The sequence below is a fragment of the Pseudoalteromonas sp. A757 genome (assembly GCF_004103285.1).
Classification (GTDB): Bacteria; Pseudomonadota; Gammaproteobacteria; order Enterobacterales; family Alteromonadaceae; genus Pseudoalteromonas; species Pseudoalteromonas galatheae.
This window is the reverse complement of the sequence record NZ_QNQN01000064.1, coordinates 115,344-173,014: the sequence shown is the minus strand read 5'-3', so window position 1 is coordinate 173,014 and position 57,671 is coordinate 115,344. Positions and strand designations below refer to the sequence as shown.

At 42.2% G+C, this 57,671-nt stretch carries 56 protein-coding genes and 1 pseudogene (2 of these 57 cut by a window edge); 15 read left to right on the top strand and 42 right to left on the bottom strand.

The window, feature by feature from the left end; genetic code table 11:
* Nucleotides 1–833 carry the 3' portion of a pyridoxal-dependent decarboxylase gene (locus tag DRB05_RS08450; protein ID WP_128726544.1) on the top strand. It extends 550 nt beyond the left edge of the window, so the window shows 833 of its 1,383 coding nt (coding positions 551–1,383); its start codon lies beyond the left edge, outside the window; it ends in the stop codon at nt 831–833.
* A 17-nt stretch (nt 834–850) separates the two neighbouring features.
* Here the strand turns inward: DRB05_RS08450 and DRB05_RS08445 are convergent, their stop codons facing one another.
* The 9 genes from DRB05_RS08445 to DRB05_RS08405 form a co-directional block, all read right to left on the bottom strand.
* Complete coding sequence (locus DRB05_RS08445; protein WP_128726543.1) at nt 851–1,693, bottom strand: hypothetical protein; 843 nt, start codon at nt 1,691–1,693, stop codon at nt 851–853.
* A 15-nt stretch (nt 1,694–1,708) separates the two neighbouring features.
* Complete coding sequence (locus DRB05_RS08440; RefSeq protein WP_128726542.1) at nt 1,709–2,530, bottom strand: hypothetical protein; 822 nt, start codon at nt 2,528–2,530, stop codon at nt 1,709–1,711.
* Between the two features lie 126 nt (nt 2,531–2,656).
* Nucleotides 2,657–3,037 (bottom strand): DUF4440 domain-containing protein, encoded by a 381-nt coding sequence (locus tag DRB05_RS08435; protein ID WP_128726541.1) that lies wholly within the window; start codon nt 3,035–3,037, stop codon nt 2,657–2,659.
* A gap of 9 nt (nt 3,038–3,046) precedes the next feature.
* The gene (locus DRB05_RS08430; protein ID WP_128726540.1) at nt 3,047–3,454 is read right to left on the bottom strand and encodes a GFA family protein; all 408 of its coding nucleotides are present in this window, start codon (nt 3,452–3,454) and stop codon (nt 3,047–3,049) included.
* Between the two features lie 13 nt (nt 3,455–3,467).
* Nucleotides 3,468–3,920, bottom strand: a complete 453-nt coding sequence (locus DRB05_RS08425; RefSeq protein WP_128726539.1) for a GNAT family N-acetyltransferase — start codon at nt 3,918–3,920, stop codon at nt 3,468–3,470.
* A gap of 15 nt (nt 3,921–3,935) precedes the next feature.
* Nucleotides 3,936–4,223, bottom strand: a complete 288-nt coding sequence (locus DRB05_RS08420) for a hypothetical protein (RefSeq protein WP_128726538.1) — start codon at nt 4,221–4,223, stop codon at nt 3,936–3,938.
* Nucleotides 4,224–4,613, bottom strand: a complete 390-nt coding sequence (locus DRB05_RS08415; RefSeq protein WP_128726537.1) for an HIT family protein — start codon at nt 4,611–4,613, stop codon at nt 4,224–4,226. It lies immediately after the preceding gene.
* A gap of 205 nt (nt 4,614–4,818) precedes the next feature.
* On the bottom strand, nt 4,819–5,274 hold the full coding sequence (locus tag DRB05_RS08410; protein WP_128726536.1) for a GNAT family N-acetyltransferase: 456 nt from the start codon (nt 5,272–5,274) through the stop codon (nt 4,819–4,821).
* 179 nt (nt 5,275–5,453) lie between these two features.
* Entirely contained in the window at nt 5,454–5,975 is a 522-nt protein-coding gene (locus DRB05_RS08405; RefSeq protein WP_128726535.1) for a hypothetical protein, read from the bottom strand.
* Nucleotides 5,976–6,441: 466 nt separating this feature from the next.
* Between DRB05_RS08405 and DRB05_RS08400 the strand changes: the two genes are divergently transcribed.
* Nucleotides 6,442–7,143: a hypothetical protein gene (locus DRB05_RS08400; RefSeq protein WP_128726534.1), complete on the top strand. Its 702-nt coding sequence runs from the start codon at nt 6,442–6,444 to the stop codon at nt 7,141–7,143.
* A 12-nt stretch (nt 7,144–7,155) separates the two neighbouring features.
* Here the strand turns inward: DRB05_RS08400 and DRB05_RS08395 are convergent, their stop codons facing one another.
* The 17 genes from DRB05_RS08395 to DRB05_RS08305 all read right to left on the bottom strand — a co-directional run bounded on the left by DRB05_RS08395 (nt 7,156) and on the right by DRB05_RS08305 (nt 24,063).
* Nucleotides 7,156–8,502, bottom strand: coding sequence for a DUF2254 domain-containing protein (locus tag DRB05_RS08395; protein ID WP_128726533.1), 1,347 nt, complete (start codon nt 8,500–8,502; stop codon nt 7,156–7,158).
* A 134-nt stretch (nt 8,503–8,636) separates the two neighbouring features.
* Nucleotides 8,637–10,019: a Na+/H+ antiporter NhaC family protein gene (locus DRB05_RS08390; protein ID WP_128726532.1), complete on the bottom strand. Its 1,383-nt coding sequence runs from the start codon at nt 10,017–10,019 to the stop codon at nt 8,637–8,639.
* A 230-nt stretch (nt 10,020–10,249) separates the two neighbouring features.
* Complete coding sequence (locus DRB05_RS08385) at nt 10,250–10,669, bottom strand: hypothetical protein (RefSeq protein ID WP_128726531.1); 420 nt, start codon at nt 10,667–10,669, stop codon at nt 10,250–10,252.
* A 400-nt stretch (nt 10,670–11,069) separates the two neighbouring features.
* A complete protein-coding gene (locus tag DRB05_RS08375) occupies nt 11,070–11,216 on the bottom strand; it encodes a GNAT family N-acetyltransferase (protein WP_240036225.1) in 147 nt (48 codons plus the stop codon).
* A 175-nt stretch (nt 11,217–11,391) separates the two neighbouring features.
* On the bottom strand, nt 11,392–11,625 hold the full coding sequence (locus DRB05_RS08370; protein ID WP_240036224.1) for a hypothetical protein: 234 nt from the start codon (nt 11,623–11,625) through the stop codon (nt 11,392–11,394).
* A gap of 7 nt (nt 11,626–11,632) precedes the next feature.
* Nucleotides 11,633–12,031 (bottom strand): GFA family protein, encoded by a 399-nt coding sequence (locus tag DRB05_RS08365; RefSeq protein ID WP_128726530.1) that lies wholly within the window; start codon nt 12,029–12,031, stop codon nt 11,633–11,635.
* Nucleotides 12,032–12,156: 125 nt separating this feature from the next.
* Nucleotides 12,157–12,624: a DUF4265 domain-containing protein gene (locus DRB05_RS08360; RefSeq protein ID WP_128726529.1), complete on the bottom strand. Its 468-nt coding sequence runs from the start codon at nt 12,622–12,624 to the stop codon at nt 12,157–12,159.
* A gap of 345 nt (nt 12,625–12,969) precedes the next feature.
* Entirely contained in the window at nt 12,970–13,290 is a 321-nt protein-coding gene (locus DRB05_RS08355; protein ID WP_128726528.1) for a multidrug efflux SMR transporter, read from the bottom strand.
* Nucleotides 13,291–13,409: 119 nt separating this feature from the next.
* A complete protein-coding gene (locus DRB05_RS08350; protein WP_128726527.1) occupies nt 13,410–14,618 on the bottom strand; it encodes a VWA domain-containing protein in 1,209 nt (402 codons plus the stop codon).
* Nucleotides 14,606–16,891 (bottom strand): DUF5682 family protein, encoded by a 2,286-nt coding sequence (locus tag DRB05_RS08345; RefSeq protein ID WP_193554561.1) that lies wholly within the window; start codon nt 16,889–16,891, stop codon nt 14,606–14,608. The genes DRB05_RS08350 and DRB05_RS08345 overlap by 13 nt, the downstream gene beginning before the upstream one ends.
* A 9-nt stretch (nt 16,892–16,900) precedes the next feature.
* The gene (locus tag DRB05_RS08340) at nt 16,901–17,980 is read right to left on the bottom strand and encodes an AAA family ATPase (RefSeq protein ID WP_128726526.1); all 1,080 of its coding nucleotides are present in this window, start codon (nt 17,978–17,980) and stop codon (nt 16,901–16,903) included.
* A gap of 106 nt (nt 17,981–18,086) precedes the next feature.
* A complete protein-coding gene (locus DRB05_RS08335; protein WP_128726525.1) occupies nt 18,087–19,598 on the bottom strand; it encodes a DUF5691 domain-containing protein in 1,512 nt (503 codons plus the stop codon).
* A complete protein-coding gene (locus tag DRB05_RS08330; RefSeq protein ID WP_128726524.1) occupies nt 19,592–20,983 on the bottom strand; it encodes an SWIM zinc finger family protein in 1,392 nt (463 codons plus the stop codon). Before DRB05_RS08330 ends, DRB05_RS08335 begins: the two co-directional genes overlap by 7 nt.
* Nucleotides 20,984–21,104: 121 nt before the next feature.
* Entirely contained in the window at nt 21,105–21,626 is a 522-nt protein-coding gene (locus DRB05_RS08325; RefSeq protein WP_128726523.1) for an adenylate kinase, read from the bottom strand.
* 380 nt (nt 21,627–22,006) lie between these two features.
* Nucleotides 22,007–22,840, bottom strand: coding sequence for a rhombotarget lipoprotein (gene rhlP / locus DRB05_RS08315; protein ID WP_128726522.1), 834 nt, complete (start codon nt 22,838–22,840; stop codon nt 22,007–22,009).
* A 162-nt stretch (nt 22,841–23,002) separates the two neighbouring features.
* Entirely contained in the window at nt 23,003–23,398 is a 396-nt protein-coding gene (locus DRB05_RS08310) for a hypothetical protein (RefSeq protein ID WP_128726521.1), read from the bottom strand.
* A 107-nt stretch (nt 23,399–23,505) separates the two neighbouring features.
* Nucleotides 23,506–24,063, bottom strand: a complete 558-nt coding sequence (locus DRB05_RS08305) for a hypothetical protein (RefSeq protein ID WP_128726520.1) — start codon at nt 24,061–24,063, stop codon at nt 23,506–23,508.
* Nucleotides 24,064–25,131: 1,068 nt separating this feature from the next.
* Here DRB05_RS08305 and DRB05_RS08300 point away from each other — a divergent pair.
* Genes DRB05_RS08300 through DRB05_RS08275 form a run of 6 tightly spaced genes read left to right on the top strand, consistent with a single transcriptional unit; the run spans nt 25,132 to nt 30,891 of the window.
* The gene (locus DRB05_RS08300) at nt 25,132–25,917 is read left to right on the top strand and encodes an iron-containing redox enzyme family protein (RefSeq protein WP_128726519.1); all 786 of its coding nucleotides are present in this window, start codon (nt 25,132–25,134) and stop codon (nt 25,915–25,917) included.
* Complete coding sequence (locus DRB05_RS08295) at nt 25,910–27,181, top strand: pyridoxal phosphate-dependent aminotransferase (RefSeq protein WP_128726518.1); 1,272 nt, start codon at nt 25,910–25,912, stop codon at nt 27,179–27,181. The genes DRB05_RS08300 and DRB05_RS08295 overlap by 8 nt, the downstream gene beginning before the upstream one ends.
* Before the next feature lie 45 nt (nt 27,182–27,226).
* Nucleotides 27,227–28,966 carry an FAD/NAD(P)-binding protein gene (locus DRB05_RS08290; RefSeq protein WP_128726517.1) on the top strand — a complete coding sequence of 580 codons (1,740 nt, stop codon included), beginning with the start codon at nt 27,227–27,229 and terminating at the stop codon, nt 28,964–28,966.
* Nucleotides 28,967–28,990: 24 nt separating this feature from the next.
* Nucleotides 28,991–29,521: a cupin domain-containing protein gene (locus tag DRB05_RS08285; RefSeq protein ID WP_128726516.1), complete on the top strand. Its 531-nt coding sequence runs from the start codon at nt 28,991–28,993 to the stop codon at nt 29,519–29,521.
* Nucleotides 29,521–30,276, top strand: a complete 756-nt coding sequence (locus tag DRB05_RS08280) for a sulfite exporter TauE/SafE family protein (protein WP_128726515.1) — start codon at nt 29,521–29,523, stop codon at nt 30,274–30,276. Before DRB05_RS08285 ends, DRB05_RS08280 begins: the two co-directional genes overlap by 1 nt.
* Nucleotides 30,277–30,294: 18 nt before the next feature.
* Nucleotides 30,295–30,891 carry an O-methyltransferase gene (locus DRB05_RS08275; protein ID WP_128726514.1) on the top strand — a complete coding sequence of 199 codons (597 nt, stop codon included), beginning with the start codon at nt 30,295–30,297 and terminating at the stop codon, nt 30,889–30,891.
* 129 nt (nt 30,892–31,020) lie between these two features.
* On the opposite strand, the gene DRB05_RS08270 is transcribed toward DRB05_RS08275, so the two are convergent.
* The 3 genes from DRB05_RS08270 to DRB05_RS08260 form a co-directional block, all read right to left on the bottom strand.
* Nucleotides 31,021–31,848, bottom strand: a complete 828-nt coding sequence (locus DRB05_RS08270) for a hypothetical protein (RefSeq protein ID WP_128726513.1) — start codon at nt 31,846–31,848, stop codon at nt 31,021–31,023.
* A 94-nt stretch (nt 31,849–31,942) separates the two neighbouring features.
* On the bottom strand, nt 31,943–32,182 hold the full coding sequence (locus DRB05_RS08265) for a hypothetical protein (RefSeq protein WP_128726512.1): 240 nt from the start codon (nt 32,180–32,182) through the stop codon (nt 31,943–31,945).
* 391 nt (nt 32,183–32,573) lie between these two features.
* Nucleotides 32,574–33,524, bottom strand: a complete 951-nt coding sequence (locus DRB05_RS08260) for a DUF5050 domain-containing protein (protein WP_128726511.1) — start codon at nt 33,522–33,524, stop codon at nt 32,574–32,576.
* Nucleotides 33,525–33,891: 367 nt separating this feature from the next.
* On the opposite strand from DRB05_RS08260, the gene DRB05_RS08255 reads away from it, so the two are divergent.
* On the top strand, nt 33,892–35,100 hold the full coding sequence (locus DRB05_RS08255) for a porin (RefSeq protein ID WP_128726510.1): 1,209 nt from the start codon (nt 33,892–33,894) through the stop codon (nt 35,098–35,100).
* A gap of 158 nt (nt 35,101–35,258) precedes the next feature.
* On the opposite strand, the gene DRB05_RS08250 is transcribed toward DRB05_RS08255, so the two are convergent.
* From DRB05_RS08250 to DRB05_RS08240, 3 genes are all read right to left on the bottom strand, one after another.
* On the bottom strand, nt 35,259–35,804 hold the full coding sequence (locus DRB05_RS08250) for a DUF4303 domain-containing protein (protein WP_128726509.1): 546 nt from the start codon (nt 35,802–35,804) through the stop codon (nt 35,259–35,261).
* Between the two features lie 163 nt (nt 35,805–35,967).
* Nucleotides 35,968–36,942 carry a diguanylate cyclase gene (locus DRB05_RS08245; protein ID WP_128726508.1) on the bottom strand — a complete coding sequence of 325 codons (975 nt, stop codon included), beginning with the start codon at nt 36,940–36,942 and terminating at the stop codon, nt 35,968–35,970.
* A gap of 2 nt (nt 36,943–36,944) precedes the next feature.
* Nucleotides 36,945–37,949 carry a response regulator gene (locus DRB05_RS08240; protein ID WP_128726507.1) on the bottom strand — a complete coding sequence of 335 codons (1,005 nt, stop codon included), beginning with the start codon at nt 37,947–37,949 and terminating at the stop codon, nt 36,945–36,947.
* A 201-nt stretch (nt 37,950–38,150) separates the two neighbouring features.
* Between DRB05_RS08240 and tpx the strand changes: the two genes are divergently transcribed.
* Nucleotides 38,151–38,732 (top strand): thiol peroxidase, encoded by a 582-nt coding sequence (gene tpx, locus DRB05_RS08235; RefSeq protein ID WP_128726506.1) that lies wholly within the window; start codon nt 38,151–38,153, stop codon nt 38,730–38,732.
* Nucleotides 38,733–38,827: 95 nt separating this feature from the next.
* Here the strand turns inward: tpx and htpG are convergent, their stop codons facing one another.
* On the bottom strand, nt 38,828–40,741 hold the full coding sequence (gene htpG / locus DRB05_RS08230) for a molecular chaperone HtpG (RefSeq protein ID WP_010606422.1): 1,914 nt from the start codon (nt 40,739–40,741) through the stop codon (nt 38,828–38,830).
* Nucleotides 40,742–40,904: 163 nt separating this feature from the next.
* The gene (gene recR, locus DRB05_RS08225) at nt 40,905–41,504 is read right to left on the bottom strand and encodes a recombination mediator RecR (RefSeq protein WP_128726505.1); all 600 of its coding nucleotides are present in this window, start codon (nt 41,502–41,504) and stop codon (nt 40,905–40,907) included.
* Nucleotides 41,505–41,774: 270 nt separating this feature from the next.
* On the opposite strand from recR, the gene DRB05_RS08220 reads away from it, so the two are divergent.
* A complete protein-coding gene (locus DRB05_RS08220) occupies nt 41,775–43,850 on the top strand; it encodes a M13 family metallopeptidase (RefSeq protein WP_128726504.1) in 2,076 nt (691 codons plus the stop codon).
* 51 nt (nt 43,851–43,901) lie between these two features.
* Here the strand turns inward: DRB05_RS08220 and DRB05_RS08215 are convergent, their stop codons facing one another.
* The 3 genes from DRB05_RS08215 to DRB05_RS08205 form a co-directional block, all read right to left on the bottom strand.
* A complete protein-coding gene (locus DRB05_RS08215; RefSeq protein WP_128726503.1) occupies nt 43,902–44,477 on the bottom strand; it encodes a rhomboid family intramembrane serine protease in 576 nt (191 codons plus the stop codon).
* A gap of 128 nt (nt 44,478–44,605) precedes the next feature.
* Nucleotides 44,606–45,292, bottom strand: a complete 687-nt coding sequence (locus tag DRB05_RS08210; protein WP_128726502.1) for a DUF3592 domain-containing protein — start codon at nt 45,290–45,292, stop codon at nt 44,606–44,608.
* 362 nt (nt 45,293–45,654) lie between these two features.
* Complete coding sequence (locus DRB05_RS08205; RefSeq protein WP_128726501.1) at nt 45,655–46,542, bottom strand: LysR family transcriptional regulator; 888 nt, start codon at nt 46,540–46,542, stop codon at nt 45,655–45,657.
* A gap of 105 nt (nt 46,543–46,647) precedes the next feature.
* Here DRB05_RS08205 and DRB05_RS08200 point away from each other — a divergent pair, with 105 nt between their 5' ends.
* Together DRB05_RS08200 and DRB05_RS08195 are read left to right on the top strand one after the other, a co-directional pair.
* Nucleotides 46,648–47,514: an MBL fold metallo-hydrolase gene (locus DRB05_RS08200; protein WP_128726500.1), complete on the top strand. Its 867-nt coding sequence runs from the start codon at nt 46,648–46,650 to the stop codon at nt 47,512–47,514.
* Entirely contained in the window at nt 47,508–48,131 is a 624-nt protein-coding gene (locus DRB05_RS08195) for a DsbA family protein (RefSeq protein ID WP_128726499.1), read from the top strand. Before DRB05_RS08200 ends, DRB05_RS08195 begins: the two co-directional genes overlap by 7 nt.
* Nucleotides 48,132–48,274: 143 nt before the next feature.
* Here DRB05_RS08195 and DRB05_RS08190 read toward each other — a convergent pair whose 3' ends face one another.
* Nucleotides 48,275–49,750: a serine hydrolase gene (locus tag DRB05_RS08190; protein WP_161568679.1), complete on the bottom strand. Its 1,476-nt coding sequence runs from the start codon at nt 49,748–49,750 to the stop codon at nt 48,275–48,277.
* An 82-nt stretch (nt 49,751–49,832) separates the two neighbouring features.
* Here DRB05_RS08190 and DRB05_RS08185 point away from each other — a divergent pair, with 82 nt between their 5' ends.
* Nucleotides 49,833–50,366, top strand: coding sequence for an XRE family transcriptional regulator (locus tag DRB05_RS08185; protein WP_128726497.1), 534 nt, complete (start codon nt 49,833–49,835; stop codon nt 50,364–50,366).
* 66 nt (nt 50,367–50,432) lie between these two features.
* On the opposite strand, the gene DRB05_RS08180 is transcribed toward DRB05_RS08185, so the two are convergent.
* From DRB05_RS08180 to DRB05_RS08170, 3 genes are all read right to left on the bottom strand, one after another.
* Nucleotides 50,433–51,641 carry an IS256 family transposase gene (locus DRB05_RS08180; RefSeq protein WP_128726550.1) on the bottom strand — a complete coding sequence of 403 codons (1,209 nt, stop codon included), beginning with the start codon at nt 51,639–51,641 and terminating at the stop codon, nt 50,433–50,435.
* Nucleotides 51,642–51,856: 215 nt separating this feature from the next.
* Nucleotides 51,857–52,384, bottom strand: a complete 528-nt coding sequence (locus tag DRB05_RS08175) for a hypothetical protein (protein ID WP_128726496.1) — start codon at nt 52,382–52,384, stop codon at nt 51,857–51,859.
* A gap of 7 nt (nt 52,385–52,391) precedes the next feature.
* Nucleotides 52,392–53,456 (bottom strand): hypothetical protein, encoded by a 1,065-nt coding sequence (locus DRB05_RS08170; protein WP_128726495.1) that lies wholly within the window; start codon nt 53,454–53,456, stop codon nt 52,392–52,394.
* Nucleotides 53,457–53,944: 488 nt separating this feature from the next.
* On the opposite strand from DRB05_RS08170, the pseudogene DRB05_RS22940 reads away from it, so the two are divergent.
* Nucleotides 53,945–54,130: pseudogene (locus DRB05_RS22940) on the top strand (transposase); the annotation flags it as partial.
* Between the two features lie 796 nt (nt 54,131–54,926).
* Here the strand turns inward: DRB05_RS22940 and DRB05_RS08150 are convergent.
* Nucleotides 54,927–57,671, bottom strand: the 3' portion of a protein-coding gene (locus DRB05_RS08150) for a DEAD/DEAH box helicase (RefSeq protein WP_128726493.1). The gene runs 867 nt beyond the window's last position; the window shows 2,745 of its 3,612 coding nt (coding positions 868–3,612); its start codon lies beyond the right edge, outside the window; it ends in the stop codon at nt 54,927–54,929.

The following is a 57,671-nucleotide window of genomic DNA, read 5'->3' as shown; positions in this document are numbered from 1 at the left end:
TTAAGGCGCTTGGTCTTGCAGGCCTAGGCCGCAACCAAATCACTAGAGTAGCAACGCAAACAGGCAATGAGGCTACGGATACCGCAGCGCTTGAGTCAGCACTTGAAAAAAGTAACGCCAAAGGAAAAATTGTCATCGCCAGTGCCGCCACCGTTACTGGCACTAATTTTGATGATTTAATTCAGATCCGCCGATTATGCGATAAACACCAAGCTTGGCTGCATGTTGATGCTGCATTTGGCATTTTCGAGCGTCTGGTTTCCGGTTCCCAAGGTCGCACTAAGGGGCTTGAGTTAGCCGATAGCATCACCTTAGATGCACACAAGTGGCTTAATGTTCCATACGACTGCGGGATCTTTCTCACTCGTCATTTGCACTACTTGGTTGAAAGCTGCGACGTTCCAGCGCCTTACTTAGTCACATCAAAAGCCGACCCCGACTTTTTTTCGATGGGTGTAGAAAACTCTCGTCGATTTAGGGCACTGCCCGTTTGGATGTCGTTACTTGCCTATGGTAAAGACGGTATCCGTCAATGGGTAAGCAAAAATATTGCGCAAACTAAACAACTTGCAGACTGGTTTGCTGATTCTCCAGACTATGATTTAGTTTATTATGGAGAGTTGAATGTAGTGCTTTTCAAGCCAAGTGGTAAAGACGACGACGCGACAACCGCCCTTCTTCATGCCATTAATGCAGACGGCCGTATATTTGTCAGCCCTGGGAGTTGGCAAGGACATAAGGTGATCCGTGCTGCGCTCAGTAATTGGCAAACGGAGCAAGTTGATTTAGACATAGCAAAAAGCGCATTAACCGAATTAGCTAAGGCGCTTTAAGATTATAATATTTGAAGTTAGCTAACGCTGTGATTAGGAGTGATACTTTGCGCCAATTTGCGACTGTATTCCTCAAAATCGATATTGCTTTGCTCACCAAGTCCAGCCACCGCATGAGAAATAAACTGCGGTGGTACAAATAGATAAGTACGTTTTTTAAATTTCCAATGACGCACGATGTGCTTGGGCTGATGCTTGTCTTCATCTAACCCAGCCAACGAAAATAAGTCTTGCCAGTCACTCTCGGTATCGCCGGTCGACTGGGCAATACTTTGTGGTTCGATACTAAGCAAAATTGCCGACGTTTGTGGCACGCCCATCAACAGCTCACCAATAAAAAAGATGCTTCCACTGCGGCACAGCTGCTGTTGTGCTTCCGTCATCTCAGATTGCTCTGCCATCTTCGCCCTTTGATATTGCATCCCATTAAACATGGACTTGGCAAAAGGCAGCTGCTTTTCAGAAAACTCTCGATTTAGTACATGCTGAAACAGCGCTTTGCCGAGCGTATTACCTACGCCATCATGACTAAAAGTGCCTTCTTCCACATTGGTTTCAATGAAAAGCCCTGACTCTACCAAAATATTTTTCACGGCTTGATAGTTAAATATTGAAAACGGCTTACCCGTCACCGGATTTGTTGTCGACGTCACCGCTTTTGTCATCGCAGCAAAAAACACACTAATATCAACGAATGCACTTTTTAAGTCAGTGTCAAAGCTCTGAATGCTATCCGCCGTGGCACACAACATGATATTACCCGTTTCATTAAACACATAATGTTTAGTAATTGGAGTATATATTGGCTGAGACTGCGGTTTTGACGGTTTATCTTGTTTGCTAAACCAAGTTGAGAACATTATGTACTCCCAACATTAACTGTCCTTTTTAGTCGTTTTACTGGCTGCCGTGGCTTGCGAGGGTGCGGCTATGACACTGCGCATTGATTCAATCAGATTATTAAACTCTGGATCTGACATCGCCTCATTGAGCGATGCCGCTTGCTTGACAAATGCAGGTGGCACAAATAAGTATACTGATTTGCACAGACTTAACTGCACGTCTGTATGCCCGCCTTGTAAACAAGGGCCAGCTTGCCACACCGATTTGACATCATTGGCATCCGCTGAGATAACAATTGGCGCAATAGAAATAGCACCAAGTAAATATTCGCAAACAAAAATAATCGTCCCGACCTTTTTGTCTTGACTGTCGGAACTCGCACTGATACTTACCGAGGCTTGCCCCATACCAGCGATCATATCCATCAATGATTTACCTATGGAGGCTAAATTACCACTGAGCCCCAGTAACGTCTGGATCAATTGGCTTGATAAAGTAACGCCACTTTGCTTACTTTCAAATTGAATATTGCTATCTGTCACTTTGACAAAAAGACCTGAGCTAGAGACTAATTTATTGAGTGCATCGTAGTCGTACAGACTTGTCCCAGCCTCTGCCATCGCTTTTGTAAGCGCGGCAAAAAATACGCTGACTTCACCAAACGCATTTTCAGCTTCTTGCGGCAATACACTTCCACCTGCGGTACTATTTAGCGTACTTGCGATAAATAAGTTGCCGGTAGCATTCACTACAAATTGTTTAGTCGCTGGCACTTCATTGCTGTTTGTTGTCGTTAAATTAGCGGCTCTGGTTTGTGCATTGCTCACTACAGTACCTGGTTGAGGTGTTGGCATACTCGCTCCTTAAATCTTGATGTGGCTTGTCTGTTTCTTATGTCGTTTTAGTGTAGCCGCATTTCTAATTACTTAAAATTTACTTTTGTGATTTTTCACAATCAAATCTATTTCTTAAAAACAACACTAAAATAAATTTGTGGGCGTCCCCTGATGGTGTAACAGCTGCCACTTACCATTTTGCTCAACCCATAAAGATGACCGATAAGCATGCTCTGAAAGCGTGCCATCAGAACTCCGCCATGCAGAACGATAGGTAAGAAGTAAAGCGTCACATTTCATATAAACACAGTGAAATTGCTCTACTACCACCTCCCCATCCGGCCACTCTTCTTCATTCATTAAGCACAGGATCTGGCCCAAATCATACAGGCTCCCAGAGCGTCCAACCTCAATAAATTGAGGATGAAGGAGTTCGTGACACAGCGCCATATTATGCCTATTTTCTTTACGATGAAGCACACACTCCTTCGCGATGACTTGCTCAATAATTGACGTTGAACACATCAGCGCAAGCTAAGGCTGTTTATCAAATACGGTGACGCCCTCTGGGATGGTATACCAGTCTTGCTTTTCACTAACCCATACATGCGCCGTCGGTTGAATAAAGCGAGTATCGTCCAAATTACTTGGTTTGAGTTTAATTGAATTTGGCTCTGCTGGGTTAAAATGGTAAATGCGGTTGCCGCATGTTGGGCAAAACTTAGCTCCGCTAACGTTACCACTATCAGCCGGACGCTGCCATTCTTTCATCAGGCCCGAAAATTCAATATCGTCTTTATCAACAATGGCTGTAATGCTAAATGCACTTGTTGACAGTTTTTGGCAAGCCTTACAGTGACAGGCGACCACCATTTTAGGTGCTGCTTTTAACGTGTAGCTTACTTCACCACATTGGCACGAGCCACTAATTGGAAATGTCATAAAATATCCTTACTTAAGTTCGATCTAACCTCATTGGAATGTATCTAATACCGTTTTTCTGTGCTTCTTGTCCCGTCGCCTGAAAACCTAAAGCAAGATAAAACGATGCAGCATTAAGCGATGAGCACAACGAGATTTGAGCTGCGGATGTACTCGCCAGCACAGTATCTAATAACTGCCGACCAACCCCTTTACCTTGAGCTGACTTGGCAACAAATAAATGTGTGAGATAATTACCATCTCTTAATAAAGCAAATCCAATCAACTCATCGTTTAATAATGCCTTGGCACCAACAAAGCTGGCGTTGCACATTACCTGAGTCACTTCAGGTATCATTTCGTTTAAATAAGTATCTTTTCCAAGCTGCGAAAAATGCGGTAAAACGTCAACCTCGGAGACTTCACGCATTAACCTTTCGATGGCATCTGCATCTTCACCCTGAATCGAATTGATGATAACCTTCACTTATGACCTTTTGATTTATTGCGTGCTTACATTTCTGGCAAACGTTACCCCAAAAAAGAAATGCATTGCAGCTAGGCTAAATATTAACTTACTTAAACTGGCATCGAAAAACCAAATACCAATAGCAAATACGGGATGCATAGCAACCATTATCCACCAGCACACTCGGCCAATTTTGTAGAGTGGGTAGCCATGTTTGTTTTGGAAATTTAATAATCCAAACGCCCAAGGCAACAAAGTCCAGACGAGTGACATACAAAGCAATAGCGTTACAACAACCTTGATTAATACTTCTCCGAGCATCTATAACCCCTCAAGTGAAGTACGCAGAACCTCTTGAGGTTTAATATTGAGCCCATCGCGTCCAAACGCAAAACTATCTCGCTTATAGCGGGGGAAAATATGCAAGTGATAGTGGCTTAATTCGTTAAAGTGTCCGTTGTTTTGCACAAGCGTAATTCCATCTGGGGAGAATTTACGCTCAATTCGTTCATAAAGGTCACGAGCAACGCGGTGGATTTCTGCCAATATGGATTCAGGGACTTGAAGTAGCGTTTCAAAGGGAGATTTGGGGCAAATTAAGATATGACCAAAGTTTATGGGGTCATGATCGGCAAATGCAATCACCTGCCCTGATTCATATACAATAACCGCTTCGATTTCTCTTGCAACTATCTGTTCTACAATCGTCATCAGCTATCTCTCCTTAACCTGATTCTATTGCGTAATGTACATCAGCAACCAGTATCCTGCCAGTGATATATTCTATTTACTCCTTTGTTAAGTGAATAATTTTCAGGCTTAAATTTACTCACAACACAATTAAACTACATTAGTGTCAGATTTGCTCATTTAAATTGAGCAAGTGTTAAGCTAATGGGTATTGGGATAGAAAGTGCTACTTAAAGATATTGATCGCCAATGCCAATTTCTCAATGCCGTGTGCCGGCAACCATCGTTTGTATTCAACAAAGCCGTACTTTTGGTAGAGTGCAATAGCAGGCGTGTTTGCCGTCGCTGTTTCTACAATAACCTTTTCAACGTTAAACTCTGACAACGCAAAACGCAGCAGTTTACCTGCTATACCCTTGCGAAAATAATTGGGATCAACGGTCAGGCTATCTATTTCTAGCGTCTTCTTAACAATGACAAGTTCAATGACTGCGGCAAGATTTTGATTTTCAAAGTATCCGTAAAAATGGCTTGTTGCACTGCTTATCCCTTCTACAGTGCGAGATAAGGGTGGAAAATAGCTAGCGCCAATTAACATGGCTTCTATTTTGTACGAATTTTGAAAAGTCTGAAAAATCTTCTCAGCAACTAAAACATCGCTATTGTCTAATTGTCGAATCATATTTATGTCTCACATTTTAATGCAACTAGGTTCGTTGACAGTCGAAGTGAGCTCAACGAACTTAATCTCTATCAATTGGCTACCTAGAAAATAGACGTACCAAGAAGAAGGCACATATTCTAAAGTATGCACCAAGTGTACTATTCTTGATGAGAACGATTAATTCTAACTTTGCGAGATCAATGCAAGAAAATATACAAATGCTGGTTTTTTACTTTAGCCTCACTTAACCAACTTTCGAGCTGCGCGATTTGGGTTTGATCAAGCTCACCATAGTCCGCTTCGTCTGTATTGATGCTGTCAGGTGCAATGCTGAAAATTGCAGGAAAGTCATCTGGGATTGGAAATTTATAAGGCATATTCATCATTGAGGTGAACGGGATATCATAAAGATTATCCATATCGCATGGGTACCACGCACTGTTGTTTAAAAATCGTCCCTTTATCTCGCAAATGGCCTTGAATAAATAACCATAGGCAAAACCTAGTCCAGCTCGGTTTCCCTCACCACTCAGCAGTTCTTTGAGTAAATCTGATGCGCTAACTTGCTCGTTACCACCATCTAAGTGATCTTCTAGCATAGAGTTAATCTCACGCAATTCTCTCGCACATTTTAAATTAACTTCTTCAAAAAGTACTCTTGCTGGTGTGTTTAACAGTGCTTGCGTATCGACTAGATACGCCATAACGCCATAGGACATATTATCTCCTTAATTTAGTCCGTTGCTTACTTAAACGTTTTGCTGATGGTAATCACTAAGCATTCAAATGAACTTGTCGTTATTTGCCGGCCCCGAGGGTACGATAGCATAACGAAACTTAGCCTGGGATTCATCTCGCTTTATACTCAATTAACCGCTATCAAACATGCCGAATAACCAGTTTACCTACCTTCATAGTTTAGCGACGAACACGCTAATATCTTGCCAACACCGAAATAGTTGCCACCTGTGAATTGGGCTAACTTATTCTTATGGTGCTGAACTCACAGCTAAACAGGACTGAGCGCAAGGTAAATACTTAGAATTCTACACAAAATGATGAAAATCAATGGTGCTTCGAGTACACGGAGCCTGTGTTATTTGTAGTGAATTTCAAATTTTTATGATTTTAGGGTATAAATAACTTTCACTAAAAATAATTTACATAAGATCAAGGAAGCGCTTCATGTCGTTAGCTAAACACACACTTGATTTATCATTAACGGATAAAGTGTGGTTCAAATATGTGAGTCTGAAAAACAAAAATGAATTGAACGATAACTCTCAAGTATCACTCAAATCTATAGCCGCACTGGGTATGCTCAGCGGTAGCGCTGAGTTTTTATTTGCATTGTTAGTCTTTGCCTTGGCGATTACAGCGTCGTTTATTGATGGTGAGTACCCACGCTATATCGCTTTTCCTGCTTGTTTAATCGCATTTTTAATTATTTTCTTTACTAAAAGAATCATGCTATACAAAAAATTTGGCTTTGGCTCTCAATGGGTGATGGACGTGTCGAAAAACCAATTAACCATTTCGCCCAAAGCGATAAAAACAAAGGTAACTGGTACGCAAAAAATTGCTAGAGAAGACATTACTGAAATCACCTTTCATTACTTACTGTTGAATGATCGAAAAAGTGTGAGAATAAAAACCACAGCCAATTTAAATTTTGCTGAAATCTTATTAAAAGATGGTACAAAAGTAGAGCTCAATGGCACTCGGATCGGTTTTTTTGACTTACTCTACTTACTTATATTCTTTGACTACCCCTTAGTTTATCGAAATACTTCTGCGGGCGGCAGCTCTGATATTGCTATCATTTTACTCAGGTTACTCTCCCTTTCTGCCATTGCCGCCGGTCTCGCTAAGCTTGCGCTGAATTAAAAAAGTTCGCGCTTATTCTCGTTTAAATTGAGTAATAAGCGCTTCTCCTTTGTCGCCATTAATTTTCTCAATAGCCTCGAGCATTTCAATGATCCGTTGACGATCAAATGGGTTAGTGATGGTATTACGCACATCGTCGATGATGGCTTCTAAGTAATTAAATAAACTCTCCGTCGCTTGTTGATCCGCACTTGAGCGAAACAATATATTTTTAAACGCTTCCAACACATTGACCATGACATAACCATCGGTCTTTGCATAGTTTCTTATCGGAGTAAAATTATCATGTAGTAATTCATCAAAAGACGCTTCGTGAATATATAAAAGCGGCTCATTTTTAGCGTGTTTAAAGGAGTAGTTCACATCGCAAATATCCAACCGCTGGATAAGTAAAATACTCAGCATATCAATCGCCTTTACCGCAGTACCGGGGTCATTAATTCCTGGGCTCATGGCCTTCACTGCAATCTCTGAGATTTGTGTTAAGCCATAGCGATAATGGTCGCTGATGTACTCTTCAACATAAAAAATAAAACAGCTAAGTAACGCATCATGTAACGCCTCATCTTCACTGAGATCCTCATTACACTTAAGAAACGGGTAGCCTTTAACGGTAAAAAACCCTTGTTTAACTGCAATATATATTTTTAAATCATGTTGCTCACATAACGCACACAATTTGTCACTGTGTACTCCCTTAAAATACCCCTCTTCTGTGCTGGGTAAATTATACCAACTAGAGAAGTCAGGAAAGTTATCAAAAGGCTGCTCTTGCTGTTTGGTGATAATATTCTTCATCTCATTTTTGGTGTTGTTAAACAGATCATTTAGCACGTTATCGACCTGTATGGCGCGGGAGATTGAATGAATAAAAAACACAAAAAAGCCTAAAGAGATCAATCCAAACACCAGCGAAAATAAAACTCCTAACGCTGGGATCCCAGTTTCACCATTGCCCACACCACGAATATTAATCAGCATAATGATGGCATAAATGATACTCCCGAGATAAAACCCCAATACCAGCTGGTGCGACTTTCTGGTGATAAGGCCCGGCAGTACTCTAGGTGATAACCCTGCACTGGCATTATTCAGCACAATCATCACCATTGAAAAGCTAAATACCGTCAATGAGATGATACTCCCCACGAGCGTGCTTAAAATAGTTCGTGCGTTCTCTTCTCTGTCGACCAGTACAATCGCTATAAGCTCTTTAAAGCTATTGATAGGAGCTGCATATTCAAGTGCCGTGGTTATGAGCGCGAAAACAAAAAATGCAACTGCAAGTAAAGAGGGGTAGAAACCGATACTACTTATCAGTTCGCGATAATTTTCGGCCAACTTGCGAGGTGTGAACATTACTATCCTTACACTTTGAGAGTCTGGTTATATAGCCTAGCAAGGCTAATGCAATAGAGTAAGTAAAACAGCAAGTATTTTGGGAAGTTAACTTTGAAGGGTTAGCAGAACTAACCCTAAAAACCTACTTTCGATTATGCAATGATCAAGAAGCCAACAAAGGCAATTGCAGCCGCAATCAACGCATAAGGTAGCTGAGTGATGGCGTGACTGACTAAGTTACAATCTGAGCCTTGGGCTGCCAATACCGTAGAATCCGAGTAGAAACATGCCTGACTTCCAAATGATGATGCCGATAACAATGCGCCTATCACCAGAGGAATATTAGCATCTACAGCAACGGCCAATGGCATCACGATAGGAATAGTCACGGCGAAGATCCCCCAACTAGAGCCTGTTGCAAAGGCCAAAATAGCCATAGATAAAAACACCATCGCAGGCAGCAAACCGGCCGTCATATAAGGACTCAGTGCGTTTATTACATATTGTGGCAATAGCAGTTGATCGCACACATCCTTAAAGATAAATGCGGCGATAACCGTTCCTATCGCGGGTAGCATGCATTTAAAACCATTGATCATTTGCTCAAGCATGTCTGCAAGCGGCATCAACCTTTGCACCATATAAAATGGCATGGTCACTGCCAAAGTCGCTAACAAGCCTTTCCATACATCAATGTCAAAGTACACCGTAAACGCCACCAGCAAACCAATAGGCACCAAAAAGTTAACTAGTTTACCTTGAGTGTCGGCTTGTTCAAATTCCTGCTCAATGGCTTTTGCAGCATAGTTATCCGGTGTATGTACTTCTTCCAAATCAACCTGTTCAAGCGCAGGTTGTCCTTGTTTAGCTGCAAGCTCTGCTTTTTTCATTGGGCCGAATAGTGGCACAATGCCAAGTATCACCAGTGGCACCATAATTACGGCCACCCAAGCATACAGCATATATGGAATTGCCTGAATATACGTACTGATCCCCTGTCCTTCTCCCGCGACACCGTTATCAACCAACAAACCACCAAAGAACACCGCCCAAGTCGAAAGTGGTACTAAAACACAGATAGGCGCAGCGGTTGAATCCACTACATAGGCAAGCATTTCCCTAGAAATCTTAAACTTATCGGTAACACGACGCATCGTCTCACCAACCGTCAGCGCATTAAGATAGTCATCAATAAAAATGATCACACCTAAAAAATAGGTCATAAGCAAAGACGACCTTGGCCCTTTTGCCATTTTCAGTGCATTACGTCCAAATGCTAAGGCACCGCCTGTATGCACCAACAGCGCTATCAAAGCACCAAACGTACCACATACCAGAATAAGCCAGCCGATAGTTTCATCGCCCATCACTTTTAGCGAAGCATCAGCAAAATTTGCCAATATGGTAGCAGGGTCTAACAATGCGAGTCCTACAAGCGCCCCTAAAACAAGGGACAAGATAGGACGACGTAAGATAATTGCAAGCGTCAATACGACGACTGGGGGAATGATGCTAATTGCACTTGGCTCAGCCATGCGAACTTCCCAAATCAAAGGAATTTGAGCAGCGGAAAAAAGGGACGCAACGTCAGCTATAAACAGCGATTGATGCAGTCTTATCCGTTTCCCAAATTCAGAACAAAAGGTTAAAATCACAGGCACTTAATGCATGTGAGGATCTGCCTAATATTGGGTTGACGAGTTGACTGTATGGCCCTCATTGAAACATCGCGGAGAAAATATACAGAATTTGACTTTGCGTCAATTTATTTTTTGTCTAATGCTAGTTTTGCCATGTGCTTATTTACTTGCTCTATCTCTTCAGCGGTCAATTCGGCGTAGCGTCTAGGATAAGACCACCCGTAGCCCCAACGAAATGGCGTAGGAAAATAAGGCAACCCACCAAGTCGCACACCCGCTAACATCAAGGTTGCCACTTCTTCTTGACCTACCGCAGCAACACACTTTTGCAAGGCAATGTCGGCATTTTCGCGCTCTATAGCGGTACCACCTTTCCAGTAGGCAAGGTCGTGTGCCGTGCAACAGCTCAACCACAGTTCATTTTGCGCCAAAGTACCATCAGGAAATGCACTACAGCCATCGCTTGTGAATGGCTTTAATTCATCGGCACTGCCGTGACTAGATGCAAACAGCAGCGAGAATATAATTACTATTTTTTTAATCATCTTAAATTACCGTATGGCTACTTTCATGACTCCCAACCTTAGCTGGCGCACCTTACACTTTCATTTCCATCAGCTGCGCATCTTCACCATAACTTTTGCATATCTTAACTGGCTTTGGAACAAAGCCTAGGGCCTGTTGATCTTTCAAGTTTGTTTTTGCAGCAGTTTGACTGGCATTTATACAAGGCAGAGCCTGCGTAGCATAGTCACTCTATGTAAGTCTGGCGATAACACAGTAGAAATGCCAATCAAGCGCTGCCCTTTGGGTTCACCTGAGTGCGCTTTGTTCATTGTTGCTCAACTTTTGCCTAGATTACTAGGCGGCAAGTCGAGCGCCGCGACCGAAACACACTCAGAAGAACAAAATCAAACAGCAAAGGTCTACAGGCCCTAGTTTCAATCAAAACCCTACGCTATTTTGTACAGCCACGAGCCGAATGCGACAGTACCCCATTTGGGTCGCCAACTCAACTAAGCGTTTAATCATCAAGGCTCCAATTCCCTGCCCAGATACGGCTTGTGAAACAACTAGGTCATGTAGAAACAACGACGAACTAGGCGGCTGTTCAGGAAGTAATACCAATTTGCTGAATTAAGTGCTCTATTTTGAGGCAAGAAAATCTTGTCGATAACAAGGCAAAAATTTTGCTATTTAGTTGTTCTAAATAAGAAATTTTTAACACAGTTAGCGTCAGATTTGCTCCTTCAAATTGAGCAAGTATTTAGGTAGATTGGTATAATGTAAACAAACTCGGCGGCCTTTCATCGTACCAAGGGTGCGCCAGTAAATAGGCATCCACGGCTCGATGTTGTTTAAAAACAAAACAACTCTTTGGCGAGCGCATCCATTTACTTTTTAGGATATCCACAGTTTCTGGCGCAACCTCATGATACGCCAGATTTTGTAGCGTTAAGATCTTAGGCCACGACGCATCTTCGATAGCGTAATAAGTCATAGTTTACTCACATACAGCACAGAGACTGATTGCATCCTATACGCCACCACTTTGGCCTTCTTGAAATATAAGAGTGGGATTTGGGTTCTAGGGTTTTACGGCTATTGGCATCAAAAACGCCGAGCATTAGTGCAATGATAGGCGCGTCATCTATTGCACCTAATGTGCTACCACACTCAGGGCAAAAAGCGCGCGATGAATAATCCGATGAACGCCACACCTTAGGCGCACCGCCAGGCCCATCCCAGCTTACCTCTTCACTTGCGAACTCTACCCAAGCGACAGTTAACGCACCACTGTGTCTTTGGCACATTTTACATGAGCAGGTATGGGGGTTACGAGGGACGCCAATCGCGGTAAAACGGATCTGCCCACATAAACATCCTCCAACAAAATTGACAGCCATCCTTGTGTTTCCTTAGTATTTCGCCATTATCCTAAATTAAGTACGATAGTAAATTACCGTGCCTATTAAAGTTCCAAGTGAAACACAAAACTGAACACTAAGCCACTGAATTTGTGAAGCATTAGTTACGCACTGTTACCATCGAAGTTATCGTGGGGCTCGCCGGCAAGTTCATACTTCAATACTCCAAGCTCCTGATAATAATGCAGGATATCGATAAAAGATTCGTATTCTCTTTGCGGTGAAACCGTCAACGCAAAGCACCTATCATCAAATTGCTCGCTCTCCACGCCAGATAGAGTAAGCTCTTGAAGCAGCTCAATGTTTTTGGCATTTTCTAACTCGTTTGTAAAGCGGATCCGCAAAGAGTGATACTCACTTCGAGCCACTATATCGATAACTTCTAAAGAACCTTTGGTATTTGGTGCAACCAAAACGTGGTCGTCATAGTTAACACCAAAAGCAAAAAGCGGTGCACCTTTTATCTGATAAATGTTATCGCCTACTGCTATAGCAACAATAAATTCTTCAGCACATCCTTGGGGATGGTTTTTAAAAGTAAACCGTACTTTGTCAGTAACTACATCATTCATATGGATACAAACCGCCTTTACATGGACTGATCTCGTTTTATCTAACCGACCGTAAGCCCAACAAATAAAAGTTACCCACAATTACAATGTGTTACTTGTATATGGGCTTAGATTGCCAACATGATGCAGCAGCTAAACTGAAGAGAAAATTAAGCTGTAGCCTATAGAAAATAAATTAACCTGAATTAAATCGTTAATTGAAAGCTTGCGAAACGACAGAGACTGGAGCAAATGTAATGGCGAGCTCAGATTAAATTTGCAAATTTACCGTTTTCGATGGGCAGGGCTAACTAGATTTCTTCACAATATAGCAAGTACCCCGCCCGATCCTGGGTGTGAATAGCGCTAACTCTGCGAGAATAGTTTTAGGCCAATAATCCCCATCACTATCAACAGTAAACTGAGTAGCTTAAATAATGACAAAGGCTCTTTGAAATAGACAATGCCCACAATAATCGACCCTACCATGCCAATACCAACCCAGACGGAATAAGCAACGCTAAGCGGTAAAGTTCGAAGAGCAACACTGAGGAAGTAGAAACTTGCGGCCATCGCCACTAATGTAATAATCGAGGGAACAGGCTTAGTAAAACCGCCGGTAAATTTCAAACCAATAGCCCAAACGACTTCCAATAAACCTGCAAAAACAAGTAGCAACCAGCTCATGACAACTCCAAAATGGGGTCGTCCCCGCCAGTAAAAGAAAGCTCTGCTCTGGAGGTCGTCCACCAGAGCGAGAGAAAATTAGCACGCCCGAGAAGTTAATTCAAGCTTCTACACACAGCTTATATTTCAGGTGCGCGTACCGTTTTAATATCTTGGTTTGCAGCCCAAGCCAATACATCTTCACGTTTCAGTGCTGTAGCCATCAATTCAGGAAACTGATCCGGGGTACAGGCAAAAACAGGTGAACCAATTGCAGCGAAGTCAGCTGCCATTGTACTGTCATAAGCAGGTTTGCCATCGTCACTAAGCGCCAGCAAAGTGATAACGTTCACATCTTGCCTGATCAAATTTGCGACACGAGCCTTGAGCGCTTTTTCATCACCGCCTTCGAACAGATCAGTAATTAAGATCAAGTGCGTTTTTGATGGTCTTTCTATCTTTTCTTCGCAGTATGCAACTGCTTGATTGATATCCGTTCCACCACCTAACTGTACACCAAACAGCACGCTAACAGGGTCTTGCAGCTCCTCGGTCATATCGATGACTGCCGTATCGAAGCACACTAGTTGTGTTTTTACAGCAGGGATGGAGGCCATCACTGCTGCAAAAATCGAACTATACACAACTGAGGTAGCCATAGAGCCTGATTGGTCAACGCATAAAATCACTTCATCTAAATCTGTGATACGGCGCTGCTGGCGCATAAAACCCACCAGTTTTTCGGGCACTATGGTGTTATAGTCTCGCTGGTAATGACGTAAATTGGCATGAATGGTACGGTGCCAATCGATATCATTAAAACGAGGTCTAAACGTCTTCTTAGACTTGTTAATTGCGCCTCGTATGGATTCCGATGTCTTTTGCTCTAATCGCTGCATCAGTTCATCAACCACTTTTTGGATCACTTGCCGTGCAGTATCCACCGTTTTTTCTGGCATTACTGAGCGAAGGCTCACAAGGTCAGCAACTAAATGCACATCCGCTTCTATGGCTGAAAGAAACTCGGGCTCCATTAGCATTTGCTTCAATCCCAGTCGCTCAAATGCATCTTTTTGTACTACCTGTACAACACTCGTTGGAAAAAAACTGCGAATATCGCCAAGCCATTGGGAAACTTTGGGTGCTGAGCGCGATAAACTCCCCCGGCCTTTCGCACTTTCACCGCTACCATAAACTGCACTTAATGCTGCATTTAAACGTTTATCTGACTCCGACAGTCCATCATTTTCTTCAGGATCTGCACCAAGCACCAACCGCCAGCGACGATCTTTTTCAGCCTCAGATTCGGTGCTAGATTGCGATACCGACGCTTGCTTTACATCTGCCACTGCTTACCCCCATTCAATAATGTTGAAATGCTAGCCAAGTGTTGAGGCCAGCTCTGTAGCGCACGCTCATTGATGGTAAACTCAACGCTCACCTTTTCTCTACCTAGCAACACTCTATCTATCAAACGTTTGCGCTCCATCGCATCGAGCGAAGCAAATATCCGCCTGAATAAGGGTAAACATTCAACAAAAGCGGTTTCATCTAATCCCACTAGCCAATGCTCTATTGCGCTAAGCAGTATGTCGTCATACAAAAGCCGGTCAACCGCATCAGAGAAAAAGCCATCAAAATATCTGGCAGCATCTGCGGGTATCACTGCAGCTGAGAGCATTTTTCCAAGCAGCAGCTCAAGTTCAGAAGTCGCCATTTTGTCCGCTTGATACATGAGCCTTGCAGCAAGCCCAGCGAGCTGCAAACTAGTTTGACCACTCTCAACCAAGGTATTTAGTGCTTTCCACCACTGGCTTTCAACCGCTCCATTCCAGTCCGTCACAAGTAAGGCATGGTGGCTTGCACTCAATGCTCTGTGGTAGTGCGACGCCTCATCATCATCCAAATTGCGACAAGCGTAAGGAATTGAAATTGCGGCTTGAACGGTCAATCTTTCAATCAGTTCTTCTATATGACCAAGCGATATCTTACGGGCAGTACCGTAACGGCTCACATCAATTAAAGGCGGAATACTCTCCAACAATTCAATACAATCACTAGATTGTGCAGCCCGTTTTTCGAGCAGTGTTATTCCGATACTAGCCGCCTGATCGAGCTGAGCCTCTAGGCACCCACTAACGTAGCTTGCAAGCTTACTCAAACTCCTCTGCGTACGCATTTGCTCAGTCATTTTAGTGTTTGCAGCTTGCGCAATGGTGCTACCGTACACAAGGTGCTCAACCAGTTTCACTGCATATTCAGGCTGCCAAGTTAACCGCCAGTTTTCACGAAATGTGCCTCGACTCTTGCCGCTATCACTGAGCCCCCCCCAAGGAATATCGAGAATGTTTAAACGGTGCAATAGAACAGACTTTCCTTCTCCCGCTTCACTACGTAAGTCAAGAGAGAGATCTCGTGGCAATGCTTCTGGTTTAAGTTTGAGCTTCTTTTGTTGCTGTTGTAAATCTTCAATCAGTGGGATCAAAGGCGCATCAGCTGGGATCTCACCAACCTCGGCGCCCAACAACACCTTGGCTTCAATTTGCTGCCAAATCTTAGCTTCACCGAAGCATAAACACGCAATGACAGCCTCTCGGATTTCTTCAAAACCAACAGATGGTCGGCCGCGCACCGCAGCCAACGTTTGACATAAGCGTGTCGCTTCAATGACCGAAGCAGTCGACACAACTTGGCCAATTAAGCGCATTTGCTCTGTGACTTTTACTAACCAATGGGTCACCAAGTTGGCGTTGTTTTGTTGTTGCCATAAATGTTGATACCACATCGGTGCTGTTACCCCGGCACCATACCCAGAGGCACTAGACAAACGGGCGGAAGTCCAAGGCACCCAAGTTGCCTTTAGTTTTTTTGCAGAGAGCTTTGCAGGCAATGTTTTAATTAACTCTCGGTCGCTTTTTGCAGTGTGCTTTTCTTGTAAAGCGGGAACATGCCACGCGCCACATACAACGGCGATAGGACCTGAACAATGCTTTTTCGCTTTGGCTATTTCAAGTCGCATGTAAGCTTCACGCACTAGGTCACGCTGTATGGCTGGATGAGCAGGATTTATGCTTTCACGCAGAGCCGCCATTGCCGAGCTCACCGCGTTAAACACTTCAAGGTCATTTCCGTGACTTTGCTCTATTAAGTCATTCCACCATGCTTCACCATCTTCATAACCAGCTAAGTTTGCCAACACAGCGATCGGATCTGAGGTCAGTGCACGCGTTTCGCCATGCCCTTCCCTAGTTTTATCCTCCTCGGCTTGCGTCTGCTCGGCTTCATCACTTGCTTGTGCTTGTGATGCCAATTGGATGTTTACAGGCACATCAATAAAGGCCAACTCAGTGCTGTGCTTGATGGCGTACAAAGTCGCCTGATATTCTGGTGAATACTCAGCAAAAGGATAAAACACACTTTGTGTTGCATCTCCAGCGGCATAAGCTAGCAAGGCAACGGGTGGACGCGTATCGTTTGCCGCCAACATTGGTAATAGCGCGGAGCAATCTGCTGGCCCCTCTACCAATATGCACTGGGGCTGCAATGCCTGTAATGCGGCCATGAGTCGTTGGCTTGACCCAGGTCCATGGTGGCGAATGCCAAAGTAATGGACGTTCGACATAGCACGTCCTTACAATACTTCGTTGATTATCTTGTAATAGTCCGAATAGGCTGGGCGTTTCTTAAGCACCGTTTCCAAGTATTCTTCAAGCACCGCTTTGTCTTGCACGGGGTCTTTTACAATAGCGCCAACCAAATTGCTGCTGAGGTTTTCAGCATCTAATCTACCATTGCCAAACCAATTTGCTTGACTCAGTCCACCAACCATCACAGCAATTGCTTCCGCTGTTGAAAGGTTTCCTGTCGGCGTTTTGAGTGTTACTTTACCATCAAGGGTTTCACCGCCACGTAATTCTCTAAACATAGTGACTACTTTTTCAATTTCACTTTGTGCATCCAGTGGCATCGGTAATTCTAAGCTCGCGCTCATTTCTGCGACGCGTTTTGAGATGATTGATATTTCCTGCGCCATATCATCCGGTAGGGGCAGCACCACAACATTAAAGCGGCGTTTTAATGCAGCCGACAGTTCGTTCACGCCTTTATCACGATTATTTGCTGTCGCAATGATATTAAAGCCTCGTTGGGCATAGACGGCTTCATTCAACTCCGGGATTGGTAACATTTTTTCTGACAATACCGTGATCAACGTATCTTGCACGTCCGAACCCATGCGCGTTAACTCTTCAAGGCGGCAAAGCGTCCCTGATTCCATTGCACGATATAAAGGTGTTGGCACGAGCGCTTCACGGCTTGGCCCATTTGCCAAAAGCTGTGCATAGTTCCAACCGTAGCGGATCTGGTTTTCGTCTGTGCCTGCTGTACATTGAATAACCTGAGTACTGTTACCACAGATCCCCGCAGCAAGGTGTTCAGACACCCAAGACTTAGCCGTGCCCGGCACACCGAGTAACAATAAAGCGCGATCGGTTGCAAGTGTTGCTACCGCGGTTTCAATTAATCGGCGATTACCTATGTACTTTGGACTTATTTCAACACCGCTTTTAGTTTTACCACCCAGCAAATACGTTACCACTGCCTGCGGCGATAACGCCCAATTTTCAGGTTTATTGCCTACGTCCTCGGCTTTTAGTGCATCTAGTTCTGTTTGATAAGTGATTTCTGCCGGTTGGCGAAGGATGCCACTCATAGTTAGTTCCTTTTTGTATTAACCCTGATCTGCAATCAGGCCAATTTGTCTTAGTACTTACTCAATTTGAAGGAGCAAATCTGACGCTAACTGCGTTTAAAATTTTTTAATTAGAATAAATTGGTTTCAGATCCGATAATTGAATATTAAATTTAAGCATATCGAGCATGGGATCTACATTCACCACACCGAGTGCGAGTATTTGACTTAACGCCTCGCGTGCGCAACTTGCTGGCAGCAATAAACCAAGTGCCATCAATTCCCGAGTTATGGTGTATTCGTCAATATGGTTAGTTTCTTTTATCTGCTTGCTTATCAATACACTTAACGCCTGCCAAGCCTGAGTCTTACACACCAATTGCCAGTCCAGTTCCAATTGTGGCTGGCTCACGTAGTCCATACAATCAGCAAAACTTAATTGGACTTTGTGGTTAGTCAGTAAGTCAAACATGATTTTGCTGCGGTAGGTTTGATCCATCCTTGGCAGAAATAAAGCCAGCAAGCTCAACCCATCCGGATAATCAGGTAGTGACGCCAATAATTGCTCAATCATAAGATGAATGTATTCATCAGATAGGTTAGCAACCGCGTTACCGACAAAGCACTCGTTATCATGTTGTCGGTTCTGACTAAATTGCCAATGCTTAACAAGAATCGATAACTCTATTCCGAGCGCTTGGGCAAATGCCGACAGCGATACCACTTGTAGCCACTCAGAGCGCAATGCTTGTTGCTTTTTACTTTTCAGTAAAGCGGGAACGACCTCAATTTTCTTGATTAGCAGTCCTGACTTTTTGACTTCAAACCACTGTGCCAGCTCTGGTGCAAGTTGAGACTGCTCTACGCCCTCGACCTTGGCACTCCCAACGCCCAGTCTGGCCAACAATTGTTGAGACAAGGTGACAATCTTTTTTGCACGATCGTTTATTAAACTTTCTAAATAAGGCTGATCGTCAGCTTGTAAGTTAATTCCTAAAACTTCGATGATATTTAGTCGCTTATCCGCAGCTTCTTTGTGTGCACAAGCAGCGATGAGCTCCCTAGCTTCAGCAGCATTACTGCGTCGTAATGCCCGAAGCAGTGCCAAACGCTGCGCAGGGAAAAAATCGTCCCAGTTTTCCTTCGTCAACGGTTCACCCTGTAGCTTCGACGCGCTGTGATGTTGATTTGCCACCCATTCACACCAAGGCCAATAAATAGCAGGGACCTCGTCATTTACCTGCGGAAGCCAATCTGCAGGATGCGCGCAATACCCTCTATCTAAAAGCAAATTTAACAAATGCTTAGTTGATGCAAAATATTGCTTCTTAAGATGAGCAAGGGAAGTACGAAAGCTCGGTCTCAGTGAGTCGATTAGACAAGGCAACGTAAGTGAGGGTAATGCAGACTTTGCTTGTAAATTAGATGGTGGAGCTTGACGTAATAACCATTCACGCTGTTGCACAGCCAAAATGAGTGCCATTCTGCGTTGCTGTATCTCGGTCCGCTCACCGTCTTTACACGCCCAACTAGATGGTAAACATTGCGCTGTTAATGTCGCTGCATTACCGCCTACTAACCAACGTTTATAAAGTGCGTCGATTTTTAATAGCTCATCCCTAGCAACGTTGCTTAGCATGCAATAACCCCCCAATTTTTTGTTGTTACGCTCAGAAGCGTCCCCTTAGAGCCCGAAGAGACGACAAATGCCCGCTCAAGTTCGCTACCTAATATCACGGGATTGACTTCATTGTTGCTCAGCACCAGCGTCTGCGTACCGTCACTTGAACACCACCAAAACGTCCCTTTTCCATCGTCTAGCACTCGACCTGCACCTAATATCGCAGGAAACTCTTCTATCCAAGGCGTCGCACTTAAATGACGCTGAAATTGCAATTGATGATCCATAACAGCGAGCTCAGCTTCATCATACTTCCCCTCAAACGCTTTATATTCACCTAACAAAGCGCGTTGCAAAATTTTAGCTGGGTAAAAAATGAGCTCACCCTCAATTTTCCTGCCAATGCTATTACTCACCGTTTTTCGCCCTGTTGCTGCAGGGTAAAAATCAAGCAACAAGGCCGGTTCAACATGAGGTTCTGTTATGTTTATCAACCATTTTGAATGGGCGATTAGACCATCTTTACGGGTTTCAATACGCTCTCCAACGGTTTCCCAAATACCCTTAACTCGGACTGAGTGCGGGTTGGATAGCACTTGCTCCCGTGTTTCCCCCGTTACAATGGCTCTGCGAACATCAATATTGTCACAATCAACAAACCAAGCTTCACTCAGTAGTGCCAATTTACCGAGCTCTTGATAAACCGCTTGTGGCTGTAAGGTAGAACACAGAGGCATGATTTTTGCGGGCAACTCGTCAATGCGAGCCGCAAAATTAGTGGCTTTTGCATCAACCAAACGTGCAGCAATTCGGCGACAACGTTCTGTTATTTCCTTTATGAGCTGGCTAATACCATTCACTAATTGGTCATCTAACCACTGCTGAAACTCAATTAAACCGTCACTTACGCAGGCCTCTGTTTTTGCTTTACTTTGCGCAGCGCGCTGTTTCTGCTGTGCTTCTTTTTTAGCCAACTCTTCTGCGCTTAATGTTTCACTAGCCTCAGCGGTGGCATTAATGTCTTTGCTCGGGGTTGTTTTTGTCTCTTGCGTTTGATTGTTTGTAGGGGCTCGCCGGCGCCGACCCAACCAATCAGTAACCCATTGTGGTACCTCAGCTTCAGTAAAGCTTGAGCCTGCATCGGAAAATTGCCACAACAGCGCTAATACGTGTTTACAAGGAAATTTTCGAGATGGACAGGTACATTTATAGCCATGATCGACCACATCAGCGACAGTGTAATACGGCTTTGAGCCTGACCCCTGACATTCTCCCCAAATCGTATTGATCTCAGAAGCTTGTCCAAGTACTGGCCATTTTGCTGGTTTTAACAAACCTTTTGCGGCTTTTAGAGAAGCTTGATCGGGCGCAAGCTCCTGAATTGTTTCAAGTGAGATTTCCATATTTCCAATGTGTCACACTACGTCCATATTTGTTCCCATTATATGGCGAGATGGTTTTTAGATCTACGCCTAATACCAAATCCCGAGTAATAGACGTATTGATAAGACTGCTGAATCGGTGTTATTTACGCTCACTATGTTGGTGTACAAAACTATCGAGCGCCGCAACCGACTTAATCACATAGAGCGTTTTGGTTTGCGCGCTTTGCTCTAACTGCGATAAGAATTCTTCATTCCAAAATTGCGGGCAACGCCTTAACGTTTTAATACTGGCAATCGTCCCTTTAAACACTGAGCTACCATCAGGCCAGCCTTCTGGCTTAGTAACTATGCTTTTTAACAGACGTTTTATCACAAACCAATAACTCACTCGATATGGTAAGTCGATGTAGACTAAGGTATCTGCTGCATCTAAGCGCTGTTTAAACGCATCTAGCGGACCAAAGCCATCAATGATCCACGCATCAGTATTCAATATGTTTTGATGTGCTTTATCAAAAGCGGCTCTGTCAACAAACTCGCCATTTGCTTGGTAGAGCATCGAGTCTAATTGATATAACGGAATATATATTGCCGCGGCCAGTCCTTTACTCACCGTAGACTTGCCGCTTCCCGGTTTACCAAAAACTGCTATTTTCTTCATGTAACCTCCTTGCTGTGGCCCCACAAGGCAGATACAAAAAAACCCACCTTACTTTGGTGGGTTCATTAAAAAAGCACACAAAACCACCACTCCTAAGGAATGGTAATAATTCGTGTACTTGTGAGAAATAGTTCTATATTCATAACGATACTTTCACGTAATGATTAGTTATTGTCAAGCACGCACAAGGCCCGATGAGTGAATTGAGAAATAGCATCACTTTGTGGTCAAGCGAATCACTAACTTTGGCATCGCTATTGTCAACTCAACACTAAGTTGCCGCCAGATAGCACTATAAGTGAAGCACATGCTCGATTAAAACGTTTAACCAGTTTAGGTTTGCTAAACCACCGCCTTAGATACAGCTCACGACCAAAGACTTATTTAGTTAACGAGTGCGGCCTCGCTCTAAAGAACACAGTGAGCACTAATAAAGCAAGCATAAATAAACTTATCGAGCCACTACTGCCGTTTCTATGCTCAACTTTAGCGACTTTTTCTTCCTTTATTCGCTTTTTGAAGTTTGAGAGTTCAGCCTCCAAGTTAGGTATCATATCTTCGACGGCCAAGCTAAAGCCCTCTAAAGATTTTTCAGTGATCACCGAGTCTACTCCAACTGCTGTCGTTCTTTTTTCTAGCTTGCTTAATCCCGGCGCCCTAAATAACATCTTTTTGCTCTTGATATCGAAAACGGCTGTATCGACAAATGTTTGAATCGTGTTTTCATTCCCAGGCACTATGTACATTCCCACGATGGTCCAATAGAGAAACGCTGCATTATTTTCTAAAGACTGGGTTACTTGATCGTACGAAATCAGTGCCATGACATCAACGTCATACAACCTTCCCACTTGCTCTAGAGTCGTAAATCCCTCACCTCCTTGTAGGTAGCTGCTCGGTATCACTTCGATACGATCGATATATTCATACTGAGCAAAGGCGCGCTTTACTTTCTCGAGCAACTCAACCTGACCTTTGTTGTGGATACCAGCATGTTGCCACTGTGAAGATGGCACAAACGACACTCCAACCCTCACTGGCAATGTTAACACTGGTATTTCTGGTTGACGCACTGTCCGGCTACTTTCATTTGGGTATAAAAAGGTCATTAAGCTGCTAGATTGCGTTTTTGTGCCTGTATTTTGGCTGACAAGCGCACTGCATGATGTGAGCAAAAGCATACACATAGAGATAATCAAACCTTTAAAAATCATAAACTTCCTTACCGCGTGTTGTTATAGGTATAAACTAAATATGTTACCGTTTGTATTAGCCCGCATCACTTAATCGCAACAGCGGTTCTGTATTTTTATAACTCAGCAAATAACGAAAACAAGTTCGAAAAATAATAAGCTGATTGTTTATATGCTACTAGTTTATAACGTTGCCAAATGAATAACGGCATCGTTAAAATCGGGGAATTCTTCGTCTTCCCCGAAACTCACATTGCTCACATCTCCAATGCAAAAACACGCTTTTTCTGCCGACCAACGTAAAACGTAAAAATCTTTGGAGCCTAACCACAGCTCTTTATCGCCCCACCACTCAAAAATAATGGGGTCGTCACAATGATGCACGACAAGGGAATCTAAACATGGCACTTCAGCGAGATGAGCATAGAAGCTAACTAATTGCGATATCACTTCGTTGGGTACTAATTGCACTGTTGCTTTCGCTGTAAAAATCACCAAAGACTCAGCTGAAGCGGGTTTAATTTCATGATCAGACATCAGCTCAGGCAATGTCGCCTGTACCCATTCCATCAGGTTCATTTTAATTACTTCCTTATCACTTAAATCTAAGAGTTAATTCCATTGAAATCTAATATACGCTTGTTTGCTTATCCATCCTCGACATACCTAATCGCCTAGCTGGTTTATTAATCAGCCAATGACATGGATCCAATGATTTCACCTTGTTCTAATAAAAATAATCTATCCGCGATTTGTGCATTACCATAGCTATCATCGTTCCACGCATCTTTATGTAAATAGATAAACTTATCGAGCAGATCGTCCGATGCGTCCCTTGCGATGACCATTAGTCCTGTTCTTCTTGCAATTGATACCAACAACTGTTCAGCATTCAACATTTGGTGCGCCTTAAGCATTTGTGTTTTAGATAAAATGGCCTCACTGCTAAAGGACTTACCACTAGCTGTTAACACTTTATTATCAAGCACTTGTGACGGTGTAAAGAGCACATCTAACGCATCAATATTATGAAATGCCTGTTGCACTATGGTATTTAAATCAGCCGCCTCGCCATCTTGATGTGTGAGAAAAACGAAGTTTTCAGGTGTATCGTAACCAAAACCAATCACGACTTCAGGTGCTTCTTCAGGCCCGATTAAAATTGAATACAGCGCACCATATTGCATACCAGTCCAATTGCCAGCTTTGATAATGGGATAAATGGTTCTGTCCTTTAAATTCATAGATCTCTCCTGCTTCAAATTTCCTGATAAAACAGTGGCCGGTCTTGTTTATCACAGCATTCTGTCATGACGAAATTCTCAGTCGTAACGCGAACTTCATAAGAGACTCGTCGCATCGAGTGCTAATTTGGAAAATGCTATGGCCGTGAATTATTGTAGAAAGGGTCAAATTTTGAATGGCTTTCTCAGCAACCCCTGTGAGTATTTATGCTTTTTATTAAATCATCTCAACCCCTTTTTACAAGACTTTTTATTACGCCTAAATAGAGAGAACGGTTTCAAAAGTACACTGACAAGCGGGTTATCTACCGATTGTAATTAACTGTATCGTTTAGTTTCAACGTTGCAATCGTTTTTGCATCCACCAAATTAGATTTGCCAACCCAGTAATTAACACTGACTGTTCTTTGCAATTCATTTCGACCAGCAAATTTAGATTAATTCCACTCTCTTATTTTTTATTCAATTTAAAAACCAGCTCTGGCTAAAGTTTAGCGCTGCTCTTACGCTAGGGAAAACCTAGTCGAGGGCCATACAGCTTTATCAAGAGATATGCAACAAAAAATAGACAAAGTCACATGTGCAATAATTACTCATATTTTATTTTTTTATAAAAAGTTCAGCCTTATTACAAACCCTAATTAGTAACAATTGGTGATCATTAAAAAATGCTCAATATTTGTACTCAACACCATTCATGGAATTAACTACAAAGCTTTAAAATTAACCATAAATATACATTTATTTAACCAAAACACCATTTCATTCTTTTCAAAAAATAAATACGAAAGCAAATCAATCTTAATTTTTATTATGCTTTTTCAATAGACTAGTCCATAACACTTAGACATTCGTCTAATGTTTTGCGTCAACGAAACTGCCCAATACTTTTTTACACAGCCGGACGTTGTATGACAGCTGCTAACTCAAGTGATACCAATTTGCTTATTGGAGTGACAGCGCTTTAGGCGAGAAAAGTTTGGCTCAGTGAGCATCAAACTTTCTCCCATCGTTTGAGCAGATAACAGGGTGAATTGGTATTGTTAATAACCAAAAAAGGAATTACGTATGACCGCAAACAACGTTAATCATCAAGCAGAGCTCGATAAATTCTTGACAGCTTTAGAACATCACAAGATTTTCCAAAATAAATACTTTTTATATTTAGCAAAAAATAAATGGACGCCAGAAAGTTACGCATTGTTTAGAGCTAATTTCTTTTATCGAACGGAGCTGACGGTAAAAGGGATTGCACACGTATGTGCAAGATCAGCTGAGGTTAATGATATGGATACCCTAATCTTGTTTTCGTATATCTTGGGTGAAGAAACGGGGATGGGCAACAAAGCGCATTGTCATGAAATATTTATGGAGAATGCACTAAATCTATTTGGCGCGATGGAGTTTGATTTAGCACCACTCAAGGTTGTTGACGCAAAAAACAGCCGTTACATTTTACCAGAAACACTGGCTTACAGAGAACGAGTCACTTCTCTTCTTTCAAATAGTTACCAACGTATGCTCGGGGTTGCCATGGCGCTTGAAACACATGCCGACCACATGCTCACGGCATTTAGAGAAGGTTTTCGCTTAACACGTCAAAATTTAGATAAAGAGCAGTATCAAAATAAAGTAGAAATCTATTTCAATGCTCATGTTGATAACGGCGTGGAAGAGCGACATGCCGAGGACGCTCGTCAATGTGTCATTAACAACTGCCTGTCCCAGAGTGATCTGAACGAGATCATGTTTGGTGCCAATGAAATGCTCAAAGTTCAGGAACGAATGTGGCAAGCAATGTATAGAAAAACAGTGCAACTTGAGACACAAAATGAAGGTGAAGTATATGCGTAATTCAGTATTTTCAGATTCAGCATTAGCGCTTCGAGACTCGATTACGCACGGTACCAAAGCAAAAATAGCTGCAATTAACGCAAGCTCGAACCAACAGGTCATCGACTTGAGTATCGGCACATTAGACGATACGGCAGACACCCGTATTGACCAAGCAGTCATTAACTTCATCAATGAAAATGCGCGTGCAATTCACGAGTTTGCTCCCGTCACTGGCTTTGAGTTTTTACGAGATGCAATCAGTGATAGAGTCTTTAGACTGCGCGGTTTACGATATGCTGCTGCAGATGAAGTTATGGTCACACCCGGCGGTATAAAAGGCGCTATCACTGTCGCATTTCATACCTTATTAAATCCGGATGATGAAGTGATAGTACCACTACCTAACTGGCCTCATTATGCCGACATGATAGCGTTACACGGAGCAAAAATGGTTCCGGTATTAGTCGAAGAGTTTTATGAAAAAGGCTTACAACCCGCTCAGTTGGAGGCCGCCATTAACGACAACACTAAAATGGTGATTTTAGGAGACTGCGTTAACCCATCAGGTAAAATTTATTCTTATAAAGAACAGTGTAAATTAGCCGATGTTATCGCTAAACATAATATTGAGCGTGCAAAGTGCGCCAAACCAGCGATTCAAATATTGTTTGACTGTCCTTACGAATCCCATATTCTTGATGGCCCTGACACAATTTCTGCCTACACCTTTACTGATAAAGATCATACGCAATATAGCTTAAGAGATTGCACCACTTTCGTGACAGGCCCGGGCAAAACCTATGGTATGCACGGCGACCGAGCTGGCTATATTTGCGCGCCGGCAAACTTAATCAATATGATGGCTCGAGTACAAGTTAACCTAAACTCTTTTGCCGCAACTTATGCCCAAATCGCCACAAATGAAGCAATGCAGGCTTATATGGATGATGTAGCACACCAACGCGCAGTCAACTCAAGAGCAAATTTACAAAATTACACTGATCTTTTAAATGCCATAGACGGGGTTGTGGCGCCCGTCCCTCAAGGTGGGTTCTTTATCTTCGTTGATTTGTCCGCTTATGGCGAAAAGATCCAAGCCGCTGGGTACGATACTGCCGCAGCATTCTTGTTAGAAAAAGCCAAGGTAGCTTCTATTGGTGGAATGCACTTTGCTGAAGGCAGCGAAGCACTTCGTCATTTTGTTCGTATGAACTGTGGACGAGCGAGAGAAACCTTAGAGCAAGCAGCACAGCGGATCCAACAAGCGCTGGAGTCGTTGTAGTCAGGATGGCCCAGCATGATTGGGCCGCAATAAGGAAATATAACCATGCATAGTAATAACATAAGCAGGTTTGGTATTGTAGGTACTGGCTTTTCAGGTACAGCTACATTAGTGCACTTAGTTAAGCAATTAGTGGCTTCAAAACTCGATTGTCGTAACATTGAAATTGTGACTTTTGAGCAACGTGGTGACAATGGTCCCGGCCACCCATACTGTAGCGAAGAACTGCTACCTACCCATTTGTGTAACAACCAAACTTATATGATGGCACTGTTCGACAATGACTTCTTTGATTGGCTCTGTGAACGGCAACACTGGCTTGCCCAGCGATTTCCCCACCTTATAAAAGTAACACATCCAGCACTTGAAGATATCACTGTGTGGCAGCCCGATCAGGATGCCTTTTATCCTAGAGCGTTGTTTGGTGTCTATTTAAAAGAACGATTTAACCAGTATTGCCAACTAGCCAAAGAAAATGGGGTTAAGATACATCATTATAACAACTGTAAGGTGTTGGATGGTTTACCCACTAAAAGTGGCTTTGAACTCCATTTTTGTCAGCATGAACACAGTGCTGTAAAACAACTCGAATTCGATAAAGTGCTGCTTGCAACAGGCCATTGGAATAGCCTTAATAAAGCACAGTATGACGAAAGAGTACTGATGTCGCCCTACCCCCATTCGGCATTAAAAAACTGGTTTTCACAGCAGCTAGAAACACAGCCTGTATATGGCAAACGAATTGCTATCAAAGGAATGGGGCCAAGTGGCATTGATGCCATTTTATCGCTAGTGGATAGCGGTAAGTTTGAACAAGACCCCCAAGGAAATGTCGTTGCGTTTACGCCTGATAAAAGTACTCGTTCACTCAACGTGTATGCGATAAGTCGCTGTGGTTTTTTTCCGGCGGTACGAGACAGGCGCATTGAGCATAGCTTTAACTACTTAACAGAAGACACCTTTTTTGATTTAGAAAAAAAGCTAGGCAAACGCCTTGCACTAGACGATATTTTACATTTGATCGATGAAGAACTTAAAGATGCATCACAAGGCCGCATAGGGTGGCAAGAAGTTGCGGTCCCACCTTTCGAGTCTGCGCTAGAGAAGCTGAAATTTGACGCAACTTTACCTCAAGACAATGCGCTTATTCATGCGGTCTTGCTTCGAGTCAGAAGGATGAAGTTTTACCGCTATTTAAGCGCGGACGAAAAGCAGCGCTACGACGCTAACTTAGATACACACTTTATTCGCACTGCCGTTCCTATTCCACTGCTAAATGCACAAAAGTTGATAGCATTATTTAACGCGGGCATATTGACTAGCTGCCAACTTGGTTATGGTAATAAGCAGGGGGTTACTATCAGCGCAAATCAAATTTCTATATCATGCAATCAGGTTTGCGAACCACTCATTGCCGATGGCCTCATTATGGCGGCAGGTCAAAGCTTTGATTTAAAACTGCACCCAGATCCATTTATACAAGCTTTGATCAAACGAGGTGAATTACAGCCACATCAAGAAGTTAACTACCAAACCGGTGGTATTCGATTGCAAGGACATGAATCCTACAAGGTGATGCGATGGGACCCCATAACTCAGCAGCATCAGGTTTCACCTTACTTGTCGTCATTTGGTGTATTGACGCGCTATTGGCAAAACGAACGTAACTTTGCTGCAGCGTTTGTTGAAGCCGCACAAAGTGTTGCCCATAATTGGGTCGACTATATTTATAAAAAAACTACCGCACAACAAAGAAACACAGACCAGACTAAAGTCCACGCTTAATAACAGTATGACAAGGAGCAAACCATGGAAATGAAAGAGTTTTACTATGAAAATGGCATTCGTGTTAGCCTTTTTAATCTAGATCACAGAGCGGTTCCATACCATTTTCACCAATCGGTATGCGATATGATTTATTGTGCTAAGGGCGCTATCAATATTGAGCTTCCAGACAGGCAGCAGATTTACCATGTACCTTTAGGTGAAGTATTCCAAATTCCATCTAAACTTAAGCACCGGTTCGCCAACGCCATGGAGCCGGGTAAGGCGAGTCGTTATGTGCTCATGCAACTCGGTGAATTTAATATAGAGTTTGTGAAGAACAATAAGAAAATGGATGCGCAACTAGTTGATGCGACGTATTTTGATTATCAACAAACAGATGTATACATTGAGGACCGCAAGAAAGATATATTGGCACTAGTGGATCATTTTTCGCAAAACAAGCCCGAAGTCCTAGATGATGAGGAGCTGAGCGATGTGCTAACCGCACTTAATGCGTTTGCAACCCAAGGTATAGAGGCGTCGTATCCAGAGCATGCACTAGAGAGCGCATAATGGAATACTCAGCAGTAACCATCGCCATCATTTTAGGTGTATTTGGTTTTGCAGGACTCATAAAAGGAGTGGTGGGTCTTGGCCTACCACCGATTGTGCTGGGACTACTCACCGCTATCATCGGGATCCATCCTGCGATGGCGTTGGTAGCATTGCCTGCATTTATAACCAATATCGTACAAGCCGTTTCAGGCGCGCACTGGAAGACTCTTTGGCTCACCCAACGTTTATTCTTTTTTTTCGCAACAATCTCCATTGCAGCCGGCTGCTTACTGACTCAGTTTGTTAATCAAGCCCACATGTCTTTGTTATTAGGTGTATTGCTGATGTGTTATGGCAGCTTAGGGATCTTAAAGTTTAAACCACATATCGATGTTCAATGGCGACCTCATGCGGGCGTTGTGCTAGGAATGTGCAATGGCGTTTTTACCGGATTAACTGGATCCTCTGCAGTGCCTGGCGTATTTTATTTACAGGCAATTGGTCTACCAAAGGAAAAGTTGATCCAGGCAATGGGCATTTTATTCACTTGCTCATCACTCGGGCTTAGCTTGGGGTTAATTTGGCAAGGTGTGTTAACACCATCAGCAAGTGCTTTGTCCGTAGTCGCCTTGATCCCAGCTACCATATGTATGTATTTTGGGGCAAAGTTACGAAAGCACATTTCTATCATTATGTTTGAGCGTATTTTTTATGGTGCGCTTACCCTGCTTGGCTTATATGTGATTTTCAAAAATAAAACACTACTTGTCTGATTTTAAAGGAATATTATCATGGTGAATATTGAATATAACGCCTTACTTAGCGAAGTCGCTGAGTTAGGGCTGAAAAATGATATGAACGCAAAAAGTAAACAAGATAAATACTTAAATATCACCAAAGACACTGGTGAGTTTTTAGCTTTCCTCACTAAAGCGAGTAATGTAACTCGTATCTTAGAGCTTGGCACGTCTAACGGTTATTCTACATTGTGGTTTGCCGGTGCATTACCTGAAAATGGAGAAATCACCACAATCGAAAGATGTGTACACAAATATCAACAAGCGCTAGCAAATATTGACCGAGCAAGACTAAAGTGTTGGATTAATGCTTTCAACGGCGAGATATCGACAATTTTACCTAAGTTACAGCAAGGCTTTGACTTGATATTTTTCGACGCTGACAGAAGTATCTATATGGATATTCTGCCACTGGCCGAAAAACTGCTCGCGCCAAATGGTATTATTGTGTGTGATAACGCAACGTCGCATGCCCATGAGTTAACCGCGTTTATGCAGTATTTCTCAGATAGTCAAAGATACACAACAGCCTTAGTACCAGTAGGTAAAGGGGAATTTGTCGCTTACCGTAACACGCATTGCTACGAATAAAGCACTCTACTTTGCCACACGATTGAGAGGAACTGTGACCCTTTAAAATTCGCAGATATTGAAAAAGGCATGCTTGCATGCCATCTTACCGAGGTTTTTAAGGGGAGTATAACCAAGAATAACTGAGCACTAGCGAGTAGGTCTCAGTGTTTCAATGATATTCGCATCCATCCAGTATGGATTGCCTTCCCAGTAACTGGTGCCGTCCTTTCTGACTTTTTTGTCACCTCGCCAAAAAAATAAATATTTCCCGTCTGGTGATACTTTAGGACGTTGCTCGTACGCAGCCGTATTAATCGTATCTCCCATATTTATTGCGTTTGTCCATGTACCATCTTGGTTACGAAAACTAATGTAAATATCAGGCGTGTTTTCACCTTCCTGTTCAGCATCCCACATAATGTAAGACTCATCTGGCGCGATGTAGGGGTGAGCAATGTACTTTCCTTGATTAATTGCCTTACTCATTTTGTGCGGTGTTTCATATTTACCATCAACAAGCCGTGAATAACTCAAATGCCCACTGCCGTCTTTCAAATCTAAGACATAAAAGTAGAGTGTCCCTTTTGCTGAGGTGGTATAGCCTCTGATTGGAATACCTTTAAAAGACTCGATGTTTTGTATGTGTGAAACTGGTGGACTAAATTTATCCTGATATGCTTTTCTGTCTGCTTCAGGTATTGATTTTTCAATCCATTGATTGTGCTTAAATTGCATCACAATCCATGTCGGTTTTTGGTATTCTCCACCAGCGCGAGTAAAAGAAAGCTCAGACATATCTGGCAAAAATAACACTTCAGTCTCGCGGTGTTCATCCGTAGAAACCACACCTGGAGCAAATAATTCGGGCGTTAATCCCGGTGGCTTTTGTCCTAAATCATACTTGTTTTGGCCATAACTTTTATCGCAAATTATTAAACTGCAAAACAAAGCAATTAGAATGCTCATCTGCTTCATAAACTGTCCTTTTATTAGAGCCTGTTTACTTTTCAAGTAAATATAATTGCACTAAGTAACAGCATAATCCAAGCACCTTTACAAAGCCTGACAATTACACCGCAAAGCCTCGCCATTGCGGCATCAAAAGACCTGCAATAAACCAAGGAACTTGTAGTACGAGTATACACAGCGCATACAGACGCAACTGCTCAGCAGTCCATAGCGCAGCAAACCAGCCAATGATAAAGAACGACCTCCACCCTTCTATCTTTGCCGCTCCACCAAAATTTAAAATCCAAAGCCAAAACGCCACCAACGTGGCATGAGAGAGTATCCATGCAAGTAAACTCATACCTAAATCCTTGTCTCTAAGTTCGTACCCGATCCTACTTTCGCTTCAGAAAGTAAGCTAATGAAGCCGAGCCTATTAACACTATTCCAACGCGTTTGTCTTGGCAATATAGTAAAACCATAACGCTCACTTAATCGGTCGTAATAGCTATCAATATTTTGCAGACCAAAGTGACTTCGGGTACTTTATTTCTATCACATCCAACATCGTTATTAACAATGCATCATAATATCCCTCGTTATCATAAGTTTTGAGGATGAATGCTAACTTTTTATACACTTAAGGCTTCTCTTAAGCTTATTCACATTGCTTTGATACTTCTTTTCCTTTTACAGATCGTCTCCAACAGCAGTAAAATTAATGACCTAGAAATGCGGTCAGTGTTTTAGGCCTACTGACGCTCATTTGTATTCATTAACTTTTTTAGTGCTTCTTGGTCAAGACCCGGTACAACAGTCGCTTGCGAGCTGTTTTGAAGTATTCTTTTGATAGACGTGCCATCCACATTTACAGAAAAGACATCATAAAAGCCATACACATTCTCTGAAGCGAAATACACCTTTGTGCCGTCTGGAGACCAAGATGGATCCCACTCTTGAATGTCATTGCGGGTCAGCCGCTTGTTATTAGTTCCATCAATATCCATGACATATACTTCCTGATTACCATCTCTATTAGATAAATAGGCTATTTTTGTGCCATCTGGAGAAATTTGAGGAGACATGTTATCAGTATCATCTTGAGTGAGTTGAATAACCTCACCACCATCTAAACTGGCAATGCTAATTTGGCTTGGGCTGGCTTTAGATTGATAGAGTAATCGCCCATCTGGCATAAATTCTGGAGCGCGACCCGCCAGATTTTTAATTTGGCGCTGTTCACTACCATCAGCATTCATTAACCAAATTTCTTCTTGCCAAACGCCTTCCTTATTTTCATATTCTCTAGCAAACGCTATCGTCATTCCATCCAAAGACCACGCGGGTGCACTATCCCAGACATATTTTTTCCTCGTTAATCTTTTCAGATTGCGGCCAGTAATATCAACGGTGTGGATTGACCATGTTTTAAAGTTATCGTATTTACCGTAAAAGGTTACTTTGTCTTTTGATGGTGAGACAGCAGGATAGCCGTCACTCGATGTGGCTTTCACGATTCTAACTGGCGATCTACCACCTTGATCACTTAAGTAAATCGCTATGCTATTACCGTCTTTAAAGCTATAAATAATACCATACGACTCAGCTGATAGTTCGCTATATGATTGAACTTCATGAATAAAAAATAACATTATGCTGTAAAAACAAGCCCGCTTTGAGATGCCAATTTCTTTAACAAGCATTACTCAGTCTCCCTTGATAGTTGTGTATAATAGGAGAACACTACAGCAGTTTACCTACGAAAAACATGATGTTTTATTGACTTTTCGCTGAATTGCACCTAAATGTGTTATCTTCTTGCTGATAACAGAACCCTGATAGTGCTATAGCCCCTTCCATTTATTGCACAAAACCAATCAATAATTACGAAAAACACCTCTTCATAACTCATTGATATTTATGAACAATGAACATAAAATGAATAAATTTACCAGAAACCACGTTATTTTCTTGATATTTTTTCACTTTTGCCTGTATTTTAGCTTTGATAATCTGCATTTTTTAGCTAACTTAACCCTATTTAGCAACAACATTGAAACAAGGTAATTCATGAAAAGAACACTTGCTGCCACCCTAATCGCTAGCGTGACTACAATTCCAACAGTGAACGCTATCGAGATATTCAAAGATGAAAAGAATAGTGTCACGGTTGGCGGCTTTATCGATGCTCGAGTTATTAATACTCAAGGCGAGACTGAGTTGGTAAACGGCGCATCGCGTATTAACTTTGACTTTAAACGCCAATTAAAAAACAACTGGCAGGCTTTTGCACTACTAGAATGGGGCGTAAACCCAGTTGGTAGTAGTGATATTGTTTACAGCAATCGCTTCGAATCAATACAAGATGAGTTTTTATATAACCGATTAGGTTATGTTGGCGTTAAGCACGATGAATACGGCCAAATTACCCTAGGAAAACAATGGGGAGCATGGTACGACGTAGTATACAGCACCAACTATAGCCTAGTTTGGGATGGTAATGCCGCAGGTGTTTACACCTATAACAAAGACGACGGCGCTATCAATGGTACTGGTCGTGGTGATAAAGTGCTGCAATACCGTAATCAATTTGGCAAGCTGAGCTTTGCTGTACAAGCCCAGTTCAAATCTGATGATTTTTATACTTGTGATGTCGTTGACATTTCGAGCAGCTCATGTGAAACCCTGTTCAATCAAGGGAATAACGCGGCACAAATGGTAGAGTTTAATTCAACCTATGGCGCTTCACTGACCTATGCAGCCACTGAGAACCTGACCCTCACAGCGGGCGTTAACCGTGGCGAGTTTGATATAGTGTATGCTGCTGGTCGAAATCAATCGGTTAAAGATTTAATTTATGGCGTCGGTATTACCTATGGCGATTTCTATAAGCCTGGTTGGTATGCTGCTGCAAACATCAATAAAAACGAAAACCACGATACCGACAACTTAGGTCGCTTAATCAAGGATGCCGTTGGGTTAGAGTCGCTTATCAGCTACCGTTTTGATAATGACGTGCGTACATTTATCGCTTACAACGTATTTGACGCGGGCGATGACTATGTTATCCAACCAAACTTCAATGCCGATCCTAATGATGTCTTTAAGCGTCAATTTGCCGTGATAGGCGCGCACTACTTTATGTCTGAAGACACCATTTTGTACATTGAAGCGCGTAAAGATTTTAGTGACTTCTCAAGTGCCGATGCTGCGCAGGAAGCACAAATGTCACAAACCGAAGACGACGGTATCGCCATCGGTTTCCATTACACGCTCTAGTATTAAACGCTATAGTGTCAACCCAAGCGCATCAAAATGCATGAGCTTTGATGCGCTAAACACTGACCAACCACCTAGCTTCTGGGATGACACAGTGAGTCTACTCATCGTCGCAGTATTAGTATGTTTAACGACGCAATTAAAGCCTATATTAGTCGCTAGTACGCATTTGTTAAGCCTTGCTGCCACGCTAGAAACTTATTCGTTACCCTATCTGTATTCAATTTACTCACCCAGCTTGGGAGATGTGTCGTGAAGGTTTCAGAGTCGCTGAGACAAAAGGCAAGATATAAACGGTTTCTTTCCTCTTCCGTCCCAAAAAAACCTTGCCTGACTAATATTTCTAAACCCTGCACAGTTGCTTCAAATACATCCTCTCTGAATTTTTCATGCCAGTCAGGGTCTATTTCATAGTCTCCTTCATCATAGGCTTTAATTAGTTCATTATTAACGCTCGCAAACGCGGTACCATTGTCAAACTCATCCCACTCTGGTGGTGAAAATAGAAAGTCATTATCTTCACCATGGACAAAACTCTTTAAGCCATGGTGTGTAGCAACCGCGGCGCAGCGCGAATCAGCAGTGTCATGAGAAAGAATAGCGTAACCCAGTATTTCATCTTTACGATGTTTGGCACGGCTGGCAGAAAAAGATTCGCTCGCAGCAGCTGCAATCATTTTTGATAATTTATCCACGTCTAACATGTGAATCCTTGAGTAATTTAGTATCAAAAGGTTTATCAAGGCAAAGGGATGGAGTTGAGAATAGGAATTAGATGCCCACGAGGGGGATATAAAATGAGAAACAACGGTAAGGAAGAAGCTGCGCTAAAATGTGCATACAGCCTCCACACTTTAAGCCCTTACCTTATTCGTTGGCCATATCTTCTGAGTAAACCGTTACTCGATTTCTTCCACCTTCTTTCGACACGTACAAAGCGCTGTCTGCCGCCTCAATCCATTGCTCATGTTTTTCAAAAGACTCTTCGTACACGGCAACACCAAGGCTAACCGTTATCTTAATTTGTTGCTCATCGTAATAAATCGATGAATTTTCTATTAGCGAACGTAGTCTTTCAGCAAATGTGATTGCACCTTTTACATCCGTGTCGAGCAAAGTTACTGCAAACTCTTCACCACCGTAGCGACCTGCGGTATCTGTTTCTCGCAGTGTTTTACGCAACAAATCTGAAATATGGCGAATAGCCTCATCCCCACCGCTGTGACCATATTCATCATTAATACGCTTAAAGTGGTCAATATCAAACATAAGCAATGCACTTTGACCTTGATTACGCTTCAAACGCTTAAACTCTTGTTTTAAAGTTTCTTCCCAAAACCCGCGGTTATGTAACTGAGTTAAACTGTCTGTGCGGCTGATCTTCTCTAATTGTTTATTCAGAGACTCAAGTTCTAGCTTATTAATTGCTTCATCGGTTACATCATAAATAATCACACAGATATGCCCAACATCGCCTGTTACGGTAGTTAGTGGGATAAACGTTGCGTTCTGATACATATAATCCGCTTTACCCGTGATAGGTCGATAGTTTTTGAAACGGAAAATATACGGCTGCTGCTCCCAAATAGTAAATGAGCGATTTTTTAACACAAATACAGGCTCAGCTTTTGACCTAAACCATTGCTCATCAATACTTGGAAACAAATCAAAAATATCTTTGTCTTTGACGGCACTTGGTAATAAACCAGAATGATTTTCCATAAAGCCGTTCCAAATGCAGACCTTATAATCGCGATCAAGCACCACTAAGCCTACATCTACGGTGTTAAACATATCCATTAACCAATGGATTTCATTCATATCAAAATCGGCTGCAGGCATAGTTAATCATCCAATAAATAGGCTACTTTATATTTTAAGGTTTTAAGCGAGTCTTCCGTGAATAACAGCATAAGGTCACAATTAATGTTGTGATGCTCTATGCCATAGCTAATCTCAATCGCGAGTGTTCTTTGCCATCTCGCCTTGTTGGCTTTCACAAGTTCAGCCACATCACAATGCTGACCAAGCACAACTGGGTGACCTTGGCTAAACGACATATCAAGCTGCCGTGATAGCCCTGTTAATATTGCACCGATCAAGATATTGCTAATATCCATTAATAGCTCAAGCTCAACCTTGGTATTAAGTTCGCCATGATAATTCATCAAAGACGCGATTTCTTTAAAACTTGAGTCATTGAGTAAGAGCAACGCCTCTCCAGAAACACCACCGCCAATAAAACCTTGGCAAACACCCGACGTAGTTGCACTAGCATCAATGGCTTGCAGTGCCATATGCAGCTCATTAACTTCAAGTACATTAACGTTTGGAATGGGTAATTCGACAAATACGTTGAGTAACCGTGCCAGCAAATCGCCGGCTTGTCCCATAGCTACGTTGGTAAGTTCTTGATAGATATCACGGATCTCTGGGTCTAGCTGCTCACCAAGTTTATGAACTAAGCTTTCTCGAATAGCTTTATCTTTTATCCCATGATGTTCGATAATTTCAGCAAGCTTAGCTGCATCGCAAGGCTTTCGAATAAAGTCTATAGCGCCGAGCTCAATCACTCGCTGATGTGCGTTGGGCTGAATATCCCCGGAAACAACGACGGTAAGTACCGACAACCCCTGCTCAGTAATGGCTTGCAGCACTTCATAGCCATCCATTTGTGGCATGTTAAGGTCGAGAAATAGAATCTCTGGAGAGAGTGCTTTTATTTGCTTGATACAATCGAGTCCATTCTCTGCAAATTCTACTTTAATATCCCAGTCGTCCGGCAGTGAACGCGCCAGCTGCCGACGGGCAAGTTTTGAATCGTCACAAATTAGGACTAATGTTGACATACAAGCTCTCTTTCTGTTTCCCATGCGTATCGGCACGATGCCGGGAAGTTTTAGTTATAATTATGAGATAAAAGCTTAAAATTGCGACACATGGTAGTAAAACAACGCCACATTTACAATCTAAATGTCACTTAAGCTTGGTTAGTTACTGTCAGTATAATACACTCGAATCAATTAAGTTAACTTCAAAAGGAATACATTATGCTGAAAACTTTAGTTTTGGTGGGTGGATTGTTCAGTGCCATGTCGCTGGCCTACGATTTACCTGAAAATACGCTAGATCTGGGAAAGGTAAAAGCAGACGGAAAAGCGGTAGTACTACTTGGAAAAGGTGTAAAACAGGGGCAAGCCGCCCCAGATTTTAAGGTTGCCGACGCCGATTTCACTCCGGTTTCACTGAAAGATTTTGAGCATCGCGCCGTTTTAATCAGTGTTGTACCTAGCCTAGACACAGGTACATGCAGCCTACAGACTAAACATTTTAATGAAAAAGTAGCAAGCCAATTTCCAGATGTTGCCATGTTGACGATTAGTGCGGACTTACCGTTTGCGCAAAAGCGCTTCTGTAAAGCGGAAAATATCGATAAGGTTCAAACATTATCAGACGCCGTATGGCATTCTTTTGGTGAAAATTATGGTTTGTTGATTAAAGATATGGGCTTGCTTAGCCGAGCGATTTTTGTATTAGATAAAGAACACAAGGTTGTTTACAAGCAGCTGGTAGAAAACTTAGCAAAAGAGCCAGACTACAAAGAAGTCGTTGGCGCACTGAAGCGTCTATAATATATCTCTATGCGCTCGTAGATAAACACAAAAAAGCCGGTCACTTAACCATGACCGGCTTTTTCAATTCGTTATACCAATTTACTTAATTGATTTTACTTTTGTAGATCTAGCATTAGCTTGTTAAGACGACTTACAAAGCCTGCTGGATCTTTCAGGCTACCACGCTCTGCAAGCATTGCTTGGTCTAGTAGCACTTCTGCCCACTGTCCAAACTTGTCTTCGTCTTGCTCGTTATTTAAATGCTTAACCAATTGGTGCTCTGGGTTTAGCTCAAATACCGGCTTAGACTCAGGCACGGCTTGACCTACCTGCTCCATTAGCTTTTGCATTTGCGAGCTCATGTCATGATCGTCTGCAACCACACACGCTGGAGAGTCTGTTAGGCGGTGCGTAAAGCGTACTTCTTTCACTTTATCGCCAAGTGCTGTTTTCACGCGCTCAACTAAGCCTTCAACTTCTTTCTCACTTTCTTCGTGCGCTTTCTTCGTTTCTTCGTCATCCATATCACCTAAGTCAAGATCACCACGCGTGATTGACTGAAGTGGCTTCTCGTTGAATTCAGTGAGGTGGCTCATCATCCACTCGTCAACGCGATCTGACAGTAACAGAACTTCAATACCTTTCTTACGGAAGATTTCAAGATGCGGAGAGCTCTTTGCTGCTTCAAAGCTATCAGCCACAACATAGTAAATCTTATCTTGGCCTTCTTTCATGCGCTCAATGTACTGCTCAAGAGAAACATTTTGCGTTTTCTCATCAGTATGCGTAGAGCTAAAGCGCAATAGTTTCGCAATAGCATCTTTGTTTGCGAAATCTTCAGCTGGACCTTCTTTGATCACATTACCAAATTCATTCCAGAATGCTTGGTAATCTTCTGGTTTGTTTTTGCCCATGCGCTCAAGCATTTTAAGTACGCGAGACGTACAGCCTTTACGAATAGCTTGAGTGATCTTGTTATCTTGTAAGATCTCACGAGATACGTTGAGTGGTAGATCGTTAGAATCTAGTAAGCCTTTAACAAAGCGCAGGTAGCTCGGCATAAACTGCTCTGCGTCATCCATAATAAATACGCGTTGTACATAAAGCTTAAGCCCAGCTTGACGTTCACGATTATATAAATCGAAAGGTGCCTTTTTAGGGATGTAAAGTAAGCTGGTGTATTCAGTTTTACCTTCTACTTTATTGTGTGCCCAAGTGAGTGGCTCTTCCCAATCATGACCAACATGCTTATAAAACTCTTTATATTCCTCTTCGCTGATCTCTGATTTATCGCGAGTCCAAAGTGCAGTGGCTTTGTTGATAGCTTCCCACTCGCCAGGTTGCGCTTCAATTTTCTCGCCATCTGGGCCTTCAGATTCAGGAACTGGGTCTTTATAAAGTTCAACAGGAATTGAAATGTGATCCGAGTATTTAGTCACAATACCGCGAAGACGGTAAGTTTCAAGGAACTCACTTTCCTCTTCACGAAGATGTAGTGTGATCTCTGTACCACGCTCTGCTTTTTCAATTTCAGCAATTGTGAAATCGCCTTCACCTTGCGATTCCCATTCAACTGCTTCTGACTCACCCGCTTTACGCGTACGAACCGTTACTTTATCAGCAACAATGAATGCAGAATAGAAACCAACACCGAATTGACCAATCAGCTGCGAGTCTTTTGCTTGGTCGCCTGTTAGGTTTTTAAAGAAATCAGCTGTACCAGATTTTGCGATAGTACCAAGTGAACTGATCACTTCGTCACGCGTCATACCAATACCATTGTCAGAAATGGTGATGGTTTTTGCATCTTTGTTTACGCTTAAGCGAACACGTAGCTCTGCATCGCCTTCATAAAGATCGCCATTTTGCAAAGCTAGGTAACGTAGTTTGTCAGCTGCGTCTGAAGCGTTAGATACTAACTCGCGTAAAAAGATCTCTTTATTTGAGTATAAAGAGTGGATCATTAGGTTTAGTAATTGTTTGACTTCTGTTTGAAAGCCTAATGTTTCTTTTTGAGCTGCGGACATTGTTCTCTCCAATATAAGCAATTAATGCAGTGTTCTTACCAATATGCTAGGTATATGGGGGAGGAGAGAAAACTTTCAAGAGACTGAACAAAATTTTTAACAAGCCGCCCTGCTTTTTGGGTTAAACGATCAAAAATCAGGGCTTTTGACAACAAGAGCTAGATTAGAGTTTCTTCCGCCCACTAAACGCATGCATCAGCGTCATACCGTCTACCAGATCTAACTCACCGCCAACTGGCATACCGTGAGCAATACGAGACGCTTCAACTTGATATTTGTGACATAACTCGGAAATATAATGCGCCGTTGCCTCACCTTCTACCGTTGGGTTGGTCGCTAAGATAACTTCCTTAATATTGCCAGCACTTAGTTTACGCTCAAGAACATCAAGGCCAATTTCATTGGGACCAATGCCATCCAAAGGTGATAAATGTCCCATCAGCACAAAATATAAGCCGTTAAATTGCCCTGTTTGCTCTATCGCCAATACGTCCGTTGGTGATTCAACTACGCAAAGCAGTCCTGTGTCTTGGCGCTTGATACTTTGACAAATATCACACACCTCAACTTCACTAAATGTTCGGCAGCTTGAACAGTGACCAATAGCTTGCATCGCATGAGTCAGGCTCTGCCCTAGTTGACTGCCACCCTCTCTGTCTCGCTCTAATAAATGAAAGGCAATACGCTGCGCAGACTTAGGCCCAATGCCAGGTAAACAACGCAGCGCTTCAATAAGCGCCGTTAAACTTGGTGATAATTGCATAAATTCGTTTCTTGTGGTCAATACAGTACAACAGCACTGATAATAATGCCGAAATGATAAGGGATATTGCTATTGATTTAAAGCCTGATCCTATTTCACTCTCTGCTATACATTTTTCCTTTTGAAAGCACATTCTTCGTGAATTTCCCAACAATTCGACTCAGATACTTGCAGCAAAAGCGTATTCACTCGACAATAGTTAAATTCCCGATAGTAAGTACAATAAGACAACTGTCGGGCCCACTTCTCGAACTAGGTAGAGACTACATAATGAAAAAAACGATAATAGCAAGTGCGCTTACAGCCATCATGCTGACGGCTTGCTCTGAGCCACAAGTAACAACAAGTGAAACCAAACAAGCAGAAAATGTGGCAGTAGCTACAGGTAAGGCAGAACTTGGTAGTTTTGGTGTTGACCTCAGTGCACGTGACGAAAGTGTAAAACCTGGCGATGATTTCTTTATGTACGCCAGCGGCACTTGGTACAAAAACTACGAAATGCCAGCAGACAAAACGCGTTTTGGTGCATTCTCAGCACTTGCTGAACGCAGCGAAGAACAAGTAAAAACCATTATCGAAGAAATAGCTAACGGTAAAAATCTAAATGCCGAAGAGCAGCTGATCGCCGATTTTTACAATGCTTATATGGATGTGGAAACCCTAAATAAGCTGGGTATTACACCTATTCAACCACTACTCGCTGACATTGACGCCATTAGTAACACTGACGGTCTCACCAAAGCATTTGGTCAATCTTGGTTAACTGGCGTAAAAGCGCCGATCGGTGGCGGTATGTGGTTTAACCGTCTAGATCCAAATAAATATGAGATGTCGATGGGTGCTGGCGGACTTGGACTACCAGACCGCTCTTACTATTTAGAACAAGCTGAGCGTTTTGTTAAAACTCGCGAAGCATACGTTGCACATATTGCAGATATGCTTAAATTTGCGGGTAAAGACAAGCCGACTGAGCGCGCAGAAGCCATTCTAGCCCTAGAAACCAAAATTGCTGAGGGCCATTGGCCACGTGAAAAACGCAGAAACCGCGACCTCACATTAAATCAAGTCAAACGTGACGAGCTAGCAACACAGTACCCAGGCTTTAATTGGGATGTATATTTTGCTGAAACGGGCTACAAAGTGCCTCAACTAAATATCTCTCAGCCTGAGCCGATTAAAGCGATGATTGCACTTATCAACTCTGAAGACTTGGCCGTTTGGAAAGACTACCTAACCTATCATGCCATTAGCGGCAATGCATCGCTACTGTCTGAAGATATCTTCAATACTAACTTTGAATTTTATGGCAAGCATTTAAGTGGTCAGCAAGAGCCGCGCGCTCGTTGGAAACGCGCAATCAGCGAAATGTCTGGTACTACTTCGCTTGGCTTTGCAATTGGTAAGGTTTACGTTGCCCGTTACTTCCCTGAGTCTTCTAAAAAACAAATGTCAGAATTGGTTGAAAATCTACGCACCGCCCTTGGTGAAAGGATTGAAAGCTTAGACTGGATGGGCGAAGAAACGAAAGTAAATGCTCAGGCAAAACTTGCCGCATTTACGCCTAAGATTGGCTACCCCGACAACTGGCAATCGTTTGATGGGCTAACCCTAACCCGCGATAACTTAATGACAAATGTGAAAAACTTACGTGAGTTTTTCCGTAATGATAGCATCGCTAAAGAGCTTGAAAAAACCGATCGTAACCGCTGGGGCATGACACCACAACGCGTTAACGCTTACTACAACAGCTCGTTTAATGAAATCGTTTTCCCAGCGGCAATTTTACAACCGCCATTCTTCGACCCAAATGCAGATCCAGCAGTAAACTACGGCGGTATTGGCGCGGTGATAGGCCATGAAATGGGCCACGGCTTTGACGACCAAGGTTCTAAATCAGATGCCAACGGTATTCAGCGTAACTGGTGGACCGATGCCGATCGCGCTGCTTTCGAAGAAAAAGCAGACAAGCTCGCAGCACAATACAACAAATATGAGCCTATTGAAGGTAACTTTGTGAACGGTCGTAACAGCCTTGGTGAAAACATCGGTGATGTGGGTGGCCTTGCGATGGCTTATCATGCCTATCAGCTGAGCCTAAACGGCAAAGAAGCACCGGTGATTGATGGCTTGACTGGCGACCAACGTTTCTTCCTTGCTTGGGCACAAGTATGGAAAGAAAAGCGTACTGAGCAAAGCATGCTAAACCAGCTACGCGCAGGTACACACGCACCGGGTCAATTTAGAGCCCTTGCGCCTCGCAACCATGATGCATGGTACAAAGCGTTTGACGTAAAACCGGGCGACAAACTTTACCTTGCACCAGAAGAGCGCGTTCGTATCTGGTAGTAACTTAAATCCCCAGAGCATAACCTGCCGTCACTGGCAGGTTATGCTGTTTTAACGTCGCGTAATACGCTTTTGCTTGGTTAGGTATGCACCGCACAATCCGCTCAAAAACCCAAAAATATGACTTGAACTACTCGTCTGTGCAGAAAAATCAAACAACGTCGCTAAAAAGCTAATATTGGCATAGTAAGTCAAGACCAACAGCGCCATAAAACTAACGATGCCAAGCACATCGCGATTAAAAAGTGCAGCCCCAAGCAGTAAACCAAAATACCCCATCACAATACCTGACGCACCAATGTGATTAGCGTGCCCAGCAAATAGCCACACCAAAAGCCCCGTAGCAACTACAATAAAGAGCGTTGCTCGCTTGAACCTCGGTAATCTAGCTGCCAAATAACCGCTAATACTTAAGCCGAGCAAATTACTCAGCAAATGTCCCCAGCTGCCGTGTATAAAAGGTGCAGTTAATACCCCACTTAAATGATCGACATTGTGCGGTACAATTCCAAATCGATAAACTGGTAAACCAAAAATACCACCCAACACCTGTACGAGGCACATCACCACCATGGCGTACAAAACCAGCTTAAAATTGTCAGGGAAGAGTAGCGCTCGCTTACTCATATTACTTCCTTATAACAGATAAAAAAATAGCGCCTTATTAAGCGCTATTTCGAATAGATTTGCAAACTCAGCCCCAGTGAACTTTAAATATTTAGTGTTGTAGTTACGATCCGTCAGCTTTCATAGGATTAAGATGCGACCTTTGGGAGAAATGAAATATCCACATGGTATTTGCTCGGGTTTCCTTCTTCAATTAACACCGTTATCTCTTCTCGGTCTATGTGGTTGCTTGGATCAAACCATATATTATCACTATTAAAAATATGCAATTGCGATGTTGCGGGGTTTCTCCATTGTGCACAAATTTGGTAAGGATTTTTGCCGTTAAACTCTATTCTGGGGTTAACTTCAACACTCTGAAACTTAGCCACCACAGGTGTTCCTTTTTCTTTTAGATACTTCACTTTCTTATTTTTTGACGCGCCAAATAAGATAATTGAAAGTCCAATTAGAAAAAATACGGAGCCCATTCCTGCCAAAATTATAACCCCGCCCCATAGCGAGAACGTATCGTTAATTTCAGCTTTATCGATTGAATCTTCTAGATAAGCGACACTAACAACCTCTCCTATTGAGTAACTGTTCGGGCCGCCCCCTGTAGAGGACACAAACTCCACTATTTCGTCATTTTTAGTGCGGAATTTAACGAACGGAGTATAGGTATCCGAGTCTTCAGACTGGGAACGAATAAGGTCTATCACTGTGCCTTCGGTAATAACTGCACGGTCTAGAAAGTCTTGTGTACTGTTGTACATTACAAGTGACCCGATTAACAGTGCGGCCCCTATTAGAGTGAAGATATATTTGACTATCATGAGCAACTCCTTTTTGCTTGAATGTTTGTAAATCATATATGCATAGCATGCACAACACGTTTTTGGATCAGACTAAACTAGTTTGACCTAGAGGGTAGATGTTATTTACGTGGCGAGAATAGATTGAAGCAAGCGACTTCACTTGGATTGATTTACAAGTTATATCGTTACGGCGATGCTCATTCCCTGACCAAACATCGTATCTTTTGCGGCCTATTAGACCGTTTTTTATCATCAAATACAAGTGTCTTTGACAACGTTTTCGGTGATACAAATAAAACTTAAACCTAACACCCATTGCGGTTTCAACAGCATTGCTATCCGCTTATATAATTATTTAATCCAAGATAACCAATAAAATCTCACCATGGCGTACGGGCAAAATAGAGAGACAAATAATCTATCAACGCCCTCACGGTTGGAGACATATACTTTCTCGAAGAATAGAGCACGTATATATTCATATCGTTTGGCTTCCAATCAGGTAGTACCAGCTTAAGCTCACCAGATTTGATGTAGCGGTTAACCAAATAAGTGGGTTGAATTGCCAGACCAGCGCCATTTAACGCTGCGTGCAATAAGGCGGTCGCCTCGTTCGCAGTTAAACGGCAGTTTACCGCTACCGACTGCTGTGAGTTACCTTTGCGCAAATGCCAGATATGCTGCTGAAAGTTCTTATACCCGAGACACAAGTGCTCAGCTAGGTCATCAGGTTTTTTGATTTCACTTGCATTCGCAAGGTACTGTGGGGACGCCACGATAACTGAGCTACATACTGCAATTGATTTACCAATTAAAGAAGGGTCCGGTGCAGAGGCAATACGAATAGCAAGATCTATCTGACTCTCAGTGAGATCGGCCACAGAATCTTGCAAATCAATGTCAATATTCACATCAGGATGTGCTGACATAAACTGTTGAATAGCGGGCACGAGTTGAGAAAAGCCAAAAGACATACTGGTTGCTAGTCGAACCGTACCAGACAGTTTGCCGCTGGTATCCGCCAAGCCGGTTATGGTGTCGGCTTGCCTCAGCCACTGTCTCACTTCTTCCAAGCAAGACTCCCCTGCTGTCGTTAAAGACACCTTTCTCGTGGTGCGATGTAATAAGCGAATATTTAGCCAGCTTTCCATTGCTTCAATGTACCGAGTTACCATTGGGCGAGACATATCTAGCCTGTCAGCCGTCGCGGTAAAGCTACCCGTGATTGCAATGTCGGCAAATACCTTAGCAGCGATGAGTCTATCCATATATTTGCTCGATTTATGAAACAATGATGTTTAGTTTGGCATGTTTTTTTGAACCTATCAATTTCATATCATCTGCTCCGTACTAAACCTAAAGAGGCAAAAGATATGAAACACCTAACGTTGATAGCAGCATCAATTTTATTCGCAAGCAATGCGATTGCAGCAAACACCGCCCCACTTACACTGGATGTTTATAACGCTGACAAAAACAGCTTCCACGTTAACTCAACACTGGTGATTGGTGAGAGTGAAGTGATGGTCGTAGATACGGGTTTTACCAAAGCGGATGCACTACGCATAGCTGCCAAAGTGCTCGACAGCGGCAAAACCCTAAAAACGATTTTTATCAGCCAAGCTGATCCGGACTATTATTTTGGCGCGGAAGTACTACACACTTTGTTCCCAGAAGCTAAGATCCTAACCACAGCGGCCGTAAAAGCAGTGATTGAAGAAAAGCTCGCGGGTAAATTAGCATTTTGGACACCAAAAATGGGCGCGAATGCTCCTGTAAAACCGTACATCCCAACAGTTGTAGAGGGAAATACACTCTTTGTAGATGGGCACAAAATAGAGATCCACGGCACGCAATCAGAGCTAGCGCACCGCCCCTACTTATGGATCCCGTCAAGTAAAGCAGTTCTGGGCAATGTTGCAGTCTACGGTAATGTGCACTTATGGATGGCTGATGCGCAATCCCAACGCAGTCAACAAGCGTGGAGTCGACAATTAAAAGAGTTAAAAGCACTCAAGCCAGAGATTGTAATACCTGGTCACATGAAAGCAGGCACCAAACTTGATACAAGTACCATAAGCTACTCGCAGCAGTATTTAAGCGACTTTAGTCAGGCAAAAAGCAGCAGTAAAAATAGCGCTGAGCTGATTGATAGTATGTCTGCACGCTACCCTGATGCAGGATTGCCTATGGCGTTGGGTATTGGTGCTAAGGTACATATGGGAGAGATGAAATGGTAAAAGTGCACTACTTCTTCGACCCCATGTGTGGCTGGTGTTACGGTGCGACTTCACTGTTGGATGCGATTGCAGCCAACAGTGACCTCAAGCTTGAACTGCATCCTGGAGGTATGATTGCCAACCAATCTATAGAGAAAGCGTTCCGCAACCACATTCTCACAAGCGATGCGCGTATAGCCAGCATAACAGGCGCGCAGTTTGGCAAAGGTTACATCCAAAGGGTGAATAGTAACGATCCGATGATCCTTGACTCATACATCACCGCCCGTGCCATCATAACCGCTGAGCAATTGGGCATAGCGCCACTTAACATGCTTAAAACTATTCAGCATGCCCACTATATAGAGGGCAAACAGGTTAACCGAGCTGAGGCTATAGAGGAGCTAGCCGTTGAGCTTGGGCTAGATAAAAACCACTGGCAACGAGCTATGCTGGCAAACCAAGGGGCTGAGCAAACAAAAATCGTGCAAAGCCGCCTATTAATGCAAAAGCTTCAAGTTACTGGCTACCCCACCCTTATCCTTGAAAAGCATGAGAAACAGATAAAGCTTCCGCATGCTGCCTATTACGGTAAGCCCGATGCTTGGCGCCAGCTAATTGATGACTACATACACTAGTTCTATGACAAGCTTTTGAATTGAAATTGGATTTGCTGTTACGCTAATGTGAGCTCCAAAAGGGGCTGCTGGCATATCCGCTACACAACTTTGACGTTGTCACACCAATTTGCATTTAGATTGCCACTAACCTTGCCTCTGAATTACCTAACTTTTTGGAATTGCCAATCCTTTAATTCGATAACGGACATGCTTTTATCAGCGGTTAGTTCGTAGAACTTACCCGGTCTAAGTTCTACTATAAATTCATTATCTGCTTGTCCACTGTAAATCTTGCTCTGTAAATCCCCCCAAGCAAGATGTAAATCGCTGTCTCTCTGTTTAATAGTCAACCGTCCAACATCCGTGTTTTCGTATACACCTTCAAGTAATGACTTAAGCGAAGGTGATATGCTCCGGCGTTTTGACAAGTCTTCTCTTTTAGCGGCAATTTCTGCTTTTGCTTTCTCGACATAAACAGCAAGATCAGTCATCTCCTCTTGATGGAATTCAATAAGCTTACTCACATCTTGATTAGTTAACATTTTATAAGCGATTTCAGTTATTCTGCCATTTAACTCATTTGCAATGAGCCCACTTTCGTTATGAACAACAACGACACCAAGGTTTTTTTCGGGAGCGTAAGATACTTGAACAGAAGCGCCATCAAATCCCCCTGTGTGCATTAACACACTTTCACCAGCGACTTTTGAGTGCATCCATCCCCATCCATAGCCGGAAAAATAGCTATCGATATCACTGACTAGTAGTTGTTGAGACACTCTTACAACCGACTTGGGAAACGCTGAGTGCTCTGCATTTATTGGTAGCAAGTGGGTTATCAACTTACCCCAATCATTTGGTCTGGCAAAGATACCCACTGAATACAAAGTCGCATTGTTTTTATTCATATAAATCTCAGATTGACCACTTCGAAATTTATATGAATATGGGCTTGGTATAGGCCAATTTTGCAATCTCGCTTGGTCAACATCTGCTGTTGAATTTTTCATTCCTGCAGGTAAAAGCACTAGCTCTTTAATCGCATTTGTCCATCCCCCTTCATAGTTCTCATCAAACCATATTGCTAAAAGATTGTATCCAAGGTTTGTGTAACCAAACTTACCTTTTTTAATTTTCGGGTGCGGTTTTAGCGAGGAAACAAAATGAAGTCGTTGCTTTTTGTCATGGTTTCCTGTGTAAGAAAAAGTCCATGTCATCGCGTCATTTGTTAACCCAGAGCGATGAGACAATAAATCTCTGACTGAGTAGTTGTCAGGATTGATATAAGAAAACTTAACGTTTGGAAATAGCTGCCTCAACGTAGAGTCCTTAGAAAGCAAACCTTCTTTTTCAGCCTGTAATGTCGCCAGCCCCATTATCGCTTTAGTTGTCGAAGCGAAGTAGTAAACCGAATTTGTATCGACAGGGAGCTGCTTTTCAACATTCGCCATACCAACGTGAACTTCGTGAGTAATTTTACCATCCTTAATCAATACAACGGATGTGCCTGAAGCCGACTTAGTCATGGATTTGGCTTTAACAATAAAGTTGTCTAAAGGCGTATATTCTGACGCGACACTGACCGAGCTGATGAAACAAAGTAAATAAACTAAGCAAGCAAAAGTTTTACTAGGCATGTAATTCCCTTTCGAATAGATAAGTGCTGCATTGTGCGTTATAGTGTACACAATATCACCGTACGCAATAACGCACAACGTAATGAAAGTTAAATCGGTAATTTCCAAAAACCTAGGTGTTAGATTAAAAGACATCAGAAAAGAGAGAGGCCTAAGCCTTGATAAATTGGCCAACATGACCGGCATCTCCAAGGCGATGTTAGGACAAATTGAAAGGTTTGAGTCTAGTCCAACAGTTGAATTATTGTGGAAGTTGGCGCAGGGTATTGGCATAGAGTACACAATGTTACTAGATTCGAGCGACCCGCAGAATTCGAATAACTCTATCAACCAAGAAGGCTCTATATTTGCTCCTGTTTATTCATCTAACGGGAGCAAAAATACCGAGGTGTTTGTCATTTCTCTCATTCCAAATGATGAACACTTAAGAGAGCCGCATGATAATGTTGCCGAAGAACTTGTTCATGTTCTAGAAGGTCAACTTGAAGTTTTTTATGACGGTGTTTGGCACCTCCTTAAAACTGATCAGAAAACCAAGTTTAGTGCTGCGCAAAAGCATGGTTATAGAGCTTTAGATTCTGCTACAAAGTTTATTAACGTCATAGTTTATAAGTGAATTTCATTTTAACGAATTTTTGCCGATTGGCTTGACCCTGTAACACATTTTGTGTAACTGCCAGTTTTAAATAACATCTTTTAATCGGTCTTCGAATTCGATCATAAATCGATTTAAGGCCGATTTCCAATTTCTTATCGGCATCGTCCATTTTTTAGATGCCTGCTCAATAGCCAAGTAAACGACCTTTTTAGCCGAGTCATCATGCGGGAACAGCTTACGCTTTTTGATGGCTTTACGGATAACTGAGTTCAGCGATTCAATGGCATTGGTAGTGTAAATAGCTTTTCGAATATCTTCGGGGTAATTAAATAAGGTGCTGACGTTTTGCCAATTATTGCGCCATGAGCGAGATATATTAGGGTACTTGCTATCCCAGCGTTGCTCGAACTGTTCTAAGGCCATTAAGGCTTCGTCTTCAGTTACTGATTGGTATATGCGCTTTAAATCAGCCGTGATGGCCTTGTAGTCTTTCCACGGCACGAACTTCAATGAATTACGCACCATATGTACGATACAGAGCTGAATTTGCGTATCTGGATAAACGGTATTAATTGCATCAGGGAAGCCTTTAAGGCCGTCAACACAGGCGATAAGGATATCTTTAACGCCACGGTTTTGAAGTTCTGTTAGCACGTTTAGCCAGAACTTAGCGCCTTCGTTCTCTGATATCCACATGCCAAGCAGTTCTTTGTGGCCTTCTATATTAACACCTAAGGCTAAGTAAATGGCCTTATTGATGACTTGCTTATCTTGGCGAACCTTAACAACTAAACAGTCGAGATAGACGATTGGGTAAACAGCATCAAGTGGCCTAGCTTGCCATTCTACGACGTGAGCGATAACGGCATCTGTGACACGAGAAATCAGTGTTGGTGATACGTCAGCGTCATACATTTCTTTGAACGTAGAAACGATTTCACGGGTCGTCATGCCTTTGGAATATAGATACAAAATCTTGTCGTCCATTGACGTGAAGCGAGTTTGGTTCTTTTTAACCAGTTGCTGCTCAAAGCTAGCATCTCGGTCACGAGGTGTATCTAATTCAACTTCACCATCTTCGGTTCGAATGGTTTTAGCTGAATAACCGTTTCGGGAATTTTGTTGCTCAGACTGCTCATGACGAGCATACCCAAGGTGTTCATCTAATTCAGCATTGAGTGCTGCTTCAACCGTCACCTTGGTTAACATTTTACGAAAGTCAGTTAAATCTGCTTCTGACTTAATTGATTTAGCAGCTTGCTTAGCAAACGCTTCCAGTTCTTTCTTATTCATCATTGCCTATCCTAAACCCTTTTTAAGGATTAATAATAGGCAGTTACACAGATTTAGTTACAGAGTCGACATTATGTCATTAGCGGATAGTATTACGTAGCATCATGCTAGATGCGAGACTTGCCCTCAAGCTATTACTGGGTAGCTTACTTTCATTTGATAACAGTGAGTTCTTGTAGGTCTTAAAATTAGAAGGTTCGAGCAAGTGACCTGTGTTACTGCGTTTTTTCTCTTAGCTTTTTGGAACTCGCTCTTGCTATCGATATTTTCTTAGCTCGTTCATAAATCTTAGCTTTGAAGCTACCAACTTGGTTATGCATCCTAAACAGTGTAACCATAAGATAGATTATCCATCCCGCGAAAAAACCAAATAACATTGCGATGTACTGCAAAGGTAATGCGTGATGAGCATTGTAAAATAGTACAAAAACAGAAATCACAGCAAAGCAAATAGTTATGATGAGAAATACCATCATATAGCCTCTTAATTCAAGTATTTGCTCGTTTAATCGCTCTCTTTCAGTAGATGACACTTTATCTATCGCCCCAAAATCATTCAAATCTTTATAGATAGTAAATAGCTGTGGTAAAGGAAGTAAAAAAAGCGATATTGCAACCCACGGCGATTTCGTGACGACTCCACCTACAAACGAAAAAATAACGCTACAGACAATACTGAAAGTGCCTGCTATAACAAGTCCTGTTAGCCAATATTTGCGTGCGCTATTTTTACTCTTGATCATAATGACTTTATGCTTCACTAATAATTGCTTCAATAATATCTTGATCCACTTCAGCAAGTTGAATTTTGTCCGCTAGCCAAGTTGACATTTTCGTATACAAGTCACCTTCATCAATACTTCCGTCACTAAACAAAACTTGTATCTTAGTTGATAATTTTAACTCATCACCTCGTATCTCACCACCACCTTTAAGCTTAACTTTTAGCTCATCTTTATCAAGATGCCTGAATGCTCCTGTCAGCTGATCGAGCACTTTTTGTCCTTTTTTAGTCGTGGTTCTATTGTAAGTCACTTCAATATTTACTTTTAAATTAGCATCATCCAAAGCCTCATCGAGTGCAGAAGAATTTATTTGACCAACGTTTCTTAAGAATGAAAAAAACTCTGCACCAATAGTTTTAGGGCTCAAGTGAAGACTTTTTATTTCATTATGCTTTTCTTCAAAGTCGACGATTTTTGTGTCTGAATCCTGGGGAGGTTCAAATAGTACATCAGATCCTATTACAAGACTTTTTACTTCCTGTTTTTTTAGTTTTTTCTTTGCTTCTGATGAAACTTGGTCGCACAAAACAATACTGGATGAAATAATGTTCACGGTATTCATTAAAAACCAATTTAAGTGGCTTTCAAGTTCCTTCGTTTTCAAAGTTTGATTACCAAGAACAATCATATGATTGTTGTAAACACCAAAATAAAGAACAGAGTTTAAGAATTCAGATTCTTGATCTGATGAATCTGAGACTTCAGTCAATTTCTTTATATCATCAGGCTTTAGAGATTTAAGTTGATACGCCTTAGCTTGCTCATTTAATGTAATTATCATTTGGCTAAGCCCTGCTTCGTACTGAACCAGTTGGCACATCAACATATTACCACTGTAACGACTATGTTTATTTAAAAAACGCTTTTTCTTTTGGTCATCTGTTAAATATTCTTGCCTATTTATGACAAGGTGCAAGCCTTTGCTCTCATCTTCTAATGCACTTTCTAGCATTTCTTGCAATGTTAATGTTGTTTGTGATGTTTTCGCTAGCTTGTAATGAATTGTTCTGCTTCTCTTATCCTTGCTCATACAGGTCTCTCTATAATAAACAGCTGTAACATCATATTTTGCTATCTTTAATTTTACAATATATTTACCAAAAATATCGAAAATCGACTATAGCGAAAAACCACAAATGACGCAGGTCAATCTTGCCCTATTAAGTACACAACATGAATATTCACTCGTTGTTATAATGCACCAATATTTGCCCTCTATTTTCCGCTTAAATCGCTGATACCCACCACTTATTTGCACCTTTCTAAGATACCGCCTAAGCTTTGATTCTGCACTCAAAGGATTGAGGAAACCAAACTGTGGCAACTGCCCGTAAAAGACAAGTCAGTCTAACCGACATCAAATACTACCACTGTACCTCCCGCTGCGTTAGGCGCGCCTTTCTGTGCGGTGAAAATAAATTTACTTGCAAATCATACGAACACCGCCGGAATGGTGTTAAAGAAAAACTCCTGATGTTGGGGGATGTTTTTTGTATTGATATCTGTGCTTAAGCCGTGATGAGTAATCACACCCACATTGTTTTATATGTTAATGATAAAAAGGCTAAACGTTTGTCAGATGAAGCGATTGTTATACGATGGCACAAGTTGTTTAAAGGCAATTGGATAAGCCAAAAGTTTATTGAAGATGAGCCACTCAATGAGTCGGAGGAGTTGATACTCGATGAGCATGTCATCAAGTACTCGAGCAACAGTTGGCAAGCAAACGTAATGCGATTCATCCATGGCAAACTTTTAATGTGCGACTGGCTTATAACGTAATCAAGTAAGGGATCGAATACGCCATATTCGCTAAGCAACACAGGTACTTCAATCAATAAGCCTGAATTATCTCTTTTAACCTGCGCAAGAACTTTGACTAACACGGTAACGAAACCAATTAGTGCTGAAGAGTTTTAGTAGATTAGTATAAGAAGTGCTATTGATCTAATGAACTAAGAATTAGTTTTTTACTTTAAAAGAATAGGAATTAGTATGATTTAGTATAGTTTTAAGTGCTATTAATAAGACTTACACTACAAACAACAACAATTGATGTTTGTAGTCTAAGTTTGCATAAAGCGACCAAATTACTTCAGTGACTTAGCGTTATGATTGAAGTATAAATTGGCGTAAAAGTGAAGTGAAAGGATACAAAAAGTGACCATGTCAGTCTGTAGCTCCACACAACCTGGTAGTGTTCAATTTTCTATGTCATTTCGATAAGTTAAGAAACAAAAAGAGAAATGACTCATGACTACAAAAAAATGGACGATGCCCATTCAAAACTCGCGCCAAGCGATGAGTCGCTTTATTATCGAGTTTGAAAACCGCCTCGGAAAACATATTAACTACCTAGCAGTTACACAGAATCTGTTACAGGATCTATTATTCTTAAAAACCTATTTCAATTACCATATACTTTTTACTACATCAAAGCATTTAGTCACAAAACTCGTCGAGATCGGATTTATGACTGCACTCTTAATAATAATTGCTTCTAAAATATTCTTTTAACAATCGCCGAACCTTCTGTAACTGTCATTTTAAAATCAAAACTTTGGAGACCGTATTGGTCACCCCAGTCATCCACATTAGACCTTGCTAGCTCATAACCAGCTGGATCTAACCAAATTACTACATCACCTTTATAGAGGGGCAATACATTATATTCACCGCTTGAGCCATCGCTACCAGTTATTTCAGCAGGATATTTTGGCATTTTTTTTCTGCGAATCTTTCTCTCGACAAGACCTTTTCTCCAGTTAAGAAAAAGCTTCGGGTCAATCCTATCTTCTGGCTCGATATCATAATAATTATTTTCTAACCATTCATCAAAATCCACTTTCATTTCGAAAGCTTCAGAGCGTGTTTTTGCAACCCCCTGGGCTAGTGAAAATGCTACGAATGGTTCATGTGTACCCCACCTAAGCAGCTCCCGTACCCAGAAAGCGAACCAAGGCAATTCCGTTGTCTCTTTCCAGTCTTCAAGACTAGGGACGACCAATTCACCACCAACTCCATCAGACCAAGCTCGCGCGACACTAGCACCAACAGCCACACCTAATTTAAATTCCAAATTTTCAGAAACAAACCTCTGCCATTCACGAAGTTCATCTGGCTCAGGAGTGGCGGAATCAGGAATATTAATCCACCATTTCAATACATCACTCCAATTTTCCAGGACCTCCCGTGCAGCATCTGATTGGCCCACAGAAAACCCAAAACCTTGCTCATATCTTATTATTTCTGCTAATTTCTCAAAAAGGTCAAACCTATCATCAGCAGCTAAAGTTCCATACTCCTCAGAGTCAATCAAGATCTCTTTAATATCATTGAAAACAGTATCAAACCTTCTACCCATAAAAGGTGTAAAGCCATACTGGTACAACCTTTTCCGTTCATCCTCGTCTGAGTAAACTTCTTCTACTATAGCTATACCTCTTTTAATAAAAGCACGCTCCATCCAATTCTCTTGCAATACAGCATAAGTCGAAAATGTTTTTCCCCACAAGGCCTTAAGACATTCTTCAATATCGCTACTTTCAAAACTCTCGTGACCTACACTAAACTCTTCAGCCGCACTTAATAAAACACCGTCAAGCTCGTCTAAAGTATCAGCAAGAACTGCCAATGATGATTCGTCTCCCATGGCAGCGGTATCTGATACATCACCCGGAGAGCTCCTTTCTAACCAGACCAAAAAATCTTCATGATCTTTCACCAAACCATGCTCTAAAGCTTTTGTGTAAATTGAATTCATAAGCAATGACAAAGGACTGTTAACTCTTTCGAGATCTTCGTCTTCCTCAAGCCTTTCGATTAAATATTCATAATCAGACTGGAATTGCCTTACCTGTTTCTGCTGAGTACTTTTCATACTTTTAGCAGTCGTAGAAGGAGCTTGCGGAATTGCTATGAGTGTCAGGCCTTCCATAGATTTAGCCGCACCTGGCCTACCAGCTCGACCGGAAAGATTTCTAAACTCAGAAGTAGATAATGGAAGTATAATTGTTTCTTTTTCATTTCGGTCGTATGATTGCCTTCTTAGTTGAGGCAAAAAAATGATATCGAACGGGAGATTTACTCCCTCGGTCAAAGTTGCTGTCGCGATAGTTATAGAACAAATTCCATGCTCAATCAAATTTGTCATCAACAGACGTAACCGTTGGGGCATTTGGCCATGACTTGTAGCAATACCAACTCGTAATAAAGTCGCCTCATATGAATCTTCACCACAATAATCGAGGCAAGTATCAAGGGCCTCATTGTAGTCCCTTTGAAGAATTGGGTCTTCTGGTAACATAAGTTTTACCAGGTTCGTCCACTCAGGCAGAACCAGTGCCTCACAATACCACTTCATGGTCCTTTGAGGAGCTTGAGTTAGGGAAATTAAAACTCGCTTTCCACTCTGACGAAAATGCATTGAAGTCCAAAGAATTTCTAATTGATTATAGCGATTTAAACTATTTCTCATTGCCGCGGGTAGCTGTGGCATGGGGTCAATTCTAATATTAAGATAAGGAGAGTTATTTCGGCCGGCAACAACTAACGGAGCACCATTCATTAGATCAATATTAATCTTTGGTGCTGACCCAGCGCGTGTTTCGAAGACACCTACTAACTGCCGAGTACTCCTATAGTTTAACCCAACTGGTTGCGCCTCTTTATCAAGCTCAATCCATCTTGATACTGGAGCAGCTGCACCACCGGCTACAGCAGTCAAAGCTAATCGCGCTATTTCAGGGGCTTGTACTAAAACACGAGAAACAAAGCTTTCCAAGCGAAGTGATCTGTCCTCATGCTTCGCAAACTTCTTCATTGTATATTCCGGGTCATCAGGAACTACCTGATGCGCCTCATCAAGAATTAGAAGTTTTAAACGTGCAACTATTAACGGTCCTAAGTACCTCATCAATGCTTCAGCTTTTTCAACAGTTGCAATAAGGACTGTAGGACGTTCTGCTTCTAGCCAGTAATCTGTTATTCCCCAGTCATTACCACCATAAAGACCTGTTATAACAAACTCACTGCCCATTTCTCGGGTTAACTTTCTCTCAACCTCGCTAGCTAAGGCCCTTGAAGGTACCAAATAAATTGCTAACGGCCCCATTGAAGGGTCGCTATCAACCAACAATAACTCCTTAATTAAAGCTAAATTAGCTACAAGCGTCTTACCTGAACCTGTAGGTGTACATAGAGCAAAAGATGATTGCTCTATTAAGCGCTCTACACCTGCAAGCTG

Excerpts from the sequence above, each read along its gene's own strand:
- DRB05_RS08360 (WP_128726529.1), bottom strand. The coding sequence starts at position 12,624 with ATGAATGATGTAGTTACTGACAAAGTACGGTTTACTTTTAAAAACCAT.
- DRB05_RS08185 (WP_128726497.1), top strand. The coding sequence starts at position 49,833 with ATGAAAGTTAAATCGGTAATTTCCAAAAACCTAGGTGTTAGATTAAAA.
- DRB05_RS08275 (WP_128726514.1), top strand. The coding sequence starts at position 30,295 with ATGGTGAATATTGAATATAACGCCTTACTTAGCGAAGTCGCTGAGTTA.
- DRB05_RS08340 (WP_128726526.1), bottom strand. The coding sequence starts at position 17,980 with ATGAGTGGCATCCTTCGCCAACCGGCAGAAATCACTTATCAAACAGAA.
- DRB05_RS08245 (WP_128726508.1), bottom strand. The coding sequence starts at position 36,942 with ATGCCTGCAGCCGATTTTGATATGAATGAAATCCATTGGTTAATGGAT.
- DRB05_RS08370 (WP_240036224.1), bottom strand. The coding sequence starts at position 11,625 with ATGACTTATTACGCTATCGAAGATGCGTCGTGGCCTAAGATCTTAACG.
- DRB05_RS08170 (WP_128726495.1), bottom strand. The coding sequence starts at position 53,456 with ATGAGCAAGGATAAGAGAAGCAGAACAATTCATTACAAGCTAGCGAAA.
- DRB05_RS08390 (WP_128726532.1), bottom strand. The coding sequence starts at position 10,019 with ATGGCTGAGCCAAGTGCAATTAGCATCATTCCCCCAGTCGTCGTATTG.
- tpx (WP_128726506.1), top strand. The coding sequence starts at position 38,151 with ATGCTGAAAACTTTAGTTTTGGTGGGTGGATTGTTCAGTGCCATGTCG.
- DRB05_RS08270 (WP_128726513.1), bottom strand. The coding sequence starts at position 31,848 with ATGAAGCAGATGAGCATTCTAATTGCTTTGTTTTGCAGTTTAATAATT.
- DRB05_RS08415 (WP_128726537.1), bottom strand. The coding sequence starts at position 4,613 with ATGACGATTGTAGAACAGATAGTTGCAAGAGAAATCGAAGCGGTTATT.
- DRB05_RS08310 (WP_128726521.1), bottom strand. The coding sequence starts at position 23,398 with ATGAACCTGATGGAATGGGTACAGGCGACATTGCCTGAGCTGATGTCT.
- htpG (WP_010606422.1), bottom strand. The coding sequence starts at position 40,741 with ATGTCCGCAGCTCAAAAAGAAACATTAGGCTTTCAAACAGAAGTCAAA.
- DRB05_RS08215 (WP_128726503.1), bottom strand. The coding sequence starts at position 44,477 with ATGAGTAAGCGAGCGCTACTCTTCCCTGACAATTTTAAGCTGGTTTTG.
- rhlP (WP_128726522.1), bottom strand. The coding sequence starts at position 22,840 with ATGATTTTTAAAGGTTTGATTATCTCTATGTGTATGCTTTTGCTCACA.
- DRB05_RS08400 (WP_128726534.1), top strand. The coding sequence starts at position 6,442 with ATGTCGTTAGCTAAACACACACTTGATTTATCATTAACGGATAAAGTG.
- DRB05_RS08330 (WP_128726524.1), bottom strand. The coding sequence starts at position 20,983 with ATGGAAATCTCACTTGAAACAATTCAGGAGCTTGCGCCCGATCAAGCT.
- DRB05_RS08405 (WP_128726535.1), bottom strand. The coding sequence starts at position 5,975 with ATGTCCTATGGCGTTATGGCGTATCTAGTCGATACGCAAGCACTGTTA.
- DRB05_RS08395 (WP_128726533.1), bottom strand. The coding sequence starts at position 8,502 with ATGTTCACACCTCGCAAGTTGGCCGAAAATTATCGCGAACTGATAAGT.
- DRB05_RS08300 (WP_128726519.1), top strand. The coding sequence starts at position 25,132 with ATGACCGCAAACAACGTTAATCATCAAGCAGAGCTCGATAAATTCTTG.
- DRB05_RS08255 (WP_128726510.1), top strand. The coding sequence starts at position 33,892 with ATGAAAAGAACACTTGCTGCCACCCTAATCGCTAGCGTGACTACAATT.
- DRB05_RS08410 (WP_128726536.1), bottom strand. The coding sequence starts at position 5,274 with ATGATTCGACAATTAGACAATAGCGATGTTTTAGTTGCTGAGAAGATT.
- DRB05_RS08285 (WP_128726516.1), top strand. The coding sequence starts at position 28,991 with ATGGAAATGAAAGAGTTTTACTATGAAAATGGCATTCGTGTTAGCCTT.
- DRB05_RS08325 (WP_128726523.1), bottom strand. The coding sequence starts at position 21,626 with ATGAAGAAAATAGCAGTTTTTGGTAAACCGGGAAGCGGCAAGTCTACG.
- DRB05_RS08335 (WP_128726525.1), bottom strand. The coding sequence starts at position 19,598 with ATGCTAAGCAACGTTGCTAGGGATGAGCTATTAAAAATCGACGCACTT.
- DRB05_RS08240 (WP_128726507.1), bottom strand. The coding sequence starts at position 37,949 with ATGTCAACATTAGTCCTAATTTGTGACGATTCAAAACTTGCCCGTCGG.
- DRB05_RS08440 (WP_128726542.1), bottom strand. The coding sequence starts at position 2,530 with ATGCCAACACCTCAACCAGGTACTGTAGTGAGCAATGCACAAACCAGA.
- DRB05_RS08445 (WP_128726543.1), bottom strand. The coding sequence starts at position 1,693 with ATGTTCTCAACTTGGTTTAGCAAACAAGATAAACCGTCAAAACCGCAG.
- DRB05_RS08250 (WP_128726509.1), bottom strand. The coding sequence starts at position 35,804 with ATGTTAGACGTGGATAAATTATCAAAAATGATTGCAGCTGCTGCGAGC.
- DRB05_RS08385 (WP_128726531.1), bottom strand. The coding sequence starts at position 10,669 with ATGATTAAAAAAATAGTAATTATATTCTCGCTGCTGTTTGCATCTAGT.
- DRB05_RS08420 (WP_128726538.1), bottom strand. The coding sequence starts at position 4,223 with ATGCTCGGAGAAGTATTAATCAAGGTTGTTGTAACGCTATTGCTTTGT.
- DRB05_RS08305 (WP_128726520.1), bottom strand. The coding sequence starts at position 24,063 with ATGAATTTAAAGGACAGAACCATTTATCCCATTATCAAAGCTGGCAAT.
- DRB05_RS08290 (WP_128726517.1), top strand. The coding sequence starts at position 27,227 with ATGCATAGTAATAACATAAGCAGGTTTGGTATTGTAGGTACTGGCTTT.
- DRB05_RS08345 (WP_193554561.1), bottom strand. The coding sequence starts at position 16,891 with ATGTCGAACGTCCATTACTTTGGCATTCGCCACCATGGACCTGGGTCA.
- recR (WP_128726505.1), bottom strand. The coding sequence starts at position 41,504 with ATGCAATTATCACCAAGTTTAACGGCGCTTATTGAAGCGCTGCGTTGT.
- DRB05_RS08295 (WP_128726518.1), top strand. The coding sequence starts at position 25,910 with ATGCGTAATTCAGTATTTTCAGATTCAGCATTAGCGCTTCGAGACTCG.
- DRB05_RS08200 (WP_128726500.1), top strand. The coding sequence starts at position 46,648 with ATGAAACACCTAACGTTGATAGCAGCATCAATTTTATTCGCAAGCAAT.
- DRB05_RS08365 (WP_128726530.1), bottom strand. The coding sequence starts at position 12,031 with ATGGCTGTCAATTTTGTTGGAGGATGTTTATGTGGGCAGATCCGTTTT.
- DRB05_RS08355 (WP_128726528.1), bottom strand. The coding sequence starts at position 13,290 with ATGAGCTGGTTGCTACTTGTTTTTGCAGGTTTATTGGAAGTCGTTTGG.
- DRB05_RS08265 (WP_128726512.1), bottom strand. The coding sequence starts at position 32,182 with ATGAGTTTACTTGCATGGATACTCTCTCATGCCACGTTGGTGGCGTTT.
- DRB05_RS08280 (WP_128726515.1), top strand. The coding sequence starts at position 29,521 with ATGGAATACTCAGCAGTAACCATCGCCATCATTTTAGGTGTATTTGGT.
- DRB05_RS08435 (WP_128726541.1), bottom strand. The coding sequence starts at position 3,037 with ATGTGTTCAACGTCAATTATTGAGCAAGTCATCGCGAAGGAGTGTGTG.
- DRB05_RS08180 (WP_128726550.1), bottom strand. The coding sequence starts at position 51,641 with ATGAATAAGAAAGAACTGGAAGCGTTTGCTAAGCAAGCTGCTAAATCA.
- DRB05_RS08260 (WP_128726511.1), bottom strand. The coding sequence starts at position 33,524 with ATGCTTGTTAAAGAAATTGGCATCTCAAAGCGGGCTTGTTTTTACAGC.
- DRB05_RS08210 (WP_128726502.1), bottom strand. The coding sequence starts at position 45,292 with ATGATAGTCAAATATATCTTCACTCTAATAGGGGCCGCACTGTTAATC.
- DRB05_RS08205 (WP_128726501.1), bottom strand. The coding sequence starts at position 46,542 with ATGGATAGACTCATCGCTGCTAAGGTATTTGCCGACATTGCAATCACG.
- DRB05_RS08430 (WP_128726540.1), bottom strand. The coding sequence starts at position 3,454 with ATGACATTTCCAATTAGTGGCTCGTGCCAATGTGGTGAAGTAAGCTAC.
- DRB05_RS08195 (WP_128726499.1), top strand. The coding sequence starts at position 47,508 with ATGGTAAAAGTGCACTACTTCTTCGACCCCATGTGTGGCTGGTGTTAC.
- DRB05_RS08220 (WP_128726504.1), top strand. The coding sequence starts at position 41,775 with ATGAAAAAAACGATAATAGCAAGTGCGCTTACAGCCATCATGCTGACG.
- DRB05_RS08190 (WP_161568679.1), bottom strand. The coding sequence starts at position 49,750 with ATGCCTAGTAAAACTTTTGCTTGCTTAGTTTATTTACTTTGTTTCATC.
- DRB05_RS08175 (WP_128726496.1), bottom strand. The coding sequence starts at position 52,384 with ATGATCAAGAGTAAAAATAGCGCACGCAAATATTGGCTAACAGGACTT.